The sequence below is a fragment of the Pseudomonas sp. SDO55104_S430 genome, assembly GCF_054070595.1.
Genome location: NZ_JBSVXG010000013.1, coordinates 1 through 56,796, shown reverse-complemented (window position 1 = coordinate 56,796; position 56,796 = coordinate 1). Strand labels below are relative to the sequence as shown.

Below are 56,796 nucleotides of genomic sequence, written 5' to 3'. Positions count from 1 at the left end.
ACCCGACATTCACCTACAACGCCGCCAACCTGCGCAGCCCGTTTTCGCGGCAGGTCAGGGTCGACCTTGCCGGCCAGAAACGCGGCTCGCGCAACGTCAAACCGGACCCGAACCGGGTCAAGCAATACCTCGAGGGTTTCAATATCGAGCAGTTTGAAATGGTCGGCACGATCTCTAACGTATCGGGCTCCTTCGCTCTGCTGCGTGGCGCGGGCGGGGTGTACCGGTTGAAGGTCGGCGATTACCTGGGGCGCAACGATGGGCGGATCGTCGCCATCAATGCCACGCAAGTCGATGTGATCGAAATCGTCCCTGACGGCGAAGGTGCATGGCTGGAACGGCCGCGGACCATTCCTTTGAAAGAACACTCATAGTGGAACTCGAACAATGAACAGGATTCTCTCCACCCTCGGGATGTCGCTATGGATAGCGCTGCTTTCGCCGATGGTACAGGCGGCCAACCTCAAGGCGCTGGATGTCGCAGCGCTGCCCGGAGACCGCGTCGAGTTGAAGCTGGCGTTCGATCAGCCGCCGCCGGCACCGCGCGGCTACACCACTGAGTCGCCCGCGCGCATCGCCCTGGACCTGCCCGGTGTGGTCAACCAGTTGTCGAGCAAAACCCGTGACCTTGGCAGCGGCAATGCCCGCAGCGCCACGGTGGTCGAAGCGGCTGATCGTACGAGGCTGATTATCAACCTGACGCAGCTGACCCCGTACAGCACCCGGGTCGAAGGCAATAACCTGTTCGTTGAAGTGGGCCAGGGCAGCAAGATGGCGACTGCCAAGGCGCCAGCCGCCGCGGTGTCGACGCCAGCCCCGACTCCAGCGCGCGCCCCTGTTGCAACCTCCAAGGCCATCCGTGCGGTGGATTTCCAGCGCGGCACCCAGGGTGAAGGCAATGTGGTGATCGACCTGTCTGATCCGTCCATTGCCCCGGACATTCAGGAGCGCGAAGGCAAAATTGTCCTCAGCTTCGCCAGGACCCGACTGCCTGAACCACTGCGCGTGCGTCTGGACGTCAAGGACTTCGCCACGCCGGTCCAGTTCGTCAATGCCAGCGCTACCGGTGATCGCGCCAACATCACCATCGAACCCAGCGGTGCCTTCGATTACTCGACCTACCAGACCGACAACAAGCTGACCGTCAGCATCCGTCCGATGACGGCCGATGACCTGCAAAAGCGCAACGCCGATCGTTATGCCTACAGTGGCGAAAAGCTCTCGCTGAATTTCCAGGACATCGATGTGCGTTCGGTACTGCAACTGATCGCCGACTTCACCAACCTCAATCTGGTCGCCAGCGACACCGTGCAGGGCGGCATCACCCTGCGCCTGCAAAACGTGCCCTGGGATCAGGCGCTGGACCTGGTGCTGAAAACCAAGGGCCTGGACAAGCGCAAGATCGGCAACGTGTTGCTGGTGGCGCCGGCGGATGAAATCGCCGCTCGCGAGCGCCAGGAGCTTGAATCGCAGAAGCAGATCGCGGAACTGGCGCCGTTGCGGCGCGAGCTGTTGCAGGTCAATTACGCCAAGGCAGCCGATATCGCCAAGCTGTTCCAGTCGGTGACCAGCGCCGAGGCGAAAGTCGACGAACGGGGCTCGATCACCGTCGATGAGCGGACCAACAACATCATTGCCTACCAGACTCAGGATCGGCTCGACGAATTGCGCCGCATCGTCGCGCAGCTGGATATTCCGGTACGCCAGGTGATGATCGAGGCGCGGATCGTCGAGGCCAACGTGGATTACGACAAGAGCCTGGGCGTGCGCTGGGGCGGTTCGGTGCAGAACAAGGGCAACTGGAATGCCTCCGGGGTGAACAACTCCTCGACGACCATCGGCACCCCCGGCAGCACCAGTACCAATACACCGTTCGTCGACATGGGCGCGGCGGGCAATACGTCGGGAATCGGCATCGCGTTCATTACCGACAACGTTCTGCTCGACCTTGAACTGACGGCCATGGAAAAGACCGGCAACGGTGAAATCGTCTCGCAACCCAAGGTCGTCACTTCCGACAAGGAGACCGCGAAGATCCTCAAGGGCACCGAGATTCCCTACCAGGAAGCCAGCTCCAGCGGCGCTACATCGGTGTCTTTCAAGGAGGCGTCGCTGTCGCTTGAGGTCACGCCGCAGATCACTCCGGACAACCGGATCATCATGGAGGTCAAGGTCACCAAGGACGAACCCGACTTCCTCAACAAAGTGCAGGATGTACCGCCGATCAAGAAAAACGAGGTCAATGCCAAGGTCCTGGTCAATGATGGCGAGACCATCGTGATTGGCGGCGTTTTCTCAAATACTCAGAGCAAGGTTGTAGATAAGGTGCCATTTCTTGGCGATGTGCCGTATCTTGGCCGCCTTTTCCGGCGTGACGTGGTTTCGGAGAAAAAATCCGAGCTGTTGGTGTTTCTCACTCCGCGTATCATGAATAACCAGGCGTTTGCTGTGAGTCGTTGATTCTGTGCGAAATTTGATTCTTGTAGGACCGATGGGCGCTGGAAAAAGCACCATCGGCCGTTTGCTGGCCAAAGAGCTGCGCTTGCCGTTCAAAGATTCCGATAAGGAAATTGAATTACGCACGGGCGCCAATATCCCATGGATCTTCGACAAGGAAGGCGAACCGGGCTTTCGTGATCGCGAGCAGGCAATGATTGCCGAGCTGTGCGATTACGATGGCGTGGTACTGGCGACCGGCGGTGGCGCGGTGATGCGCGAAGCCAATCGCCGGGCGCTGCATGCAGGCGGCAGGGTGGTTTATCTGCATGCTTCCGTCGAACAGCAGGTCGGCCGTACCTCTCGCGACCGCAATCGGCCGTTGCTGCGCACGGCAGATCCGGCCAAGACCCTTCGGGATCTGCTGGCGATCCGCGATCCGCTTTATCGGGAAATCGCCGATCTGGTGGTGGAAACCGATGAGCGGCCGCCGCGAATGGTCGTGCTTGATATCCTCGAACGCTTGCAGCAACTGCCTCCCCGTTAAAGCGCGGCGCGAAATGCGCTATCCTCGGCGTCCTGCCACATCCGCTGCGGATTGTGGCGGATGGCTTCGCAGCGGCGTCACACCAGCAGATGCCGCGGATATTCGATAATTCAAGGCGGGACGCCTGATTTCATCTTCACTGTGGGGACACATGCAGACACTCAAGGTCGATCTAGGCGAGCGCAGCTACCCGATTCACATTGGCGAAGGGTTGTTGGATCAGCCTGAGCTGCTGGCCCCGCACATTCGCGGACGGCAAGTCGCGATCATCTCCAACGAAACCGTCGCGCCGCTCTATCTTGAACGTCTGACCCGCAGCCTCGCGCAGTTTTCGGTCATTTCCGTGGTGCTGCCCGATGGCGAAGCCTTCAAGAACTGGGAAACCCTGCAACTGATCTTCGACGGTCTGCTGACCGCACGGCACGACCGCCGCACCACGGTGATCGCCCTCGGTGGCGGCGTGATCGGCGACATGGCCGGTTTTGCGGCGGCCTGCTACCAGCGCGGCGTAGACTTCATTCAGGTCCCGACCACCTTGCTGTCGCAGGTCGACTCTTCGGTCGGCGGCAAGACCGGGATCAACCACCCGCTGGGCAAAAACATGATCGGCGCGTTCTATCAGCCGAACGTCGTGCTGATCGACACCGCTTCCCTCAAGACTCTGCCTGCGCGCGAGCTGTCCGCCGGCCTGGCTGAAGTCATCAAATACGGTCTGATCTGCGACGAGCCGTTCCTGACCTGGCTCGAAGACAACGTGGACCGCCTGCGAAGCCTGGATCAGCAAGCCCTGACCTACGCCATCGAGCGCTCTTGCGCGGCCAAGGCCGAAGTTGTCGGCGCCGACGAAAAAGAGACCGGCGTGCGCGCCACGCTCAACCTGGGCCACACCTTCGGCCACGCCATCGAAACCCATATGGGCTACGGCGTCTGGCTGCATGGCGAAGCGGTCGCCGCGGGCACCGTGATGGCGCTGGAAATGTCGGCGCGCCTGGGCTGGATCAGCGAACAGGAACGCGATCGCGGCATTCGTCTGTTCCAGCGTGCCGGTCTGCCGGTCATTCCACCTGAAGAAATGACCGAAGCCCATTTCCTCGAACACATGTCAGTTGATAAAAAAGTGATCGACGGTCGTTTGCGCCTGGTGCTGCTACGCCGCATGGGCGAAGCGGTGGTGACCGACGATTATCCGAAAGAGGTTCTACAGGCCACGCTGGGAGCGGACTATCGCGCCCTGGCTCAGCTTAAAGGTTAATAAGAAAGCGATGACTAGTTTGCATGCCGACGAGGCGTTCCTCGGCCATTTCCAGTTGAACCATGACCCTTTCGCACCACGGGTCCCCGGCTTCAAGTTTTTCCCGGCCCAGCGCAAACCGGTGCTCGGCCAGTTGCATCATCTGGCGCGTTACAGCCAGCTGTTGCTGGTAGTCACGGGCCCGCAGGGCAGCGGCAAGACCCTGTTGCGTCAGGCGCTGGTGGCCAGCACCAACAAGCAGTCGGTGCAGAGCGTGGTGGTTTCCGCCCGTGGCGCCGGTGATGCCGCTGGCGTACTGCGTCAGGTTGCGCAGACGCTGGAGGTTGCTCAGGCCGAAGTCGGCGACATCCTGGATCAGGTGGTGCAGCTGGCGCTGACCGGTCAGGAAGTCTATCTGCTGGTGGATGACGCCGAGCAACTCGACGAATCTGCCCTGGAAGCCTTGATGGCGCTGGCTGCCGGTGCGCCGGAAGGCCGTCCGCATGTGTTCCTGTTCGGTGAGTCGTCGATGATCGCCAAACTCGACGCCTTGCAGCTCGAGGAAGAGCGTTTCCACGTCATCGAACTGCAGCCTTACACCGAAGAAGAAACCCGCGAATATCTCGACCAGCGACTCGAAGGCGCAGGCCGGGGTATCGAACTTTTTACCGCGGATCAGATCTCTGATATTCACGAAAGCTCCGAAGGCTGGCCTGGAAACATCAATCAGGTCGCCCGCGATGCGATGATCGAAGCCATGATTGCCAGCCGCACAGCGGTCAAGCGTCCAAGTATGGGGTTCAATATGCCGAAGAAACACGTATTGGCGATTTCCGCCGTCGTTGTGGTCGCGGTAGCCGCCGCCTGGTTGATGCCGGGTCGCAGCAAAGCACCGACCACGGGTGCACCGGCCAATGAACAGGCGCAACTGCCGCTGGGCCAGGGACAACCACAGGCGGGCGGTGCGCCGGCCGTGGAATTCGCCGGTAACACGCAGCCAATGCCATTGCCGTTGGTCGGTAATTCGCAGCCGGTTATGCGTGAGCCTCTGGCTGAAGCCGCTGGTGGTATCACCGAGGGCGACGATGGCGTGCCGTTGGAAGGCTCCAGCGCGACGCCGCCGACCGTCACCACCATTGCACCCCCTGCGGGCGTGCCTGCCGGTCCTGCGCCGACGCCGGTGACCAAACCGACCCCGGCACCGACTCAAATCGCAACCGCCAAGCCTGCACCCGCTCCGGCACCTGCAGCCAAGCCTGCTCCGGCACCAGCCAAGCCAGCTGCTGTCGCCACTGCCAAGCCTGTCGAGAAACCCGCCGCTGCTCCGGCCAAGGCCGCCGGTGGCACCTGGTATGCAGGTCAGGCGCCGGGCAACTATGTGGTGCAGATCCTCGGCACCAGCTCCGAAGCGACCGCTCAGAACTTCGTCAAAGAGCAGGGCGGCGAGTACCGCTACTTCAAGAAAGTCCTCAACGGCAAACCGCTTTACGTCATCACTTACGGCAGCTTCACCAACCGCGATGCAGCCGTAACCGCCATCAAGGCCTTGCCAGCGAAGGTTCAGGCTGGTAAACCTTGGCCTCGCACTGTCGCCAGCGTCCAACAGGAACTGGCAACAACTCGCTGAAGATTCGGCGGCCTTACCCAGGCCGCCTCTCCCGGCACCTCAAAATTTCTGCAACGCATGCGGCTTTCGGGCCGCGTGCGTTGTGGTGTCTGCGTCACAGTAGTCTTTGAGTCGTAGCGGTCGAAACTAAAAAAGTTTTGACTAGCACAGCAGATCGCTTTAAACCTTTCATAAATGCGACACGGATTTGCGACATTTCGTCGCCAAATTTGTGAGCCCTTGTGTCGGTGTGTACAATGACCTCCCTTTTGCTTCCGCAAAGCCGGCGTACGTTCGGCGCGGATCGCAAGTGGTTGAATTGAAAAGAAATTTGCCTCGTTGAGGGGCAGCCTGGTGAGAAAGTGTCTATGAAAGCAGGTCTGTACCAACCAGATGAATTCAAGGATAACTGCGGTTTCGGCCTGATAGCCCATATGCAGGGCGAGCCCAGTCATACCCTTTTGACAACGGCCATCGAGGCCCTGACCTGCATGACCCACCGCGGTGGGATTAATGCCGACGGCAAGACCGGTGACGGTTGCGGTCTGCTGATTCAAAAGCCCGACGCGTTCCTGCGAGCCATCGCCCAGGAAACCTTCGGCGTCGAAATGCCCAAGCAATATGCGGTGGGCATGGTCTTCTTCAACCAGGACCCTGTAAAAGCCGAAGCCGCTCGCGAGAACATGAACCGCGAGATCCTGGCCGCCGGCCTGCAGCTGGTCGGCTGGCGCAAAGTGCCGATCGACACCAGCGTCCTCGGCCGCCTGGCTCTGGAGCGCCTGCCGCAGATCGAACAAGTGTTCATCGGTGGTGAAGGCCTGAGCGATCAGGACATGGCGATCAAGCTGTTCAGCTCCCGTCGTCGTTCGTCCGTGGCCAACGCCGCCGACGTCGATCACTACATCTGCAGCTTTTCCCACAAGACCATCATTTATAAGGGCCTGATGATGCCGGCGGACCTCGCCGCCTTCTATCCGGACCTGAGCGATGAGCGCCTGCAAACCGCGATCTGCGTGTTCCACCAGCGCTTCTCCACCAACACCCTGCCGAAATGGCCGCTGGCTCAACCGTTCCGCTTCCTGGCGCACAACGGCGAGATCAACACCATCACCGGCAACCGCAACTGGGCCGTGGCCCGTCGCACCAAGTTCGCCAACGACCTGATGCCCGATCTCGAAGAGCTCGGCCCGCTGGTCAACCGCGTCGGTTCCGACTCCTCCAGCATGGACAACATGCTCGAGCTGATGGTCACCGGTGGCATCGACCTGTTCCGTGGCGTGCGGATGATCATTCCGCCAGCGTGGCAGAACGTCGAGACCATGGACCCGGATCTGCGTGCGTTCTACGAATACAACTCGATGCACATGGAGCCGTGGGACGGCCCGGCCGGCGTGGTAATGACCGACGGTCGCTACGCGGTGTGCCTGCTCGACCGTAACGGTCTGCGTCCGGCGCGCTGGGTCACCACCAAGAATGGCTTCATCACCCTGGCCTCGGAAATTGGCGTCTGGGACTACCAGCCTGAAGACGTGATCGCCAAGGGCCGTGTCGGTCCTGGCCAGATCTTCGCCGTGGACACCGAAACCGGTCAGATCCTCGACACCGACGCCATCGACAACCGTCTGAAGTCCCGTCATCCGTACAAGCAATGGCTGCGCAAGAACGCCCTGCGCATCCAGGCGACCATGGAAGACAACGACCACGGTTCGGCTTTCTACGACGTCGACCAGCTCAAGCAATACATGAAGATGTATCAGGTCACGTTCGAAGAACGCGACCAGGTGCTGCGTCCGCTCGGCGAGCAAGGCTACGAAGCCGTGGGCTCGATGGGCGACGATACGCCGATGGCCGTGCTGTCCCAGCGCGTGCGCACGCCGTACGACTATTTCCGCCAGCAGTTCGCGCAGGTCACCAACCCGCCGATCGACCCGCTGCGTGAAGCCATCGTCATGTCGCTGGAGATCTGCCTCGGTGCCGAGCGCAACATCTTCCAGGAGTCGCCTGAGCACGCCTCGCGCGTGATCCTCAGCTCGCCGATCATTTCCCCGGCCAAGTGGCGTTCGTTGATGAACCTCGACCGTCCGGGCTTCGAGCGGGCGATCATCGACCTCAACTACGACGAAAGCGTCGGCCTCGAAGCGGCTATCCGCAGCGTTGCCGATCAGGCTGAAGAAGCCGTGCGTTCCGGTCGTACCCAGGTTGTGCTGAGTGACCGTCACATCGCGCCGGGCAAGCTGCCGATCCACGCCTCCCTGGCCACCGGTGCGGTCCACCACCGCCTGACCGAAAAAGGCCTGCGTTGCGACTCCAACATTCTTGTTGAAACCGCGACCGCTCGCGATCCGCATCACTTCGCCGTGCTGGTCGGTTTCGGCGCCTCCGCCGTTTATCCGTTCCTGGCCTACGAAGTGCTGGGCGACCTGATCCGTACCGGTGAAGTGCTGGGCGACCTCTATGAAGTGTTCAAGAACTACCGTCGGGGCATCACCAAAGGCCTGCTCAAGATCCTGTCGAAGATGGGTATCTCGACCATCACGTCCTACCGTGGTGCGCAGCTGTTCGAAGCCATCGGTCTGTCCGAGGAAGTCTGCAACCTGAGCTTCCGTGGCGTGCCGAGCCGCATCAAGGGTGCGCGTTTCGTCGACATCGAAGCCGAGCAGAAAGCCTTGGCCGCCGAAGCCTGGAGTCCGCGCAAGCCGATCCAGCAGGGCGGTCTGCTGAAATTCGTCCACGGTGGCGAATACCACGCCTACAACCCGGACGTGGTCAACACCCTGCAAGCCGCCGTGCAGCAGGGCGACTACGCCAAGTTCAAGGAATACACCTCGCTGGTGGACAACCGTCCGGTGTCGATGATCCGCGACCTGCTCAAGGTCAAGGTCCTCGACAAGCCGCTGGACATCAGCGAAGTCGAGCCGCTGGAATCGGTACTCAAGCGCTTCGACTCCGCCGGTATCTCCCTGGGCGCCCTGTCTCCGGAAGCTCACGAAGCCCTGGCCGAAGCCATGAACCGCCTTGGTGCGCGTTCCAACTCCGGTGAAGGCGGCGAAGATCCGGCGCGTTACGGCACCATCAAGAGCTCGAAAATCAAGCAGGTCGCTACCGGTCGTTTCGGTGTAACCCCTGAATACCTGGTCAACGCCGAAGTGCTGCAGATCAAGGTTGCCCAGGGCGCCAAGCCGGGCGAGGGCGGTCAACTGCCAGGCGGCAAGGTCAACGGTCTGATCGCCAAACTGCGTTACGCAGTACCGGGCGTGACTTTGATCTCGCCACCGCCGCACCACGACATCTACTCGATCGAAGACTTGTCGCAGCTGATTTTCGACCTCAAGCAAGTCAACCCGAAGGCGCTGGTCTCGGTGAAGCTGGTGGCAGAAGCGGGCGTCGGCACCATCGCCGCCGGTGTGGCCAAGGCCTATGCCGACCTGATCACCATCTCCGGCTACGACGGCGGTACCGGTGCATCGCCGCTGACCTCGATCAAATACGCGGGCGCTCCGTGGGAACTCGGCCTGGCCGAAACCCACCAGACCCTGCGCGGCAACGACCTGCGCGGCAAGGTCAAGGTGCAGACCGACGGCGGCCTGAAAACCGGCCTCGACGTGATCAAGGCGGCCATCCTCGGCGCTGAAAGCTTCGGCTTCGGCACCGCACCGATGATTGCCCTGGGTTGCAAATACCTGCGTATCTGCCACCTGAACAACTGCGCCACCGGCGTTGCGACTCAGAACGAGAAGCTGCGCAAGGACCACTACATCGGTACCGTCGACATGGTGGTGAACTTCTTCACCTACGTCGCCGAAGAAACCCGTGAGTGGCTGGCCAAGCTGGGCGTGCGCTCCCTCGAAGAGCTGATCGGCCGTACCGATCTGCTGGACATCATCGAAGGCCAGACCGCCAAGCAGCACCACCTGGACCTGACCCCGTTGCTGGGCAGCGATCACATCCCGGCGGACAAGCCTCAGTTCTGCGGCGTTGAGCGTAACCCGCCGTTCGACAAAGGCCTGCTGGCCGAGAAAATGGTCGACATGGCCGCCTCGGCGATCAACGACCTGAGCGGCGCCGAATTCGCCCTGGATATCTGCAACTGCGACCGTTCCATCGGCGCGCGGATCTCCGGTGAAATCGCTCGCAAGCACGGCAACCAGGGCATGGCCAACGCGCCGATCACCTTCCGCTTCAAAGGCACCGCTGGTCAGAGCTTCGGCGTCTGGAACGCCGGTGGCCTGAACATGTACCTGGAAGGTGACGCCAACGACTACGTCGGCAAGGGCATGACCGGCGGCAAGCTGGTGATCGTTCCGCCGAAGGGCAGCATCTACAAGACTCAGGACAGTGCCATCATCGGCAACACCTGCCTGTATGGCGCCACTGGCGGCAAGCTGTTCGCCGCCGGGACCGCGGGCGAGCGTTTCGCCGTGCGTAACTCCGGTGCCCACACCGTCGTGGAAGGCACTGGCGATCACTGCTGCGAATACATGACCGGTGGTTTCGTCTGCGTACTGGGCAAGACCGGTTACAACTTCGGCTCTGGCATGACCGGCGGTTTCGCCTACGTGCTCGACCAGGACAACAGCTTCGTTGACCGGGTCAACCACGAACTGGTGGAAATCCAGCGGATCAGCGGCGAGGCGATGGAAGCCTACCGCAGCCATTTGCAACGCGTGCTGAACGAGTACGTCGAGGAAACCGACAGCGAGTGGGGTCGTGAACTCGCCGAGAACCTGGATGACTACGTGCGCCGTTTCTGGCTGGTCAAGCCGAAGGCTGCCAACCTGAAGTCGTTGCTTTCCAGCACCCGTGCCAACCCGCAGTGATATGCGCCTGAAGAGTTTGATGAGGTTTTAACAATGGCTGAACGTCTGAATAATGACTTCCAGTTCATCGAGGTCGGGCGCAAGGATCCGAAGAAGAAACTGTTGCGTCAACGCAAGAAAGAGTTCGTGGAAATCTACGAACCTTTCAAACCCCAGCAGTCGGCCGAACAGGCCCACCGCTGCCTGGGTTGCGGTAACCCGTACTGCGAATGGAAGTGCCCGGTGCACAACTTCATTCCCAACTGGCTCAAGCTTGTGGCCGAGGGCAACATCCTCGCTGCCGCCGAGCTGTCGCACCAGACCAACACCCTGCCGGAAGTTTGCGGCCGGGTGTGCCCGCAGGACCGTCTGTGCGAGGGTGCCTGCACCCTGAACGACGGCTTCGGCGCGGTGACCATCGGTTCGGTGGAGAAGTACATCACCGACACCGCGTTCGCCATGGGCTGGCGTCCGGACATGTCCAAGGTCAAGCCGACCGGCAAGCGTGTCGCGATCATCGGCGCGGGCCCGGCGGGCCTGGGCTGTGCCGACGTGCTGGTGCGTGGCGGCGTGACCCCGGTGGTGTTCGACAAGAACCCGGAAATCGGCGGTCTGCTGACCTTCGGCATCCCCGAGTTCAAGCTGGAAAAGACCGTGCTGAGCAATCGTCGCGAAGTCTTCAGCGGCATGGGCATCGAGTTCCGCCTCAACACCGAGGTGGGCAAGGACGTGACCATGGAGCAACTGCTCGCCGAATACGATGCCGTGTTCATGGGCATGGGCACCTACACCTACATGAAGGGCGGCTTTGCCGGTGAGGACCTGCCGGGCGTCTACGACGCACTGGATTTCCTGATCGCCAACGTCAATCGCAACCTTGGCTTTGAAAAGTCGCCGGAAGATTTCGTCGATATGAAAGGCAAGAAGGTTGTGGTCCTGGGTGGCGGCGACACGGCGATGGACTGCAACCGTACCTCGATCCGCCAGGGCGCCAAGTCGGTGACCTGTGCCTATCGTCGTGACGAAGCGAACATGCCGGGCTCGCGCAAAGAGGTGAAGAACGCCAAGGAAGAGGGCGTGAAATTCCTCTACAACCGCCAGCCGATTGCCATCGTGGGTGAAGACAAGGTCGAAGGCGTGAAGGTGGTCGAGACCCGTCTCGGCGAGCCGGACGCCCGTGGCCGTCGCAGCCCCGAGCCGATCCCGGGCTCCGAAGAGATCATCCCGGCCGACGCCGTGGTCATCGCCTTCGGCTTCCGCCCAAGCCCGGCGCCGTGGTTCGAGCAGTTCGAAATCCAGACCGACAGCCAGGGCCGCGTCGTGGCTCCGGAACAAGGGAAGTTCAAGCACCAGACCAGCAACCCGAAAATCTTCGCCGGTGGCGACATGGTGCGCGGTTCCGACCTGGTAGTGACCGCGATCTTCGAAGGCCGCAATGCGGCTGAAGGGATTCTGGATTATCTGGGCGTCTGATCCGCGCCCCTGAGCTGAACGCAATACCCTGTAGGAGCCGAGCTTGCTCGCGATAGCGGTGTATCAGTCACTGATGTATTGACTGACACTGCCTCATCGCGAGCAAGCTCGGCTCCTACAGTTGTTTTTGCCGATCGAAACCGCGACAAATTGACCCGATAGACAAAAGGCTCCGCTCTTGCCGTGCCTTTTCCCTCGCGCTCTGAGAAAATGCCCGCACTTTTTTTCCGGATGCCGACATGACTGCCCTGAAGAACGACCGTTTCCTGCGCGCCCTGCTCAAGCAACCCGTAGACGTCACTCCCGTGTGGATGATGCGTCAGGCCGGACGCTACTTGCCTGAATACCGCGCCAGCCGTGCCAAGGCCGGCGATTTCATGAGCCTGTGCATGAACCCGTCGTTCGCCTGCGAAGTCACGCTGCAGCCGCTGGACCGTTATCCACAGCTGGATGCGGCGATCCTGTTCTCCGACATCCTGACCATCCCTGACGCCATGGGCCAGGGCCTGTATTTTGAAACCGGCGAAGGCCCGCGCTTCAAGAAAGTCGTCAGCACCCTGGCCGACATCGAAGCCCTGCCGATTCCCGATCCGCAGAAAGACCTCGGCTACGTCATGGACGCGGTCAGCACCATCCGCCGCGAACTCAACGGTCGTGTACCGCTGATCGGTTTTGCCGGCAGCCCGTGGACCCTGGCCACCTACATGGTCGAAGGCGGCTCGTCGAAAGACTACCGCAAGACCAAAACCATGCTGTACGACAACCCGCAAGCTCTGCACCTGCTGCTGGACAAGCTCGCTCAGACCGTCACCAGCTACCTCAATGGCCAGATTCTGGCTGGCGCGCAGGCGGTGCAAATCTTCGACAGCTGGGGCGGCAGTCTGTCGGCGGCGGCCTACCAGGAATTCTCCCTGGCCTACATGAAAAAAATCGTCAGCGGCCTGATCCGCGAACACGAAGGGCGCAAGGTGCCGGTGATCCTGTTCACCAAGAACGGCGGCCTGTGGCTGGAAAGCATCGCCGACGCCGGCGCCGACGCGCTGGGCCTGGACTGGACCTGCGACATCGGCAGTGCCCGCGCCCGCGTCGGTAGCAAAGTCTCCCTGCAAGGCAACATGGACCCGACCGTGCTCTACGCCAAGCCGGAAGCGATCCGCACTGAAGTCGGTCGCATTCTCGCCAGCTACGGCAAGGGCAGTGGCCACGTGTTCAACCTGGGCCACGGCATCACCCCGGAAGTCGATCCGGAACACGCAGGCGCTTTCCTGCGCGCGGTACATGAGCTGTCGGCCCAGTATCACGAATAAGCGTTTGTGAAATGATCGAAAGCCTGTCCGGCATTGCGCCGGACAGGCTTTTTTTGTGCCTGACGTTTTTCATGTTTAAGGCCGTTTTCACTGCGCGGGACAATTCCTTCATCCCCGTCGGAAAAGCGCTCAAGGTGACAATTCCTGCGTCCAACAGAGATTTTCCCTACATAGAAAATCCACTCATCCAAGTAAGGTTCCGGCCCCTTGCCCAGCCTCTTTGCTGAGCAATATCGCAAACATGGGCGCCAGCAATGTGCGCCTCAATCTTCGATAAGTAGTCTGGAATTCATTCTATGAACAATACCTCCTACAAGCGAAGTGCCCTGGCCAGCTGCACTTCTTCAATGATCCTGTTATCGGCCATGTTGGCGTCTCAAACCGTTTCCGCTCATGGCTACCTGGAAGTTCCGCCTTCGCGCGCACTGCTTTGCCAGAAAGGCCTGAACACCAACTGCGGCGGCGCGCAGTACGAGCCGCAAAGCGTCGGTGAAACCTTCAAGGGCTTCCCGGCCGGTGTCGGCGGCGCGCCTCTGCAAGGCCCGATCGACGGCAAGATTCCGAGCGGCGGTCACTCGATGTTCTCGTCACTGGACGCGCAGTCCGCCACCCGCTGGCACATGACGGAAATCAAGGATCGCAACATCGATTTCCAATGGCACTACACCGCCATTCACCCCGCCACCAAGCACGAATACTTCATCACCCGTAACGGCTGGAACCCGAACGAGCCGCTCAAGCGCGCGACCTTCGAAAGCACTCCGTTCTGCACCAAGGACGGCGGCAACCAGAAGCCCTCCAACAGCGACAAGCACAACTGCACCATTCCTGCGGACAAGAGCGGCCAGCATGTGATCCTCGGCATCTGGACCGTTGGCGACACCGATGCGGCGTTTTACAACGCGACGGACGTGAACATCATTGCCGAGCCTGAACTGCCGGGCGGCTGGTCCTCCGTGGGCAGCATCGCGCCGTCGACCCAGCTGATGGTGGGCGACAAGGTCAAAGCCCGTGCGTTCTCGGCCAATGGCGAGAACACGGAGTACCACGTCGAGATCGCCATTGCGACAGCCGAGGAGGGTGTACCGCAGAACTGGTCGTTCAAGTTGGCTGAAGCCATCAACAAGACCCACACCCTGATCCGCGCCGGTGTGCGTGACGAGAACGGCACCATCGAGCCGGTCAAGGGCACCAACACCCTGTACGCGCAGAAAGAAAGCGGCGTGACCCGTTACGAAGTGCAGTTGAACATGCAGGAAGATGCGGCGGCGCGCCTGTCGGTGTCGTCGATAAAGCCTGAATACGTGCTGGAGAAAGGTCTGGTCAAGGCTGATTTCAACGTGATCTCCAACCGTAAGATGAATCTCGAAGCCACCCTGTTCGACCAGAACAATAAAGCGGTCGGCACCACTTCGGCACAAATCGAAAGCGGTGCGGCAACCCTGGTCATGGATGTGCGCAGCAATCCAGGCGCCCATACCCTGACTCTGGTTGGCACCACCCTGGATGGTCGTACTACCCGTCAGGACACCAAGTCGGTCAACGTGACCGGTGAAGGCGCTGGCGCCGACTACGACTTCGTCTTCCCGGAAGGCCTGAACGACTACAAGGCCGGGACCAAGGTGCTGCAGCCGAAGACCAACGAGGTTTTCGAGTGCAAGCCATTCCCTGAATCGGGCTACTGCAAGCAGTACACGCCGACGGCCGCCGGCTTTGAGCCGGGTATCGGTGCGCATTGGCACATGGCCTGGGACAAGCTCTAAGTCCTGACCCTTCCCCACTGTAGGAGCGAGCACGCTCGCGATGGTGGTCCAGACACCGCGGGCATTCAGATGCCCCGCGTTTTCGTTAACGACCATCGCGAGCAAGCTCGCTCCTACAGGGGGCGATTATTGAGTGAATCTGTGCGTATCCCTTTCAAGCGCCATATCCCCGCCATTGGCCTGCTGGTTCTATCAGCAGGCTGCGTCGCGTTTGTGCTGTGGCAGGATTGGCAGTTTCGCCAAGCGTTGCCTCGCCTGTCCGAGGTTGTGGCGTCGGCGCCTGCCGCATCCGAACTCGCCGCGCTGGACGCGTCAGCGGTTGCCATGGTGCTGGGTTTCACTGGCGCAGACACACCGCAGGCCAGCGCCGAACCCCTTACCCTGCACGCGAGTTTCGTGGCCAGCGATGGCCTGTCCAAGGCGCTGCTGGCCGATGCCCAGGGTCCGCGCCTGTATCAGGTCGGTGAACGCTTGCCGGGTGGCAGCGTGCTGCGCCGGGTCGAGGCCAATCAGGTATTGCTGTGGAACAAGGGGCGCGAAGAGCGCCTGACCTTGCATGCGCCCGCCGCGCGCTTCCTGCGTCAGCTCGAAACTGCGGCCGACGCCCAGGCCCCTGGCGTTTCCACGCGTTTTCTACGCCCGTTTTCCGGGCCGTCAGAGTGATCGAATTCATGAACAGCTTCATTGGCGCGCAGGCTTTGCGCTCCATGTTTCTTTGCGTCTTGCTGGCGACCCTGGGCACGGCGCATGCCGCGGAAGAAAAATGGCAGTTGGCGATGAACAACGCCGAACTGCGAGACATCGTCGAAGAGATCTCCAGCATTCTCGGCACCACCGTCGTGCTCGATCCGCGAGTCTCCGGACGCGTCACGGTCATGTCCCCCAAGGCCCTCGATCGTGAGGGCGTGCGCCGGCTGTTCTATGCGGTGCTCGACGCTCACAACTTCACGGTCATCGATGAAGGCGACCGGATCCTCATCACCCCCGTGGCTGAAGCCAAGACCCGCGCCGGCACCGGCTCGGCAGCCAACGCCACGGCTTCGCAATTCGTCACCCAGGTCATCGAACTGAACACCGGCAGCGCCGCCGATTTTGCCGGGCTGGTGCGGCCATTGGTGTCGGCTAACGGCTATGTCGGCCCCTCAACCTCGGCCAATGCGCTGGTGGTCACCGAGACTGCCGCCAACGCCCAACGCATTGCCCAGGTGGTTCGGCAACTGGATTCGGGGCAGGGCAATCTGCACACGGTGATTGCGTTGCAGCACGCCCAGGCCAGCGACGTGGCCGCATTGATGGAAGCGTCCCTGGGCAAGCGCAATGCCGAAAGCGCGATCCAGGTGCTGGCCGATACCCGCACCAATCGCCTGATCCTCATCGGCCCCGCCGCCGTCCGCCAACGCCTCAGTGCGCTGGCTCGTGGCCTGGATGTGCGCGCCACGGCGAGCCCCGACAACGCCCGGGTGATCCGCTTGCGTCACAGCGATGCCAAGCAGCTGGCGCAGATTCTGGAAACCATGGGCCAAGGCAGAAAGGCTCCCGCGCCCTTGGGCGGTGCCAAGGACAGCACTTCCAGTTCGAACTTCATGATCAAGGCCGACGAAAGCCAGAACGCGCTGGTGCTGATCGCCGAGCCGGCGCAGGTGCAGACCATCGAGAGCATCGTGCGCCAGCTCGACCAGCCCCGGGCGCAGGTGCTGATCCACGCGGCCATCGTCGAAATCTCCGGCGACATCGCCGAGGCGGTGGGCGTGCAGTGGAACCTCAATACTGGCGATGCCAAGGGCTTCATCAACTTCCCCGGCACCGACATTCCCATCGTCGGCGGCCTGACCTTCGACGAGAAAAAATCGGCCCCGGAAGGCGCGTTGCTCAAGCTCGGCAGCGACCGCTTCGGCGCGTTGATTTCGGCCCTGGCCAGTAACACCCACAGCAACCTGCTGTCCACGCCGAGCCTGCTGACCCTGGACAACCAGGAAGCGGAAATCATCGTCGGCCAGAATGTACCGTTTAAAACCGGCTCCTACGCCACCAACAGCAGCGGCGCCGACAACCCATTCACCACGGTCGAACGCAAGGACGTCGGCATCAGCCTGAAGATCAAGCCCTACATCAACGAAGGCTCGACCCTGCGCCTGGAAGTCGAGCAGGAAGTGTCGGACATCGCGCCCTCGGTCTCCGGCATCGATTCCTCGGACCTGATCACCAACAAGCGCGCCCTCAAGAGCACCATCCTGGCCGACGACGGCGAAATCATCGTCATCGGCGGCCTGATCCGCGACAGCGTGCGCACCCAGAAGAGCGGGGTGCCACTGCTGCGCGACATCCCTTATCTGGGCGCGCTGTTCCGCTGGAACCGAGACACCCAGACCAAAAGCAACCTGATGGTGTTCCTGCGCCCGACCATCGTGCGCAGCAAGGAAGATCTGGCCGACGTCAGCCGCCAGCGTTACAACGCGCTGCGTGAGCTGAGCCAGCCCGGCGCCCGGGACAACAACTCGTTGCTGTTGCCCGCCGATGCCCGCCAGTTGTTCGAGCCGGGCGTCGAGGCGCCGAACCTTCCATGAGTTGCCCGACTGAGCTGCCATTCGGCTTCGCCCGGCGCTTCGGCGTTCTGCTGGAGTCCGAGGGCGATGCGCCAAGCCTGGCCATCCGCGCCGATACACCGCTGACAGCGATTGCCGAGGCGCGCCGGGTGTGTGGTCGGGATTTGCCCGTGCGGAGGCTGTCCTCCGAGGTCTTCGCCACTCGTCTGGCGGCGGCTTATCGCGAAGGACAAAGCGCCGCCGAGCAGGTCGCCCAGGGGCTGGATGACGAACTGGATCTGCTGAGCCTTGTGGACCAAGTGCCGCAAACCGCCGATCTGCTGGAGCAGCAGGGCGATGCGCCAATCATCCGCCTGATCAACGCGCTGCTCAGCGAAGCGGTGCGTGAACACGCTTCCGACGTGCACCTGGAAACCTTCGAGCAATACCTGTCGGTGCGCATGCGTGTGGACGGCCAGTTGCGTGAAATGCTGCGCCCCAGGCGTGAACTGGCGACGCTGCTGGTGTCGCGGATCAAGGTCATGGCGCGGCTGGATATTGCCGAAAAACGCATCCCTCAGGACGGGCGCATGGCCCTGCGCCTGGCCGGTCACGAAGTCGATGTGCGGGTGTCGACCTTGCCGTCAGCCCATGGCGAACGGGTGGTGTTGCGCCTGCTCGACAAGCAGGCCGGGCGCCTGGATTTGCAGCGCCTGGGCATGCCGGACGACACCCTCGCGGCCCTGCGCCAGTTGCTCGGCAAACCCCACGGCATCCTGCTGGTGACCGGCCCCACGGGCTCGGGTAAGACCACCAGTCTGTATGCCGCCCTCAGCAGTCTGAACGACCAGACCCGCAACATCCTCACCGTCGAAGACCCCATCGAATATCACCTGCCGGGCGTCGGCCAGATGCCGGTCAATCCGAAGGTCGACATGACGTTCGCCCGAGGCCTGCGGGCGATCCTGCGTCAGGACCCGGACGTGGTGATGGTCGGTGAAATCCGCGATCGCGAGACGGCGGAGATTGCCGTTCAAGCCTCGTTGACCGGGCATCTGGTGCTTTCAACGTTGCACACCAACAGCGCAGTCGGCGCCGTTACGCGATTGGTGGACATGGGGGTGGACGCCTATCTGCTGGCGTCGTCCCTGGTGGGCATTCTGGCCCAGCGTCTGCTGCGCACCTTGTGTCCGCAGTGCAGGACGCCCTATATCGCCGATTCTGCTGTCTGCCAGCGCCTGGGTCTGGAGGCCGGTGCACAGCTGTTCAGGGCGACGGGCTGTGAGCAATGCCAGCACGGTTATCGCGGACGTGTCGGGATCTATGAGCTGGTCAGCGTGACGCCCGCCGTGTCGGCGCTGATCCATCAGGGCGCCAGTGAGCAGGCGTTGGCTCTCGAGGCACGCAAGGTATCGCGCAGCCTGTTCCGGGACGGTCGCCAGCGGGTGCTCGATGGCGTGACCAGCCTCGACGAATTGCTGCGCGTGACTCGGGAGGACTGATCCATGCCAGATTTCGAGTACCGCGCCGACGACGCGCAGGGCCGTCGCTGCAAGGGCCGGCTGGAGGCCGACAGCCCGCGACAGGCGCGACAACTGTTGCGCGAGCGCGGGCTGTGGCCGCGGGATGTGAAGGAGATCCGGATCGCCGCAGGCGCGAGTCCGCAGCACCGCCTGAGTGCGGCCGATCTGGCCCTGCTGACCCTCCAGTTGTCCACACTGGTTCAGGCCGGTCTGCCACTGGAAGAAGCCTTGCAGGCGGTGGCCAAACAAAGTGCCAAACGCCGCGTCACCGGCCTGTTGTCGGCGGTCCGGAGCCGGGTCATGGAAGGGCACGCACTGGCCACGGCCCTGGGGCAGTTTCCCAAGGCGTTTCCCGAGCTGTACCGCGCCACCGTGGCGGCGGGGGAGCGCTCCGGGCACCTGGGCCACGTGCTGGAGCAACTGGCCGCCTACACCCAGGCTCGCCAGGCCTCGCGGCAGAAAATCCAGATGGCGCTGGTGTACCCGATGATCCTGATGTCGGCCAGCGTCCTGATCGTCGGTTTCCTGCTCGGATTTGTGGTGCCCGACGTGGTGAAGATCTTCGTCGATAGCGGCCAGGCGCTGCCCTGGCTGACGTTGGCGCTTATCAGCGTCAGCGACACATTGCGCAGTCACGGCGTGCTGCTGATGGGCGGGCTGGCGCTGCTGATCGGCGCTTGGCGCTGGAGCTTGCGCCAGCCTCAATGGCGCCTGCGCTGGCATCGCCTGCTGCTGAAAATACCGGTGTTCGGCGAAGTGTTGCGGGCGATGGAGGCGGCGCGCTTCGCCAGCACCCTGGCGATTCTCGGCAAGAGCGCGGTGCCGCTGGTCGACGCCCTGGAAATCGCCGCCGCCGTGATCGGCAACCTGACCATTCGCGCACGCATGGTCGATGTCGCCCGCTCGGTCCGCGAGGGCGGCACCCTGACCCGCGGCCTGGAGCGCAGCGGCGATATCCCCCCGATGATGTTGCACATGATCGCCAGCGGCGAGCGGGCCGGCGAACTCGACCGCATGCTGGCCCGCGCCGCCGAACAGCAGGAAAGCAGCCTCGCGGCGCGCATCGCCCTGGTCGTCAGCCTGTTCGAGCCGGCCATGCTGGTGCTGATGGGCGGCGTCGTGCTGCTGATCGTCCTGGCCATCCTGCTGCCCATTCTCAGCCTCAACCAATTGGTGAATTGACCCATGAAAGCCCCCCGTCACAGCACGTCCCAGCGCGGTTTTACCCTGATCGAAATCATGGTGGTGGTCGTCATCATCGGTATCCTCGGGGCCATCGTGGTGCCGCAATTCATGAGCCGCCCCGATCAGGCCAAGGTCACCGCCGCGAAGACCGATATCCAGGCCATCGCCACCGCCCTGGAAATGTATCGCCTGGACAACTTCCAGTACCCCTCGACCCAGCAGGGGCTCGACGCCTTGCACAAACGCCCGTCGGGGCTGCCGGCGGCGCGCAACTGGAACCCGCAGGGCTATCTGAAAAACCTGCCCGTTGATCCCTGGAGCACGCCTTATCAATACCTCAATCCCGGCGTGAAATCGGGCAACGGCGGCTTCGACCTGTATTCCCTCGGTTCCGATGGTGTGGTGGGTGGCGAAGGGCATGCGGCCGACATCGGCAACTGGGGCGATTGATTCATGCCGCGTCGCTGTCGAGGGTTCACCTTGCTGGAGTTGATGATCGTGATCGTGCTGATCGGCGTGCTGGTGGGCATGGTCAATCTGGCCACCGGCAGCAACCCGGCGCGTCAGACCAGGCAGGAGGCGGACGCCTTGGCTGGTGTGATTCGCCAATTTCGCGAACGGGCGGTGCTGGAAAGCCAGGAGTACGGCGTGCGCTTGAGCAACGAGGGTTATCGCACGCTGCTTCTCGGCGTCAGTGGCTGGGAGCCGGTCACGGCGCTTAATCGCTGGCCTGCGGATTTGCGTCTACGCCTGAAGCACGACGGCTATTTCGTGAACCTCGCAAGCGACGAAGGCCCGCCACAATTGTTGCTGCTCAGCAGCGATGAAATCAGCGTCTTCAGCCTGACCTTCGAAAGCACCGGTCGCAGCGTGTTAAGCCTGTCCAGCGACGGCATCGGCGAGGTGGTGATCGATGGCTAGGCGGCGCATGGGCGGCTTTACGCTGCTGGAAATCATGGTGGCGCTGACGGTGTTCGCGACGCTGGCGACGGCCGTGTTGTCGGCCAGCCAATATGTGCTCCGCCAGGCTTCGACGGTCGAAGAGCGGTTGATCGCAGCCTGGGTGGCGGACAACCAATTGAATGAACTGCGTCTGCAAAACGAGCCGGATTTCGGGCAGTCGCAGCGGGTAGTGAATATGGACCGCCGGGACTGGATCGTTCGCCAGCAGGTGGGCTCGTCGAGCGAGGCCGGCCTGATCGCGATCGAACTTCAGGTCAGCCTCGCCGGACGCGACCAGACCTTGCACCGCGCCACTGGTTGGATCCCCCAGCGTGAGCAGTGAGCAGCGCGGTTTCACCTTGCTCGAACTGGTGGTCGCCCTGGCGATCTTCGCCTTGTTGGGCCTGGCCAGTTGGACGCTGTTTGACGGTGTCGTGCGCGTGCAGCAAGGCACCCAGAGCCATGATCGCGAGCTGCGCAGCCTGCAACGGGCGGTCGCTCTCATCGAGCGCGATCTGCTACACATCACCGAACAGCCCATCGTGCTGGAACAATCCCGCGCGCAATGGCAGCGGGGCAATTGGCGCAATCCGCTGGACCAACCGCGCAGCGAGCGCCAGTCCCTTTCCTACACACTCGACAACGGCGTGCTGTGGCGTGAGAGTCGCAGCGAAGGTGCGCTGGTCGTGCAGCGGCAGAAGCTGCTCGACGATGTTCGGCACCTGAGCTGGCGGTTGTTGCAGCGGCAGGACTCGAAGGTTCCCGGAGCGCTGGAAGTGCAGCTGTCGGCAGGGCGCTTCGAAGGGGTTCGTCGGGTGCTGTTGTTGCCGGGAGCATTGCCATGAGGACGCGGCAACGAGGTGTGGCGTTGATCAGCGTGTTGCTGGTCATGAGCCTGGCGCTGTTGATCATCGGTGGGGTGCTGCGCAGTCATCGGTTGATGCTGCAAAGCAGTGGGCAACAGGTGCAGCAGATGCATCTGCGCCAGCTTGCGGTTGCGGGGGAAAGCCGGGCGTTGGCGATGCTGCAGGAAGACGCGGGGCTCAATGCGGCGTTTGATCTGGATGACGCACAGATTCAGGTCGAGATCGAGGATCTGGCCGGGCGTTTCAATCTCAATGCTGTGTTGATTCAGGGGCAGATCGATCAGGTCACGCTCAATCGCTGGGCGCGTCTGCTGGTGCTGCTTGAACTGCCTGACATGCCCTTGGAGCAAGTGGGCGCGTTGCGAGATTTGAGTCAGTTGCGGCTGTTGCCGAGCATTGACGGTCAGTTGTTGCGTCGGCTGGAACCCTGGGTTGCCGTGTTGCCCATGGACGCGGCATTGAACATCAACACGGCACCTGCGCTGTTGCTGCGCAGCCTCCATGACATCGACGCCGTGACGGCTGACGCACTCGTCCAGCAGCGAAACACGCGCCTGTGGCCAAGCGTTCAGGCCTTCACAAACGATCCGTTACTCACCGGTGCTGATGTCAGCAGCCATGGGCTGGGCATCGACAGCCGCTGGTTCCGCATCAACGTTCAGGTGGCTCAGGGGCAGAGCCGATTACGCCTCGCCACGGATGTCGAACGCGATCCCAAGACACGCCAGCTCAACGTCCTGCAACGACGGTTGCTGCCATCGAATCCCCACGAGATCACTCCATGAAAACCTGGCTTTACCTGACCGCAGAGGGCCTCGCTGCGCCGTCGCTCGATTGGCCGTGCTGTCTTTGGTCCCCGGCCGGTCAACGGCAAACCATGCCCCTGAGCGAGGCGGCGCCGGCTTTGAAAGGGCAGTCCGTGGATCTGCTGTTGCCCATGGAAGCGTGCAGCTGGCTGCGTAGCGAACCCTGGCCTTCGGGGCGTCGACCGGATGCCAAGGCCCTTGGATTTGCTGTTGAAGAGCAGTTGAGCGAAGCGCTGGAATCGGTGCACTTGAGTGTTGGCCGACGTGATCCACAGGGGGGTTATCCGCTGATGGTGATTGGGCGGGAGCGTTTTTCCGCAGTGCTGGCGTTGATGGTCGAGGCTGGAGTTGAGGTGCGCTCGGTTTTCGTCGATGTCGATCTGTTGCCAGTGGATCAGGCCGTCGGTGTGCGGTGGTTTGGCCGTTGGGTTTTAGGTGGCGGGCTCGGGGCTCGCCTGGCGGTGGGGGAGGACGCGTTGCCGTCGCTCAAGCCATGCCTGCCCGCGGATATGCAGTGGCAGCAGGAGGAAATCGATGATTGGTTAAGGGGCGATCACAGCCACGCCATCAACCTGCTGCACGGTGAGTTTGCCGTGCGTCGCGCTCGTTTTCCCTGGCGTGCAGGCGCGGTGACGGCGCTGGTTTTGGTGCTGCTGACGTGGGGCGCCGGTGAAACGCGCATCCGTTTTCTCGAACATGAAAGCCGGCAGCTGTACGGCCGCAGTGAACAGCAGTTCAAGGCGCTGTATCCGGAGCAAACCCGCATCGTCGACCTTGCGGCGCAGTTCAGCGCTTTGCAGGGGCGGGGCGCGCAGGTGCAGGGCAGTCAAATCGCCGGTCTGGTCAAACTGGTCGAGCAGGTGATCGGCGCCAGTCACGTCGAGGTCCAACGCATCGAGTTTCGTGAAGGCGACGGCTGGAAAATCCAGCTCAGCGTCAACAGCTTTGCCGAGCTGGAGCAGCTGCGCGAACGGGGACGACAGCAAGGCTTGCCGGTGCGGCTCGACAGCGCGAGCAAGGAGCGCAATCGGGTATTGGCGACTTTGACCATGGAGCAGGGCGTATGAAGTTCACGGGATTCACTGCGAAGTGGCAGCGCATGACGCTTCGCGAACGGCGCATGGTGTCGATCCTCGGCCTCTTCGTCCTCAGCGTCGCAGCCTTCTTCCTGATCTGGCAGCCGACCCAACAACGGCTGTCAACTGCCGAGCGCCAATACCGCCAGCAACTTGCCCTGGCGGCGCAACTGCAAAAGGCACAGCCCCGTGCACCGCAATCCGCCGATCAGCCGTTATCGCTGCGCATCAGCGAAAGCCTCGCCACCACGGGCTTGGAATTGCATCAGATGGACACCGACAACGACCTCCTGCGCTTGACCCTCAGCGGCGAGGCCCGGATTCTGCTGTCGTGGCTAGACCAGCTGGAACGCGAAGGCGTCACCCTGCAATCCCTGACCCTGGAAAAACGCGAAGCCGCGCTGCACGCCCAAGCCGTCCTCAGACAATGAAGCCAAACACATTCCCCTGTGGGAGCGGGCTTGCTCGCGAAAGGGCCGGCACATCCAACATGTAATTGCCTGACACACCGCCTTCGCGAGCAAGTCGAATCGTCGCACCGCCGCTCCCACAGGATCTGTGAACACCGCCGATTCCTTCATAACTATGGCAACGGCTGCAACTTCGCCAACTTCAACGCCACCCCAAGCGCCACCAGCAACAACGCGCCAATGAACAACCCAATCCCGTTCCAGCCACCGATATGCCAGAACACCCCACCCGCCGTTCCCGCCACACTCGACCCCGCGTAGTAGCTGAACAGATACAAGGACGAAGCCTGCCCCTTGGCCTTGGTCGCACGGCGGCCAATCCAGCTGCTGGCCACCGAGTGCGCGCCGAAGAAACCGAAGGTGAACACCAGCATCCCGAAAATCACCAGCGGCAGCGGCGTGAACATCGTCAGTGCCAGGCCCGCGATCATCAGCGCGATGGAGCTCCAGAGCATCTTGCGCCGCCCGTGCTTGTCAGCCAGCGCGCCGACTTTCGCCGAACTGTAGATACCCGACAGGTAAACCAGCGACAGCAAGCCGACGAAGGCCTGACTCATGTGGTACGGCTCGGCCAGCAGGCGGTAGCCGACATAGTTGAACAGGGTCACGAACGCGCCCATCAGTACGAAGGCTTCGAGGAACAACAGTGGCAGGCCGGCGTCGCGAAAGTGCATGGTGAAGCCGTCGAGCAGGCTGCGCGGGTTCAGCGAGCGGGCGCGGAAGTTGCGCGACTCGGGGAGAATCTTCCAGAACACCGCCGCCGCGATCATCGCCAGGCCGCCGATCACCAGCATCGCCGAGTGCCAGCTGATGAAGTCGATCAGCACCCCGGTAATCAGGCGCCCGCTCATCCCGCCAATGGCGTTGCCGGCGATGTACAGACCCATGGCCAGGCCGAGGTGCTGCGGGTGGATTTCTTCACTGAGGTAGGTCATGGCGACCGCCGCCAGCCCGCTCAGGGACAGGCCGATCAGCGCGCGCATGATCAGCACGCCGTGCCAGCTCGGCATCATCGCGCTGGCCATGGTGCACAGCGCGGCGGCGAACAGCGCCGCGACCATCACCGGCTTGCGCCCAAGGCGATCGGACAGGGGGCCGGTGATCAGCAGGCCGATGGCGAGCATGCCCGTGGCCACCGACAGGATCAGACTGCTCTGCGCCGCGTTGATCGAGTACTCGTTGGACAGCAGCGGCATCATCGGCTGCACGCAGTAGAGCAGGGCGAAGGTGGCAAAGCCCCCGGAGAACAGCGCCAGCACCGTGCGCATGAACGCAGGCGTGCCTTTTTCGATGTAGATCTGCGCCAGCTCGGCGGCTACATCGCCCTGGGCGGTGGGTTGAACTTCATGGGCGAGTGGAGCGACAGCAGTTTTCACGGTGGACCTCGGTAGTACACAGCCGGTCAGGCAATGAAAAAAGCATATAGCTGGCTAATGATTCAATCCAATATATTGTTCGACCTGTTTGATAGCTTTAACGACCTAATGGGGTTTCCATGGAATTGCGTCATCTGCGCTACTTCATCGCCGTCGCCGAGGAACTGCACTTCGGCCGCGCCGCACAGGCCCTGGGCATCTCCCAGCCGCCGCTGAGCCAGCAGATTCAGGCGCTGGAACAGGAGCTCGGCGCGCGGTTGTTCGAACGGACCAATCGTCGGGTCGAGCTGAGCGAAGCCGGTCGGCTGTTCCTGGAAGAGGCGCGACTGGTGCTGGCGCAGGTCGACAAGGCGGCGGATGTGGCGCGGCGGGCGCAATTGGGTGAGTTGGGCGAGCTGAAAATCGGCTTCACCTCGTCGGCGCCGTTCAACACCACCATTCCCCAGGCGATCTTCGAGTTCCGCCAGCGCTTCCCGGCGGTGCACCTCAACCTGAGGGAAATGAGCAGTACACAGGTGGCGGATGCGCTGGTGGACGAGTCGATCGAAGTCGGCATCATGCGCCCGCTAGGCCTGCCGGATTCGCTCAGCGTGGTCGAGCTGATGCGCGAGCCGCTGGTCGCGGTGCTCAGTTCCAAGGACCCGTTGGTGGAGGGCAGTGAAGAGGGGCTCTACCTGTCCGCCCTGGCCCTCGAACCCTTCGTGTTTTTCCCGCGCAGCTACGGCAGCGGCCTCTATGCACAGTTGCTGAGCCTGGCACGGGATGCCGGCTTCAGCCCGCACTTCGCCCAGGAGGCCGGGGAAGCCATGACCATCATCGGGTTGGTGGCGGCGGGGTTGGGTGTTTCGGTGATGCCGGCATCGTACCGGCGGATGCGCATCGACGGCGTGGTCTACCGACCCCTGTTGGACCCGGCGGCGGAATCGGCGGTGTGGCTGGTGCAACGCAAGGACCAGAAATCGGCCATGGCGCGGGCGTTTGTGGAGTTGTTGACCAGTAAGGTTGAGTCGCTGAAATCGTGACGGCTGCGCCGTCATTCGCGGGCAAGCCCGCTCCCACAAGGATCGTGGGTGGCTCACAAATCTCCACTTCACCCGCAAACCTGTGGGAGCGGGCTTGCCCGCGAAGAGGCCGGTACATCCAACATCGATGTCGTCTGACACACCGTCTTCGCGAGCAAGCTCGGCTCCTACAGGTATTCGGGTTGGATGCGGAAATCTGCGGGCAACTCGATCACTGTAGGAGCCGAGCTTGCTCGCGATGGAGGCACAGGCAGCGCGGGGATTCAGGTGGCCCGCGTTATCGTTGACGACCATCGCGAGCAGGCTCGCTCCCACAGTTCAGGACCAGCGCTTGAAGATCAGCGACGTATTCACCCCACCAAACGCGAAGTTGTTGTTCATGACGAACTGGTGGCTCATCTGCCGGAATTCGCCGCGCAGGTAGTCGAGCTTGCCGCAGTTGGGGTCGATTTCGTCGAGGTTGAGGGTGTGGATGTAGAGGTCGCGGTTGAGCATTTCGATGCTGAACCAGGACTCCAGCGCGCCGCACGCGCCGAGGGTGTGGCCGAGGAAGCTTTTCTGCGAGCTGATGGGCATGTGTTCGCCGAACAGGCTGCTGGTGGCCAGGGTTTCGGCGATGTCGCCTTGTTCGGTGGCGGTGCCGTGGCCGTTAACGTAGCCAATGGCCGATGGCTCGACACCCGCGTCTTCCAGCGCCAGCTCCATGGCCCGGCGCATGGTGACCTGCTCGGGACGGGTGGTGTGCTGGCCGTCGGCGTTGCTGCCGAAGCCGACGATCTCCGCATGGATATGCGCGCCGCGCGCCAGAGCATGCTCCAGCTCTTCCAGCACCAGCATGCCCGCACCTTCACCGATCACCAGACCATCACGACCGGTGTCGTACGGACGCGGAGACAAGTGCGGCGTGTCGTTCTTCAGGCTGGTGGCATAGAGCGCGTCGAACACCATCGCTTCGGTCGGGCACAGCTCTTCGGCGCCACCGGCGAGCATCAGCGGCAGGCGGCCGAACTTGATCGCCTCGTACGCATAGCCGATGCCCTGGCTACCGCTGGTGCAGGCGCTGGACGTCGGAATCAAACGCCCGGTCAGACCGAAGAAGATGCTGATATTCGCCGCCGTCGTGTGCGGCATCATGCGCACGTAGGAGTTGGCGTTCAGACCTTCCGCCACCGAGTTGAGCAGCATGTTGCCGAATGCCTTGATCTCGTCGGTGCTGCCGGTGGAGGAACCGCAGGCCACACCCATGCGCCCATCCTTGATCAATTCGTTACCCAGCAGCCCGGCGTCCGCCAGGGCCTGCTCCGAAGCACCAACCGCAAGCCGCGAAACCCGGCCCATGCTGCGCAGTTGCTTGCGGGTCCAGTGGCCCGGCACCTTGAAGTCATCGATAGGCCCGGCCAGGCGGGTGTTGAGTTCGGTAAAACGATCCCACTCGTCCATCCGGCGGATACCGCTCTGGTTGGCCGCGAAGTGGCGGGCGATGGTGTCCCAGTCGCTGCCCAGTGAGGTGATGCCGGCCATGCCGGTGACGACGACGCGCTTCATCAGCACAGGCCTCCGTTGACCGCCAGCACCTGGCGGGTGATGTACGACGCTTCCGCCGACATCAGGAAATTCACCGCGCCGGCCACCTCTTCCGGGGTGCCCATGCGTTGTGCGGGGATCATTTTCATCAGTTCTTCCACCGGCACGTTTTCATCGAGCATCGCCGTGTCGATCAGGCCGGGGGCGACACAGTTGACGGTGATCTTGCGCTTGGCCAGCTCCGTGGCCAGCGCCTTGGCCGCGCCGATCAGGCCGGCCTTGGAGGCGCTGTAGTTGACCTGCCCACGGTTGCCGATCAGCCCCGACACCGAGGTGATGCAGACAATCCGCCCGGCGGCGCGACGACGGATCATCGGCATCATCACCGGGTGCAGCACGTTGTAGAAACCGTCGAGGTTGGTGCGCATCACCACATCCCAATCATCCTCGCTCAGCGCCGGAAAAGCACCGTCACGCGTCAGGCCGGCGTTGAGCACCACGCCGTAATAGGCGCCGTGGGCTTCCACATCGGCTTCCAGAACGGCCTTGCAGCCAGCGCGGTCGGACACGTCGAATTGCAGGATGCGCGCCCTGCGGCCCAAAGCTTCGACTTCGCCTTGCACCGCTTGCGCTTCGGCAAGGCCGCTGCGGCAATGCAGCACGATGTCATGCCCGGCCTGGGCCAGGCGCAGGGCGATGGCGCGGCCGATGCCGCGGCTGGAACCGGTGACCAGTACGGATTTAGTCATGACTGGACTCCAGCAGGTTCATGAAGATATTGAGTGGCCTGAGGCGGGCGATACACGTTCAGGCGGGCGCTGGCGTGAATGCCGACCCCATTGATATGACATTCGAAAACACCCATGCCGTTGTCGTCTTCCAGCGAGCGCAGGCCGTGGATGGTCAGCTCGGTGCCGGCGGGAAAACTCTCGACGTTGCATTCGAATTTGCGGCTGCCGAGCAGGAAGCCCAGCTCCACCTCATCACCGCGCTGGCGCGCATGACACCCGGCGAACGCGGCGACGCTCTGGGCCATCAGTTCGATGCCGACCCAGGCCGGCAGGCTGCCGTCGGGGCGATTGAACAGCCCGTTGGGTTTGACCGTGAGGCGGGTGTGAATCTGCTCGGCATCGAACGCGAGGATCTGATCGATGAGGATCATGTCGCCAGCGTGGGGCAGCAATTCGGCGAGCGGCCAGTCAATCATGGGGCGTCTCCGATAATCAGGCTGACGTTGTTACCACCGAAGGCGAAGGAATTGCTCATCAGGTAGCGGGGACCAGTGGACGCCAGGCGAGTGCTCGGGGTCACCCAATTGAGGGCCGGCAGCTCGGGGTCGGGCTGGTTGTCCCAGACGTGTGGGGGCAGCGCCTGGTTGTCCGCTTTCAGGCTCAGCCAGCAGAACGCCGCTTCCAGCGCGCCCGCAGCGCCCAGGGTGTGGCCGGTCATGGGTTTGGTCGAGGAGCAGAGCACGCCCGCCGGGAACAGCGTATTGACCGCCGTGCTTTCCATGGCGTCGTTGTGCTGGGTGGCCGTGCCGTGCAGGTTCAGGTAGTTGATCTGTTGCGGTTGCAGGCCGGCGCGGCTCAGCGCCTTGCCCATGGCTTGCAGGGCGCCGCGGCCTGTCGGCTCGGGAGCGGAAATGTGGTGGGCATCGGAGCTGGCGCCGCTGCCGAGCAGGGCAATCGGGCGATCACCGGCGGGCTGCCTGCTCATCACAAACAGCACCGCCGCTTCGCCGATGTTGATGCCGTGGCGATTCACCGAGAACGGGTTGCAGCGCTGATTGGACACCGCTTCCAGCGACGAGAAACCGTTGAGCGTCAGTTTGCACAGGCTATCGACACCGCCACACAGCACCACGTCGCAGACGCCCAGGTCCAGCAGGCGCTGGGCGCTCATCAACGCCCGGGCGCTGGAGGTGCAGGCGGTGGAAATCACGTAGGCCGGGCCACTGAGTTGCAGCCACTCGGCGAGGAAATTCGCCGGTGCGCTGAGTTCCTGTTGCTGGTAGTCGTATTCGGCGGGGAACTGACCGGCATCCAGATAGTGGGCCAGGCCCTGGCTGGCTTCTTCGATGCCCGACGTGCTGGTGCCCAGCACGACGCCTATGCGGTCGCGGCCATAGGTCTGGATGGCGTGCTCGATGTCCTCGCGGATCTGCAGGGCGGCGTCGAGCAACAGGCGATTGTTGCGGGTGTCCTGCCGCGACAGCTCGGCCGGCAGGGCCGCCAGTTCGCCCTGGACCGAACCCACCGGCAACGAACGATCCGGCACCCAGCCGGCTTCGCTGCGCATGCCACTGCAATCGCCGGCAAACAGATTTCGCGCGACTTCGTCCTTGCCACGGCCCAGGGAGCAGATGACCCCGAGAGCGTTCAGACAGGCGCTCATGGGGTCTCCCCGCTCAGCGGCGTGACGTGGTATTTGGGGCCTTTGGGCAGATTCAATTCAAAGTTCATCGGCTGTGCGTATCGGACATCCCAGCGTTCCGGCAAGGTGCGTTGTGCGCCATGTTGCCAGGCGTCCGGGTAGTTGACGGTCAGTTCGTCCCTGGTGGTCAGCGCAAACAGCAGCGCGGCGAAAAGCTCCCGGGCTTCGGGATTGGGCGGCAGCAAGCCGTCGGCCTGCCATTGGCCGTGCACCAGTTTCTGCCGGGCCTGGGGAATGCCCAGCAGGTCCATCATCGACCAGCGGATCGCCGGGCCTTCCTGCTGGATCACCAGCACCCAGTCCTGGCGCTGGTCGTCTTGCAGGCGTTCGATGTGCAGTTGCAGGGGCAGGGGGAGTGTCGGTGTTTGCTCGGGCAGCGGCGGGCTGCTGGAGCAGGCGCTCAACAGCAGGGCCATGCAAAACAACAGAAATTGCAGGACACCGCAAATCCCTGTGGGAGCGGGCTTGCCCGCGATGACGGCAGCACATTCAACATTAATGTTGGCTGACAGACTGCTATCGCGGGCAAGCCCGCTCCCACAAGGTACGCATTTCAAGCGACTGGAACGGAGCATCAGACGCCACCCTCCAACGGCTTGCGCGCCACCACATTCACCAGTGTCTCTTCCCGCTGCCCAAACGGCTTGGGCTTGTACCCCAACACCTCCAGCAACCCGAAATCCGTGGACCGGCTCCACCACAGGTAGGGATAGGACACATTCCGCGCCCCGAACTCGAAACCCTGCCCGCGAATCATCTCCAGGTACTGCGCCGCGCTTTTCTGCACCTGCATCGGGTGTCTGAACAGCCAGCGGATGACCCAGGTATCGATGTAAGCCTCGGTGGATTCGGCGAACAGCAGGTAGCCGCCGGGCTTGAGCACGCGATAGAACTCGGCCAGGGCCTTTTCCTGTTCCACCAGATGATGGAAGGTCTGGTGGCAGAACAACAGGTCGACGCTGGCGTCGGCCATCTTCAGGTTCGCGCAGTCGCTGTCGATCAACTCCACCGCCATACCCAGATTGACCGCTTCTTCGCGGCTGCGTTGCAGGCTCTGCGGGTCGGCGTCGACACCGATCAGACGACCGGGCATGAAGGCCTGGCGCAGGTACTTGAAGGACTTGCCCTGGCCGCAACCGGCATCCAGCAGCACCGGCTGGTTCGGCAGGGCTTCGCTGAACAGGCCGCGCAAATCCTCGATCGCCACCCGCAGCACATAGTGCTGCCAGGTGCGGCTGCGCAGAAACCACAAACCGAAGCGGGTTTCTTCGACGTAGTTGTCGCTTGCGTAGGTCATGTCGCCGTCCTTGCACAGAATTCTGAAATCACCTTCAACCGGCGCCGGGCTTCGCTGACGAACGGGTTGCGTTCGTCCCAGGCGTAACCGGCGAGGATCGAACTGATCATGCCGCGGATTTCCCGTGAGCTGCCTTCATGGAAGATCACGTCCTGGAACGTCCCGTCGTACCAGCCTTCGACGTAGCAGCGGAAGGTGTCGACACCCCGTTTGAGCGGGACGGCGAATTCCCCCTGCCAATCGACCGTTTCCCCCTGCAACTGACGGTGCACCAAGCCCGCCGCCATGCTCGCCGAACGCATGGCGATGGTGACGCCGGAGGAGAATACCGGGTCGAGGAACTCCGCGGCATTGCCCAGCAGCGCAAACCCCGGCCCGTGCAGGGTTTTGACATTGGCCGAGTATCCACCGATGGTGCGCGCCGGGGTATCCCACACGGCATTTTTCAGCACACTGGCCAGGCTTGGGGTGTCGGCGATGAAGCTGCGCAAACAGGCATCCAGATCGTCGCTGCGGCCTTCGAAGTGCTCTGCGGCGGCCACCACGCCCACCGAACAGCGGCCGTTGCTGAACGGAATGGTCCAGAACCAGATGTCGCGTCGGGTCGGGTGGGTGGTGACGAGGATCTTGCTGCGATCGAAATCCGGCCTGTCGATACGATCTTCGACGTGGGTGAACACCGCCTGGCGCACCGGGAAGTTCGATGGCGCCTCGAGGTCGAGCAGGCGTGGCAGGACGCGACCGTAGCCGCTGGCGTCGAGCATGAAATCCGCCTCGATGCGGTATTCGCTCCCGTCTTCACGGCGCACGCCGAGTTGCGGTCTGGCCGACTCGATATCGACACTGACGATGGCTTCGCCAAAGCGGATCTCAACGCCTTGCAATACTGCTTGATCGGCCAGCAATTGGTCGAAATCGGCGCGTTGAACCTGAAAGGTGGTGGTCTTGCCGGGGGTGAAGGCTTCGGCGAAATCGAAGGCGCTGTAGTGCTCGCCCCAAGCGAAGGCGGCGCCGGTTTTCACCTGAAAACCCGCAGCGTTGACGGCCTCGAGCATGCCGGCTTCCTCGACGAAGTCCAGGCAATGGGCCAAAAGGCTTTCGCCGATGGAAAACCGTGGAAAATGCTGGCGCTCGATCACCAGGACATCGTGGCCCTTGCGCTTGAGAATCGCGGCGGCGATGGCGCCCGAGGGCCCCGCACCGATGACCACGATCCGGCGACGTTCCATTTCAGCGATTGGCATGGGGGCTCCTTGCCGGGGCGGCAGCGTTCAAGGGTATTCGATGCATGCCGGCCAGCGCTGGCAGCAGGGTCGCGATCAGTCCCATCACCATCAGCGCGAAGTACAGCGCCGGGCTGATGAGCTGTTGTTGCAGCAGCAGGTTGAGAAACACGATTTCGCTCAAGCCGCGGATGTTCAGCAGCACACTTTCCCGCCAGCGGCTGGCACCGGGGAACGAAGCGCCGGCCCAGCCGAGACCGAGCCAGTTGCCGAGCATCTTGCTGGCGATCGGCAACAGCAGCAGCGCCGCCAGTTGCACCCAGCCCAGGCTGCTCATGGCGCTATGCACGTTGATCTGCACGATGCCGAAGGTGAGGATCAGCGGAATCGCCACGTAGGTTTGCAGGCGGCTCATCCAGATCGCCGGCAGTGGATGGGTCAGCGGTGCCTTGAGCGCGGCCATGATCAGCACATAACCGATGCCGAAGATCAGCGCGTTGAGCTTGTAGTGCTCGGCCACCACCAGCAGTCCGAAAAAGCCCAGGCTGTACAGCCACAACTGGCGCAGGCCCAACAGGCGCAACACCAGCGGCAGGCAGGCGCCGGCCAGCGGCAACAGCAGGCTGCTCAGGTGCAGGGTGCCCTGGGCGATGGCGAACAGGGTCCAGCAGGCGAGGTCGATTAGGATCGCGGTTTGCACCAGACGGCGGGTGGCGGCGGTGGGGTAATCGATGTGCCGCAGGTAGAGATAGAGCACCGGAATCGCGGTAATGGCGAACAACAGGCCGACCGCCAGGGAACTGATCCAGGGTTGTGGCGGCAGCAGCCAGATCGCCGTGGCCAGGCCGCAGGCAAAGGGAATGCAGAAACTCGGCAGGGCGATTTTCAGGCTCTGGCGGTCCAGTTGCAGATCGATCACGTCACTGAGGATGTAACCCAGCAACAGCGCGAAACTCAGGCTGTAGAGGTTTTTCAGCCAGATCGGCGAGACCAGCGCCGCGCCGCTGAGCTGCCAGTGCGGCTCGACCCAGAAGTACATCAGCAACGGTAGGCAGACGGTGGCCAGCAGCAACTGGCTGACGATGGGGATCAGGCCGAAGTGGCGGCCGACGCGGGTGGCGACAGCGAACAAGGCCAGGGCCATGGCCCAGAACAGCGCGATCATCATGCCGTCGGCTCCGCGACCGTGGCCGCATGCGGCTGGTGTCCGGCCCAGGGCGCCAGCATGAAGCTGAACATCAGGCCCAGGCTGACCGACAGGCCGAAATTGCTTACCGCCGGCGTACTCGACACCGCCAGCAGGCCGAATGACAGCCAGGTGGTCAGTGCCGCGAGCAAGGTACCCAAGAGGCTGACGGCCGCGCCGCCCACCTGCTCGCGCATGAGGATCGCGTAGTCGACGCTGATCGCCGTCACCAGCAGCAGGCCGAACAGGCTGAACAGGGTCAGCGGCTGCCCCAGCCAGCCGAGACTGGCCAGGCTGCACAGCGCCGCCAGCAGCGGCAGGGAGACGATGCGCAGCGCGCCGCCGAAGCCGAACGGCAGGATCAGCACCAGCACGATCAGCACGCAGGAGGCGAGTTTGAGTTCGGCGGCGCTGATTTGAGTCGCGGCGAACACCGCATTCAATTCACCGAGCCGGTCCACCAGTTTTACGCCGGGCAAGTCTTCGCCCTGAACCCGCAGCAGGGATGGATTGCTCAGGCCCTGCAAACTGACCATCGCCGCCACGCCATTCTCGGTCGGCCCCAGCCACAGCGGGCGATAGGGTTCGGCCAATGGCCCGGCCAGTGCAGTGTCGATGTCCTGAGTCGGCAGCGCCTGTAATCGGGTCAGTTCGGCGCGCAGCGCATCGACCGGCACACCGACTCCGACCAGTGGCTGCCAGAACGACGGCAGCTTGCCCAGCGCCTCGCGCACCCGCTGCTGTTCGCTTGGCTGGCTGACCAGATGATTGAGCGACAGGTAACCCTCGAGCTTGTCCAGATTGACCAGCTGATCCAGGCGCTCGTCCAGAGCGTCCAGGCGCTGGAGCAATTGCTGTTCGTCGGCCGCCTGTACCAAAAAGAACTGGCTGGTGGGTTGATAGCCGGTGATGCGCGCGATGGTCTGTGCTTCGTCGGTCAGTTGCTGCGGTGCGCCGACCCATTGGCGGATATCGTTTTTCGTTTCCAGTTTCAGCAGGCCGCCGGCGCAGAAGGCGATCAACAGGGCCAGCAGTACCGGGGTGCTCAGGCGCTTGAGCAAGGCTTCGCGACGTCCCAGCAAAAAGCTGGAAACCTGCAGTGGCCATTGCGCCGGACGTAGCTCGACACCTTTGAGCAGCGCAGGCAACAGACACACCGCGGCCAGGTAGGCACCCAGCAGGCCGGCGGCGGAGAACACTGCGATCTGGGTCAGCGCCGGGAACGGGGTCCAGGCCAGTGCCAGGTAACCGATGGCGCTGGTGATCAGGCTCAGGGTCAGGCCCGGCAGGGTCAGGCGCACCGCCGGCCAGCTGCGCCAGGGTTTCAGGCTCCAGCTCTTGGACAGGTAATGCAGCGGGTAGTCGACGGCGACACCGATCAGGCTCGAGCCCAGCACCAGGGTCATCACATGCATGTGGCCGAACAGCGCCACGCAAGCCACCGCACCAAACAACATTCCCACCAACACCGGCACGAAAGCCAGCAGCACCCGCCAGCGACGAAAGGCCAGCAACAGCAGCAACAGAATGCCGACCGTGGCGCCGCCGCCGACCCAGGTCATCTCGCGGGTGGCTTGCTGCTGGCCGTTGGCGGCGTACAGCAGTCCGCTGGCCGCGAGTAACTGGACGTCGGATTGGGCAGCTTCTGCACGGCTCTGTTCAAGCAGGTTCGCCACTTGCAGCGGCAGGTTCATGTCGAAGGCGTTGCCGGTGGTGCGGGCGCGTAGCAGCACCCAGCTCTTGCCGTCGGCATCGGCGATCAGCGCGCCGCTGCCGATGTCCAGTTGCACCGCGCCGTGTTGCGGCTGGCTGTTCTGGATGCGTCCGGTCAGGCCCAGCCAGTCGTCTTGGCTGGGCACCAGGCTGAAGCCGGTGAAGGGGTCGAACAGCGCCTGCACCCGCTGCTGGATGAAGGCGTCGGGGTGTTCGATCAGTTGTTGGCGATCCTCCGCCGAGAGCATTGCCAGGCGACCTTGCAGCAGTTGTGTGCGCAGCGCCGGCAGGTCGGCCTGCAGGTTCCACTGGACCTTCTCGAACAGGCCGCTGGCCTGCCACTGTTCACTGAGTTTCTGCGCCATGGCGACGGCCTGCTGGCGGTCGGTGTGGCCGACCAGCACCAGCATTTCGCGGTTCAGCGGTTCCTGCATACGCTGTTCGGCGCGCTGTTCCAGAGCGTCCGGCGCGGTGCCGGGCACCAGTTCCATCAGGTTGGCCGACAGCGGTGCGCCGTCGCGCCATTGGCAGCCGGCGAGCGCCAGCACTGCCAGCAGCAGGATCAGGAACAGGCGAGGCAGCAGGCGCTCACTGGGCAAAGTCGTGTTGCTCCGCATCGCTCAAGGGTTGGGCGCTGGTGCTGTCCTGCATGCGCAGCAGGGTACTGTCGCCCTGGGTTTCCAGCAATTCGATGGTGTTCACCAGTTCTGCGCCGGTGATGTTGATCTGGTTGAACACCTGCTTGAGCAGCATCGAGCGCGGCACCAAGGTCAGTTTCCAGTTCTGCGCGTCACCACTCAGAGACAGCTCGAAATCCCGTTGCAGGCCGCTGCTGTCGCCTTGCAGCACGGCGAGGAACAAGCGGTTCTGCTCGGCCCCGGCGCTCTTGCCCGGCAGCATCTGCCAGCCGCTGGCGTCACGGCGGGCGATGCCCTTGGCGGTGATGCGGTAATCCTGTTGCAGCGGGGTTTTCAGCAGCCACAGCAGGCCATGGTCTTTCGCCAGGACGAAGGTGCCCTGGCTGGTCAGAGGCTGGGGCAGGGCACGCAGGTGTTTTTCCTGGATGAACTTGCCGTGGATCACATCGGGTTTGGCCAGTTGATCGCTGAGCTGTTGCAGGTCGAAGGCCTGGGCGAGTGAAGAAAACCCCAGCGCCAACAGGAGCAAAAATGATCGGGCATTCATGACAGCACCCGCTCAACGGCATCGGTGAAGACTTTCGGGCAGGCCAGCTGCATCTCGCGCGTGCCCATGTCGACGGCGACTTGCACGGAGACGGCGCGGGTCATGCGTTCGCCGGTTTCCAGGTCGCTGATCAGATAGTTGATCTTCAGACGGTTCTCCCACTCCACCAGGTTGGCCCGCACATTGAGCTTCTGACCGAACACCGCGCCACGGATGTAGCGCAGTTGCAGGTCGATCACCGGCCACGCGTAGCCGGATTCGACCATGGCGGTGTAGTTGTGGCCGATCTTGTCCAGCAACGCGCAGCGGGCGACTTCCAGGTACTTCACGTAATGGCCGTGCCAGACCACGTCCATGCTGTCCACGTCGAAGAACGGCACGAGGATTTCCGTATCGGTGTGAAGCACTCCCTTGCTACGCATGCAGCCTCCAGTGTTGTTCGGCGATTCGTTGCAGGCACAGGCGCAGTTCGCCTTCCAGGGCGCGGTCTTCGATCACCGGCGCAAAGTCCCGGGACAATTCTTCGTGCATGGCGGCCAGGGCCGGTGGCAGCGGGCGCGCATCTTCGGTCTGTTCACGCAGCCAGACGCCCTGATTGGCGGCGAGTAAGGTGGCAGCGGCGACCTGCTCGGTCAGCTCCAGCACACGAATCGCATCGCGGGCGGCGATGGTGCCCATGCTCACCTTGTCCTGGTTGTGGCATTCGGTGGAGCGCGAGAACACGCTGGCCGGCATGGTGTTTTTCAGTGCTTCGGCGGTCCAGGCGCTGGCGCCGATCTGCACTGCCTTGAAGCCGTGATTGAGCATCGCCCGCTCGGCGCTGGCACCGGACAGGTTGCTCGGCAGGCCGTGGTTGTAGCGCTCATCCACCAGCAGCGCGAGTTGCCGATCCAGCAAGTCGGCGACGTTGGCTACCAGGTTCTTCAGGCTGTCCATGGCGAAGGCGATGTGCCCGCCATAGAAGTGCCCGCCGTGCAGCACGCGCTCGGCTTCGGCGTCGATGATCGGATTGTCATTGGCACTGTTGAGTTCGATCTCGATGAACGAGCGCAACCAGCTCAGGCTGTCGGCCAGCACACCCAGCACGTGGGGCGCGCAACGCAGGGAGTAGCGGTCTTGCAGGCGATGCAGTTCCGGCATCGGGGCGTCGATGGCCAGGTCTTTGCGCAGCCATGCCGCGACCTGCATCTGCCCCGGGTGCGGCTTGGCGGCGAACAGGCGCTCGTCGAAATGCTCCGGATTGCCTTGCAGGGCGACCACGTTGAGCGCGGTGATGCGCGTCGCCAGTTGCAGCAGGTAGTCGGCGCGGGCATAAGCCAGGCAGGCGAGGCCGGTCATCACTGCCGTGCCGTTCATTAGCGCCAAGGCCTCCTTGGGGCGCAGCACCAGCGGCTGCCAGCCGAGTTCGCGATGCACGTCGGCGGCCTGTCGGCGTTCGCCGCGATACATCACTTCGCGCTCGCCGGACAGGGTCGCGGCGACATAGGACAGCGGCGTCAGGTCACCGCTGGCGCCCACCGAGCCTTCTTCCGGAATCAGCGGCAGGATGTCGTGTTCAAGGAAGGCCTGCAGACGCTCCAGCAGTTCCACGCGCACCCCGGAAACCCCGTGGCACAGCGACTGCAATCGCGCCGCCAGCACCGCGCGGGTGGCCTGGGCGTCGAGCAGTTTGCCCAGCCCGCAGCCATGGAAGGTGAACAGGTGCCGCGGCAGCGCCTCGACGTGATGCAGCGGCACCGCCACCACGCAGGAATCGCCGTAGCCGGTGGTCACGCCGTAGATCACGCCTTCCTTGTCCAGCAGCGAATCGAGGAAACGCGCGCCCTTGGCAATGCGCTCGCGGTAGGCGGGATCATCCTGCAGCTGCGCGGGGGCCTGACGGTTGGCCAGGGCCAGCACGTCTTCGATGCGCAAAGGGAGTTCGCCGAAGGTTACCGGCTCAAGCGTGGGCGTCGTCATCGGTCTTCCAGAAAGGGTAAAAGTTGAACCATTGTTGAGGCGCTTGCAGGCAATAGTGACTCAGGCGCTCGGCATAGCGGGAGGCCCACTGATGAATGACCTGCTCGCGGTCGCTACGCTTCCAGGTGATGGCCTGCGCGAAAGGTTCCAGGGTCAGGCGATAGTCGCCGTCGGGCTTCTTCAGGCACATCATCAGATTGATCGGGCATTTCAGCAGGCCGGCCAGCAACCAGGGGCCCTGGGGGAATCTGGCCGGGTGGCCGAGGAAGTCGACGGTCACGCTGCGCCCGCCGTGCAGCGGCACGCGATCGCCGGCAATCGCCAGCCACTCGCCGCGCTCCAGGCGTTCGTGCAGTTGCAGCATGATCACCGGGTCCAATTCGCTGACCTGAATCAAGCGCAGATTGGTCGCCCCGGCCTCGCCCAGCAGACGGTTGAACTGCTCGGCGTGCTTGGTGTGCACCAGCACGTTCATGGTCACCTTCTCGCCGATCTCCGCCAGCGCGCGGCAGACTTCGAGATTGCCCAGGTGCGCGCCCACCAGCATCTGTCCGCGACTGCCGCGCAACTGGTCGCGCAACAGCGCCGGGTCGATGATTTCGATCTGCTCGATGCTCAGCTTGCGGTTCCACACGTCGAGCTTGTCGAGCATCGAATCGGCGAAGGCCATGAACTGGCTGAATACCCGCCAGCGGGTCGGGCGCAGTTCGTTGCGACCGGACCAGTCGGCGAGGCGTTGCTGGTATTGCCAGGCGCTGTGGCGGGCGCTGCGGCCGAACAAAAAGAAGTACAGAACGATGCCATACAGAATCGGGCTCAGCAGGCGGCGGCCGAGCACTTTGGCGCCGAACGCGGTGAGCTTCATCAGCCAGAAGCTGCCGCGTTCCTCGCGGTCGGCCCAGTGCTGCTTGTCGGTGCTCATGCACGCCACCGTCGCCAGAGGATCACGGGCGAGCGCAGCAGCATGCCGAAGAACAGGCGGGTGTGCATGCTCGATATCAGGACGTTGTCGTGGAACATGCGAAAGTGCGAAACGCCGTCCAGCGGGTAATGGACCTTGGTTTGCAGCCAGCGCATCGGCTGGTTGCGCCAGGCGAGGCGCACGAGGATGTCCGAGTCGAAATCCATGCGCTTGCCGATCTTTGCGGTGTCGATCAACGCCAGCACGGGCGGCAGCGGATAGACTCGGAAACCGCACATCGAATCGCGAATCTGCAGCGACAGGGTGTTGATCCAGACCATGACGTGGGTGAGATAGCGGGCGTACAGACGGCCCTTGGGCACGCTGGCGTCGTACAGCGGATAGCCGCAGATCACCGCTTCAGGGTGGGCGCGGGATTGTTCGATGAAGGCTTTCACGTCCTGCAGGTCGTGCTGACCGTCGGCGTCCACCTGCAGGGCATGGGTGAAACCCAGGCGGCCCGCTTCGCGCAAACCGGTCATCACCGCACCGCCCTTGCCCTGATTGGCGGCGAGGCGGATCAGGTGAACTCCGTCGCGCTGTGCCAGTTGGTCCAGCACTTTGGCGCAGGTCGTGCTGCTCGCGTCGTCCACCAGAATGCACGGCAGCAGGCTGGCGAGCAGCGCGTCGACCACGGTGGTGATCGCGGTTTCGTGGTTGTAGACCGGGATGATGGCGCAGGGGTTATGCATGTCGGGGCACGCCGGATTGACCGCGGTGACTGCATCGCGAGCAGGCTCGCTCCCACAGGAAATGTGCAAGTCCATTGTGGGAGCGAGCCTGCTCGCGATTGAGTGCGCAGCACTCACAAGGCTTAAGCATCCGCCGCCTCCAGCAGAATCCGCCCGCTGGAGCAGGTGGCGGTTTCGTTGCGATAGGCGAAATACAGCTTGCCGCGGGTCGGGTCGAAACGCAGGTGCAGCTGGATTTCATCCCCCGGACGCACCAATTGCTGGAACTTGAGGACCTCCATGCCGGCGAATTTCGGTGGCAGGTTCATCAGTTGCTGGCCCAGGTTCATCGCCCACTCGACCTGCACCACACCGGGCAGTACGGGGACTTTGGGAAAGTGCCCGCTGAAATAGGCGAGGTCCGGCGGGATGGCCAGTTGCAGGCTCCATTCTCCATCGGTTTCGGTCTGCTCCAGCATCTGCGGCGTCTGGGGGCGCGGAGCCAGCAGCAGGGCTTCGACTTCGGCCTGGGGCAGTTTGCCTTGGGCGTTCAGCGGCAGTTGCCGCAGCAAACGCCAGCGCCGAGGCAGGGCCAGGGCTTCGCAGTGCTGGCTCAGGTGCTGGCGCAAGGTCTCGGTGAGGTTGCGCCGGCCTTGATTGCGCAAGGCGTGCAGGCCGGCTTCGCTCAACACCAGCAAAGCGCCCAATGAGGCGCGGTTTTCCTGCACGACGCCCAAACGCGCTTCGGCGACCCAGGCATGGGCGATCAGTGCTTGTTCGAGCATCGGCAGTGAGATGCGTTTTTCTTCGAGCTTGACGATCCGGTCCAGCCGTCCGAGCAACTCGAAGCGGCCATCGGCGGCGATACGCGCCGCATCGGCGGTGTGTTCGACGTGGTCGACGGGCAGGTAGGGCGAGGCGATCAGCAGCGCGCCGTCACTGTCCTGGGTGAGCCGCACATCGGCGAAGGGCTGCCAGAGATCGGGGCCCTGACGCCAGGCGATGCCGCCGGTTTCCGAGCTGCCGAAGATTTCCGTCGGCCATTGATTCAGGCGCTGGTGCAGGCTCTGAGCCGCGTCGACAGGCAATGCGCCGCCGGAAGAAAACACCCGGCGCACCGCGCTCAATGCCGGCCAGTCGAGGTTGTCGCCCATCCGTTTGAGCAGCGCCGGGCTGGCCACCCAGGCAAACGCAGGGTGTTCGCGGCTGGCCCGTTGCAGGTCTTCGGGGAAGGCCAGTTGCTTGCGCACAAAGGTGCGTCCGGCGCACAGCGGCCACAGCACGCGAAACAACAGGCCATAAATGTGTTGGGTGGCGACGCTGCCGATGATGCACGCCGGACCCAGGTCGGCGCCCCACAAGCGTTCCAGGGCTTCGACCTCGTTGATCAGCTGGCGCAGGGTCTTTTCGATGCGCTTGGGTTCGCCGCTGGAACCGGACGTGCACAGGCTCAGGGTGCAGCGCTCCGGATCGAGTTCCGCAGCGTTCAGCGGTGGGTGCTGGAAGTCATGCAAGTGTGCGTCGCCGGCCTGATCGGTCAGCCACAGGTCGACGTCATCCGACCAGCGCTGGCGTGTCTGGGGTTGCAGGTCGGACGGCAGCAACACGCTGACTTCGGCACGCCAGGCGCCGAGCAGGGCGATCGCCAGGTCGGCGGCATCTTCCAGGTGCACGACAATGCGCCGCACGCCACGGGCTTGCAGGCCGGCGGCCAGACGCAGGGCCTGTTCGCACAGTTGCCCGTGATTCAAGGCCGGTGCGGTCGCGACGACCCGCTCCGGCTCGGCCTTGAGCAAGAGCTGCTCAAGTTTTATCCAATTCATATACGGCCTCGTACCCGTATTCGTATGAGCAACTCAACGGCAAACATCAGGCCGATCAATCCGTAGGAAATCAGTCCGGTGTAGACCATCCACCAGCTCAGCGGCGCCCATAGCGTCAGGGCGGCCGCGCACAAACCATTGCACAGAAAAAACACGCTCCAGGCGATGGTCACCTGGCGGGTGTAGCGAATGCCCTCGTCCGGCAGATCCGGTTCCCGCACACGGGCCAGGCGTTCCACCACCGGCGGGCCGTAAACCAGGCTGCCGCCGAACAGCGCCAGCATGAAGGCGCTGATCAGCACCGGGTACCAGCGCAGCAGCGCCGGGTTGTCGAACAACGCCAGCAGCAGGCAGAACACGATAGCCACCGCGGCCATCCACAGACTGCCGGGGCGGCGCTTGCCGGTCAGCACCCGGGCCAGCCACAGGCTGCCCAGCAGCAGGCCGAACTGCCACGGGGCGAAGTGCTCCATGCCGAAATACACCGCGAAGGGGTAGAGCAGGCCCGCCAGCAGCAGGCCGAGGCCGATCAGTCGACTCATGCGGCCGGTTGAACCAGACGGTAGACCGCCTCGACCACATCACTGACGGTACGCACCGATTTGAATTCCTCGGCGGCGATTTTCTTGCCGGTCTGACGTTTGATGTGATCGATCAGGTCGACCGCATCGATGCTGTCGATTTCCAGGTCCTGATACAGGTTGGATTCGAGGCTCACCCGCTTGGGGTCCAGCTCGAACAGCTCGACCAGGGCATCGCGCAATGTGTTGAAAATGTCGTCACGAGTTTGCATGGTCCGGTCTCAAGCTGCCTGTTTTGCAGTGACGAACGCCGCGAGGCTCGCCACGTTGCTGAAATGGTTGCGGGTGTCCTTGGCGTCGGCGTCGATTTTGATGCCGTACTTTTTCTGGATGGCCAGGCCCAGTTCCAGGGCGTCCACCGAGTCCAGGCCCAGGCCTTCGCCGAACAGCGTCTGCTGGTCGCCGATGTCTTCGGCGCTGATGTCTTCCAGGCCCAGGGCCTCGATGATCAGGTTTTTGATGTCCCGGTTCAGGCTATCGGTGTTCAGATCGCTCATCTTCGGCGAGCTCCTTAATAAAGTAAGAATGCAAATAATCGTTGAGCTTGCGTGAGGCCTGAGGGGCCGGACCCAGCTCGGCGAAAGCCTGCGGATCTATATCGGCGCCGACACGGAAACTGAAGTGCACGCGGCGTTTGGGAATGCGGTACCAGGGCTCGGCCTTGGTCAGTGTGGTCGGGCTGACCTTGATCACCACGGGGGTGAGGATTCTCGCACCGCGCAGGGCAATGGCCGCGCCCCCCCGATGAAAGGCCGGCGCCTCGCCCGGCTGGGTGCGGGTGCCTTCGGGAAAGACGATCAGGGTCTGGCCGCTTTTCAGGGCGTCGGCGGCGGCATCGAGCATGTCCATGCTGCCATCGTTGCTGATGTATTCGGTCCGGCGCAGCGGGGCGCGGGTAAAAGGGTTGTCCCAGAGGCTTTGCTTGACCACGCAGTTGGCGTGGCGCACCAGGCCGATCAGAAACACCACGTCGATCAGTGACGGGTGGTTGGCGACGATCATCTGGCCTGGCTTGCCGAGTTTTTCAGCGCCCTGAATGTCGTAGGTCAGCACGCCGGCACGGGCCATGAACCGGATGAAAAACCAGAAGCAGCCACTGACGGTTCGCCGCGCGCGCAACCGATGGGTGGCGGCGTCACCCGGCAGGCAGCTCAATAACGGAAAAACCACCAGACGCAGGCACAGCCCGCCCAGCCCGAAAAGGGCAAAGCTTGCGGCGGTGGCCAGCAGGCGCCAGTAATAGGCGTCGCGGGTTTTTTCGGTCATGGCTTGCGTTGCCAGGTCCATACACGATTTTTCCAGGCATGTTGGCAGGTGGTCTGCTGGCCCAGCAGTGCGCGCAGAAGATTCAACGCGTGCGGCCATCGGGGTTTGGACAACGTATCCTGGGGCCTGTTCATGGACAGCTGCCAGTCATTGCCGGGAGTTATCAACAGGCCGACAGCGTAAGGAAAGGGCACGTCGTCGATCCAGGTCGAGTACGCCTCGGGTGGCTGCTCCTCGGTAACCACCAGCAACACTGCCGGCGCGCCTTCATCGAGCAGGGCGGCGGCTTCCAGCATGCCGTGTTCCAGGCCGTCCCCAGCTGCGGCCAAAGCGGTCATTTCGCTGGTTTCGCCGCGCATGATCGACCACAGGCCGATGATCGCGTTATGCACCGAAAGGCTGAACTGAGTCGGCGACAGCGGCTGGTCGGCTGCCAGATCGCTGAGGATATCGACGGTTCGCGGGGTTTCGCCGTGGCGGGATACGAAGACCAGCGGCAGCCCCTGATGGCTCTCGGCCAACGGCCAGCCGACGCTGAACGCCATCCGGGCCAGTCGACTCAGGCGCCGGCGTTGCATGGCGGGCAGGAACGACACGTCTGGAGCTGCATCGCTGGCCGGCAAGTCGACCGGTTGCCGGCTCCAGGCCTGCCAGTCGTCCACGCTTTCGAGCCCCGGGGCCCATGCGCGCCATTGGGCGATGTTGAAGTTGATCAAAGACATTCATCCCGCCCCTGAGGGCTTTCCTGACGCGGCGAGTGGCAGTTAACCACGGCTCACTCTGCGTGGCGCCTGGCGCAGAGTGCTGCGCATTATCCCGGTGCCGGGAACGTGTAGCAAATGCTGGTTACATTTTGCACAGTGGGTGGTAAAGCTCGGTCGCAAAAATCGAACGTTTGCGAATTATTCACATGGTCACTGGTCCGTCTGTCGGCTCCGTCCGAGGCGGATAGAGGCGTTTGCCGCTTTTTCCGCGGGATATTTCCGATGACCCTGTAGTCCCTGGATTTGCGGTCTAGCTAAGCCATGCCGTGGACCACTACACTCGGTCATTCTTTGATACACGGAGGTTTTGACATGCGGCGCGTGGTGTTCAATCAGAAAGGTGGCGTAGGCAAATCCAGCATTGCCTGCAATCTGGCGGCGGTCAGCGCCAATGAGGGCTATCGCACCCTGTTGGTGGATCTCGATGCCCAGGCCAACTCCACCCAATACCTGACGGGGCTCACTGGCAGCGATATTCCGATGGGAATCGCCGATTTCTTCAAGCAGACCCTGTCTTCCGGGCCTTTCTCCAAAAAGAATCAGGTCGACATCTACGAAACCCCGTTCGACAACCTCCACGTCATCACCGCCACGGCGGAACTTGCGGACTTGCAGCCCAAGCTCGAGGCCAAGCACAAGATCAACAAGCTGCGTAAGTTGCTGGAAGAGCTGGACGAGGATTACGACCGCATCTATCTCGATACGCCGCCGGCGCTGAATTTTTATGCGGTTTCGGCGCTGATTGCCGCCGATCGCGTATTGATTCCCTTCGATTGCGACAGTTTCTCGCGCCAGGCGCTGTACGGTCTGCTGGCGGAAATCGAAGAGTTGAAGGAAGACCACAACGAAGAACTGGCGGTCGAAGGGATCGTGGTCAACCAGTTCCAGGCCCGCGCCAGCCTGCCTCAGCAAATGCTCGACGAACTGATTGCCGAAGGTTTGCCAGTGCTACCGGTGTACCTGGGCAGCTCGGTGCGCATGCGCGAATCCCACCAGGCCAACACGCCGCTGATCCACCTCGATCCACGGCACAAACTGACGCAGCAGTTTGTCGAGCTGCATAACCTGCTCGAAAACGCCTGAAAATCTTCAGATCGCAGCCGGCCACAGGCTGCGATCTCTTCAATGCTGAATCAGATCCCCTGGCTACGCAGCCAACTCATCAACTGCGGCAACGGAAACGCACCGCTCTGGCGTGCCACTTCCCGCCCGTTCCTGAACAGAATCAGGCTCGGAATCGAACGAATCCCCAATTGGGCCGACAACTGCTGGTTCGCCTCGCTGTCCAGCTTGGCCAACCGACACTTGCCCGCTAACTGCCCGGCCGCCTGCTCGAACACAGGCGCAAACGACTTGCATGGCCCGCACCAATCCGCCCAAACATCCACCAGCAACGGCAGATCACCCTTGATCTGACTGGCGTAGTCGCCCTGATTCAGTTCGAAAGGCTTGTTCAGCAAGACCTCGGCCTTGCAGCGACCGCACTTGGGATGATCACCCAGGCGCTCGGCGGGGATGCGGTTGAGGCCGTTGCAGTGGGGGCAGGGGATGAGGAGTGGGTCGGTCATGGTCAGTTCCGTGGAATCAGGTTACTTGCTCAAAGGCTGTATTAAGAGTCGCCAAATTGGTTCTTATGTTATTTAAGGCTCGTTTTGGTAACTCTTATCTCTGCTATCAATGATGCCTCACGAAGAACAACTGATCTCCAAATGCTTGCCCCACTCCGGCGGCCGCTGCGCATAGCTCTCCATCCCAGGCTGTTCAACGAACGGATTGCTCAACACCGCATGCAGCCGGCGGACTTCCTCGTAGTCGCCTTTTTCCGCAGCGTCGATGGCGTTTTGTGCCAGGTAGTTGCGCAGTATGTACAGCGGATTGACCGCGTGCATCCGGGCGCGGCGTTGTTCCTGATCGAGTTCGCCTTCGCGGGCCACCCGGGCGATGTAGAGCTCGCCCCAGGCATCGAAGCCCTTGAGATCGACGAAGTCGTCGCGCAGGCGAGCGATTGTCGCTTGTGGGGACTCTTCGCCCAGCCTGCGGAAGAACAGGCTGTAGTCGACGCCGCTGTTCTGCATCAGTTGCAGCAGCTGTTCCAGCAGTGTCTGGTCGTCTTCTTCGGCGGTGGTGAGGCCCAGGCGGCGGCGCATCAGGTCCAGGTACTGGGCCTGGAACAGCGGCAGGTACAGGCCGAGGGTTTCGCGCAGGGCCTCGACGCTGATGAACGGCGTCAGGGCCTGGGCCAGGGCGCTGAGGTTCCACTGGCCGATCGGCACCTGGTTGCTGAAGGAGTACCGGCCCCGATCATCGGAATGGTTGCAGATGAAGTTGGCGTCGAAGTCGTCGAGGAAGGCGAACGGGCCGAAGTCGAAGGTAATCCCCAGAATCGACATGTTGTCGGTGTTCATCACGCCGTGGCAGAAGCCATAGGCCTGCCATTTGGCGATCAGCTCGGCGTTGCGCTCGACCACTTCGCGGAACATCGCCAGATAAGGTTCCGGCTGCTCGAGGCATTCCGGGAAATGCATGGCGAGCACATGGTCGCCGAGGGCTTTCTGCAGCTCGGGACGCTTGGTGTAGTAGAAAAATTCGAAATGACCGAAGCGCACATGGCTCGGCGCCATCCGCAAAACCATGGCCGCGCGTTCCTGCTTCTCGCGCCACACCGGGGTGTCGGAGCCGATTACGCACAGCGCCCGGGTGGTCGGGATATTCAGCGCATGGAGGGCTTCGGAGGCGAGGAATTCGCGGATCGACGAGCGCAGCACCGCGCGTCCGTCACCCATGCGCGAAAACGGTGTCTGCCCGGCACCCTTCAGGTGCAGGTCCCAGTGCTCGCCGGCCTCGTTGTACACCTCGCCCAGCAATAGACCGCGCCCGTCGCCCAGCTGCGGGTTGTAGGAACCGAACTGATGCCCGGAATAAACCATCGCCCGCGGGATCGCGTCTGCCCATAGCTTGTGGCCGCTGAACAGCTCGGCGAATTCCGGGGTTTCGGCCACGGCCGGGTCGAGATCCAGCAGCGCCATGGCGGCGGGGCTGGCGACGACCAGGCGTGGATTGTCGATCGGCTCGGGCAGGACATGGGCGGAAAACGCGTCGCCCAGGCGGTCGAAGCGGTTATCGAAGGTCAGTTCGTCGAGGGCTTTCAAAGGCCGTCTCCAGCAGAATGTCCGAGCATTCTGCTGGGGAATGGCCGCTTAGTCGAGTTTGGCGGCAGGCGGTGCGAGCGGCGGTTGCTTGTCATCGTTGAGCGGCACGATGGTTTTCGCTTCCGGTTCGATCGGCACCATCTTGTATTCCTGGCCGTGCAGGTTCTTGAGGTAGACCTCCATCTGCCGGAACGAGATGTTGATGTGCTGCTTCTTGAACTCGCGGTTGATGAAGCGGTTCACTTCGTCGAGAACCGGGTTGCGGTCGCCAAGGTCGCGCACGTGCATGCGCAACTCGTGGTCGAGGGTGCTTTCGCCGAAGTTCAGGAAGTACACGTGCGGCTCCGGCTCTTTCAGCACCCGCGGGTTTTCCCGCGCGGCCTTGAGCAGCAGTTCCTTGACCAGATCCAGGTCCGAGCCGTAATCCACACCGAGTTTGAGCGTCACCCGGGTGATGGTGTCGGTCAGGGACCAGTTGATCAGTTGCCCGGTGATGAACGTCTTGTTCGGGACGATGATGTCCTTGCGGTCGAAGTCGGTGATAGTCGTGGCGCGGATGCGGATCTTGCTCACCGTGCCCGACAGGTTGCCGATGGTGATGGTGTCGCCGATCCGCACCGGGCGTTCGAACAGGATCATGATGCCGGAGATGAAGTTGGCGAAGATTTCCTGCATGCCGAAACCCAGGCCGACCGACAGCGCTGCCACCAGCCACTGCAACTTGTCCCAGCTCACGCCAAGGGTCGACAGGGTCGAGACGAAACCGACGCCGGCAATCACATAGGACAGCAACGTCGTCGTCGCGTAGGCACTGCCCTGGGCCAGGTCGAGCTTGGACAGCACGAACACTTCCAGCAGGCCCGGCAGGTTGCGCGCCAGGGCGAAGGTGATGCCGATGATGATCAATGCGCCGAGCATGTCACCGATGCTGATCGGCACCATGCTCATGTTGGCGCCGGTGCCGCTGGTGTATTCGTAGAGGGTGACGTTGTCCAGGTACGAGAACACCGTGATCAGGTCGGCCCAGACCCAGTACAGCAAGGCCATGAAGCCGCCGAGCAGGGCCAGACGGATCAGACGCAGGGACTGTTCGTTGACCTTCTCGATGTCCATGGTCGGTTCTTCGATGATCGCTTCGCCGTCGCCGGCCTCCTTCGCTGCCTGGCGTTTTGCCAGGGCGCGCTGGTAGGCCAGGCGGCGTGCGGCGACGCTGAGGCCGCGCACGAAGGTGGCTTCGATCACCAGCCAGAACATCAGCAGGTACAGGGTGTTGATCAAGCGGTCGCTGAGTTTCAGCGCGGTGTAGTAGTAGCCGAAGCACACCGCCACGAACAGCGCCACCGGCAGGGCGGTGAACATCAGGGCCACCGCCTTGCGGAACAGCGGCGCGGTCTCGTGAGTCGGGCTGCTGAACAGCAGGCGGCCGAGCAGCCAGGTCATCAGGGCGTAGCAGATAAGCACCACCGGCATGCCCAGCACGTCGTCGGCCAGTGCCGCCGGTTGCAGTTCGGCAACTGCCACCACGGCAACCAGCGCCATCACCACCATGCCGAGCCGGCGGACCCAGCCGCGAAGGAATTCGACCTGCGGCTTCTCCCAACGGAAGTGCAACTCCGCCACGCCGCCCGGCGCCAGGACCCGGTAAGCGGTGTAGAACACCAGCCATGCCTGGGCCATCTGCAGCAAGGCCGCACCCATGTTGGCGTTCTGCCCGCGGGCGTCGATCTGCAGGGCCAGGCCGCAGAGCGCCAGGCCCAGCGACACCGGCATCGCCAGCAGAATGTTGATCAGGATCGCCTGCGGGGTGTGCCACTGGCTGTCGCGCTTGAAGTGGCCGATGTCCTGGTGAACCTTGTTCAGACGCGAGTACAGCTGCTTGCGGCGCCACAGCAGGGCACCAATCAGCAGCGCCAACGGGAGGAACAGCAGGGGACGCTGGGTCAAACCGTCGGTCAGCTCGCTCAGGCTGGACGCCAGGGGCAGGGTATCGATCTGGCGCATCAGGCGATCCGGCACGGCGCGGATCCATTCAGGATCGATGGGCTTGTTGCTCGGAATCCAGAACATCTGCTCATCCAGCGTCGCCCGCAGGCTTTGTGCGGTACTGAGCAATTGCTTCTGATTGAGTTGCAGGGTGATGGATTCGTTGAGCACCGCGCTCAGTTCGCGGTTCAAACGCTCCAGCAGGTCGGCCCGGGTAGTCGCCAGTTCCAGCAGGCTTTTGCGCAGCTGCGGGGTGACTTGCTCGGGTGGCTGGCTGGACAGCAGGTTGTCGACGTAAGTGGCCGGGTTGCTGAGCAACTCGCGCTGCTGGCTGACTTCGAACTGATACAGGCGAATGTCGGCGATCTGGTCGGCCAGATCTTTGTCGACCTTCAGGCGCGGCAGGGCTTGTTTCTGCTTATAGAGAATCTTCGACAGCAGCAGGCTGCCCTTGAGCACGTTGATCTGTTCGTCCAGGGCCGAATCGCTCTGGGTCACGCTGTCCAGTTGCTGCTTGGTCTGCAGGTTCTGCTGGGTCACTTCGTTGAGACGGTCGGTGCTCTTGAGCAGGTAGTCGGAGAGCTTGAGGTTCAACGCGCTCTCGGTGGCCAACAGGCTGCTGCCGCCGGCCTTCTGCGCTTCGATGGACTGCTGGGTCACCGTCTCCTGAGACTGCGCCAGACGCTTCTGGTTGATCAGGGTCTGCAGCTCCTGGATTTCCTGATCCAGGCGGTCGGAGCGTTCTGAGAGCAAATCATGCTGGCTGTTGCCCAGGTCTTGCAGTTGGGTGTTACCGGCCAGTTCCTGACGGCGCAGCGGGATCAGCGCGTTGAGAGCCACAAGTTCGGCGTTGAGCTGGTCGCGCTGCTCGGCGCTCAGGGTCTTGCCGCCGTCCTTGCCGGCCTTGAGGATGTTGTTGATCTGTTGGATGCGGGTCTGGCTGGTGGCGATTTCCGCCTGGGCGCGCTCGGGGCGAGTCTGGGAGGTGATGACCAGAGTATTGGCGTCGGCCAGGGCCTTTTGCAGATCGCTTTGCTGGGTCGCGCGCTCGGTGAGCATTTGCTCGAGCTGCTGGATCGACTCCTTGGTGAAGCGTTGCGAGACCGGCACCACGGGGCTGGCCTTGAGGCGGGTCAGTTCACGCTGGTTCTCGATGGTCTGCTTGGGCGCGGCCGCCAGTTGTTGCTTGAGATCGTTGAGTTTCTGCTCGTAATCGCGGCGGTTGTCGAGCTGGGTCAGCGTGCCTTGCAGCACGGACTGCAGGGCCTTCTGATCAGCCTCCGCCAGCTTGCGGTCGGCGATCTTGTCCAGACTCGTCTGCACGGATTCGCGGGTGGGTGGTTCGGCGGCTTGCAGCGTGCCGACAGAAAGACTCAGCCCCAGCAGAACCAGGGCAAAAAAGGTGCGCAGACTTGACATAAAGACCGATCGAAGTGCGAGGCGAAGAATGAAGTTTAGAGGAAGAGTCCGGGACCCGGGCGACTTCCTTCGGGGAATCTGACGCCCACTTTGCCGATCTTGTTCCCGTCCATGACCGCGACGGTCCAAATGGTGTTGTTCCATTCCACCTGGTCGCCGACCACCGGCGCACCCCCCACTTTCTGGGCAATGAAGCGGGCCAGTGACATGTCCGGATCGATGCCTTCGACCTTCAACCCGTACAGGGCGGCAACCGCGGCCAGCTGGGCGTCTCCTTCGAGTACGAAGTCGCCGAAGAAGCGCAAATCGAGGCCCCGTTGCGGCGCCTGGCTGAACAGTTTTCCGAGGGCCGCGAGGTTGTGTTCATGGCCGATTACGCACAGTAAATCATCGACTTCCAGCACCGTACTACCCGACGGATGGAGCAGTTGCTGGCCACGAAACAGGGCCGCGATACGGGTGCCTTCGGGCATTTTCAGCTCGCGAAGGGGTGAACCGATGCACCATTTTTCAGCGCCGAGGCGATAAACGAACAGCTCCCATTCGCTGGTCACGTGCACTTCCAGCGCCGCGCGGGAAATGGGGGCGGGCTCCGGCGGAACCGTCACCTTCAACAGCTTGGCGACCCACGGCAGGCTCGTGCCCTGCACCAGCAGCGACACCAGCACGATGAAGAAGGCGAGGTTGAAGTAGAGCTGGGCTTGAGGCAGGCCCGCCATCAACGGGAACACCGCCAGAATGATCGGTACCGCGCCGCGCAGCCCGACCCAGGAAATAAAGGCCTTCTCGCGTCCGTGGAACGCCTTGAACGGCAGCAGGCCGACCAGTACGGAGAGCGGGCGGGCAAACAGGATCATCCACAGCGCCAGAGCCAGGGCGGGCAGGGCGATCGGCAGCAGATCGTGGGGCGTGACCAGCAGCCCAAGCACCAGGAACATGCCGATCTGCGCCAGCCACGCCATGCCGTCGAGCATGTGCAGGATGCCATGGCGGCTGCGCACCGGGCGGTTGCCGATCACCAGACCGCACAGGTACACCGCGAGGAAACCGCTGCCGTGCAGGGCGTTCGTCAGGGCAAACACAACAAGGCCGCCGGCGATGACCAAAATCGGATAAAGACCGGCGGCCAGATTGATACGGTTGACCAGTTGCAGCATCAGCCAGCCGCCGCCCAGACCGATGACGCCGCCGATGCCGAACTCGCGCAGCAAGTGTGTCAGCAGACTCCAGTGCAGGCCGGTCTGGCCGCTGGCGAGCATGTCGATCAGGGTCACGGTGAGGAACACCGCCATCGGGTCGTTACTACCGGATTCGATTTCCAGGCTGGCCGTGACCCGTTCGTTCAGGCCCTTGCCGCCCAGCAGCGAGAACACCGCCGCGGCGTCGGTGGAGCCGACGATGGCGCCGATCAGCAGGCCCTGAATCATGTTCAGGTCGAACAGCCAGGCGGCGGCCATGCCGGTCAGCCCGGTGGTAATCAGTACCCCGACCGTGGCCAGCGACAGCGCCGGCCATAATGCCACGCGGAAACTCGAGACCCGGGTGCGCAAGCCGCCGTCGAGCAGGATCACCGCTAACGCCAGGTTGCCGACCAGGTAGGCCGTGGGGTAGTTATCGAAGATGATGCCGCCGCCATCGACGCCGGCCGTCATGCCCACGGCCAGGATGATCACCAGGATCGGGATGCCCAGGCGCGAGGAAAGTGAGCTCACCAGAATGCTTGCACCCACCAGCAACGCGCCGATCAAGAACAGGCTGTTGATGGTCGTCGCATTCAAAGGCAGTACTCCGGAAAGCTGAAAGACGGGCACAAACTGACCATGCAGTCTGCGTGCCAGCGATTCTAACCTGTTGAAATGTGATGCTGTCAAAAAGCTTTTTTGCGAGTGCCGGTATCACAAGCCCCCTCGCAGAGTGTAAAGCGCAAGCCTTGAGTGCTTTGGCGACGAAGTGCAGGAACCAGATCCGCCAATCACAGTCTCTAAAGTTCGCGAGAAAGCTCACTGGCCAGCAAAATCAAGGCCTTGCGCCTGTTTAACCCTGGCATCCCCGGTGACTTTTCTTTATCGTACGCGCCCTTTGAAAATGCCTGGAAAATCAAAATGTTGGAAGCATCCCTTAGCCAATTGGAACAGCTGGTCAGCGACCTGGTACAACAGAATCAGACCCTGCTCGGCAGCAACCAAGCCCTGAGCGCAGAACTGGCCCAGGCCAAGGATGAAAACGAAAGCCTGCAGCTGAGCCTGATGGAACAGGAAGAGAAACAAGGCGCCACCACCGCGCGCATCCAGGCCCTGGTCGAGCGTGTCAGCGCAGGCCCCGTTAGCGCATGAGTTACGGTCCTGGGGTAAAAGTCGTCTCGATTCTGGGGGAGGACTATTCGATCAAGGCGCCGGAAGGTGAAGAGCAGACCCTGCTCGACGCCGCATTGATGCTCAAGGCAGCCCTGGCCGAAACCAAAAAGAAGTACCCGACCCTGATCGGTGACCGACTGTTGGTGCTGGCTGCGATGAACCTGTGTTCCCAGCAGATCGAAATGAAGAAGCAGCACAAACTCGAACTCGACCGTTACCAAGAGCAAGTCAGCGCCACGGTTGAAGTGATTTCCAAGACGATCAATCAGGCCTGATCGGCTTTGCGCACAACCAAAGAATAAATTGTCGAACTAGTTGTATACATTCGGCATGGCTGTTGCAGTGTTTCAGCCTCTTATTCTTTGGGGGTGCTCCATGCAGTTCTGGCGACGCAGTATTCAATGGCAATTGATCCTGAGCATGGGCGCTGCCCTGCTGTTCAGCATCCTGATCGTGGTTGGCATTTATACCCTCGTGGTCAACCGTCTTGCCCAGAGTTATCTGGTCGAACAGGCGCTGCCGTCGAGCATCGAAGCGATGCGCAACGACATCGAGCGCATCCTCGTCCAGCCCCTCACCGCCGCCAAGGACATCGCCAGCAACAGCATGGTCCGCGACTGGCTGGCCAGCGGCGAAGACAGCAGCAAAACTCCCGCATTCGTTGAGTATCTGGAAGGCATCCGCGCTGAACACAAGGCGTTTACCGCGCTGATCATCGGCACCGCCACCAACCACTATTTCACCGAAAAAGGCCTGGATCGCTCGCTCAGTCGCGCCAATCCCAAGGACGCCTGGTTCTATTCCTTCCTTGATAGCAACCAGCCGCGCACCCTCAACATCGACAATGACACTGCCACCGGAGAATTGGCGCTGTTCATCGACCTGAAAGTCGAGCAGGCCGGTAAAGTCGTGGGTGTCGCCGGCCTTGGCCTGAGCATGAAAGAGCTCTCCGAGCTGATTCACAACTTCAGCTTCGGCGAGCGCGGCAAGGTCTATCTCGTGCGTTCCGACGGTCTGATCCAGGTCCATCCCGAAGCGCAATTCAGCGGCAAGCGAACCCTGGCCGAGCAGATAGGCGCCTCGGCAGCCCAAACGATCATTGGTCAAAAAACTGCCACAAACAGTAGCTTTACCCGCGATGGCGAAGACTATCTGGCCTTGAGTCTGCCATTGCGGGACCTGGGCTGGACCCTGGTGGCCGAAGTGCCACAGGCGCAGATCTACGCCGAAGCTCGCAGCGCCCTGTGGATGAGCAGCGGCATCGGCCTGGCGGTGGCGCTGGTGTGCCTGTTGCTGGTGGTGTTGCTGGCCCGTGGTCTGGTGCGACCGATTCGTCAGGTAACAGCGGCGCTGGTGGCCATCGGTAGCGGTGGTGGAGATTTGACTCAACGGTTGGATTCCAGCCGCGCCGATGAACTGGGCGACCTGGCACGGGGCTTCAATCGCTTCCTCGACAGCCAGCGCGGCATGATCAGCGAAGTGCTGACCACCAGCGAACAACTGCGCACCGCGGTGGGCCAGGTGGCGCGGGTGGTGGACAACACTGCCGAGCGTTCCGGGCGCCAGCAGGAAATGACCGACATGGTCGCCACCGCTGTCCACGAAATGGGTCTGACGGTGCAGGAAATTGCGCAAAACGCCGGAAACGCAGCAGTGGCTTCGCAAACGGCGCGGGATGAAGCCATGCAGGCGCGGGAAGTGGTCGGCGGCTCGATTCGCCATATCGAAAGCATGTCTGACGAAATCGGCGTCGCCGCCAGCGCCGTGGGCGAGCTGGCCGATCAGGTGGCGTCGATCGATCAGGTGCTGGCGGTGATCCGCGGGATTTCCGAGCAAACCAACCTGCTGGCGCTCAACGCCGCCATCGAAGCGGCGCGGGCCGGGGACATGGGTCGCGGCTTTGCTGTGGTGGCCGATGAAGTGCGGACCCTGGCGCGACGCACGCAGTCGTCCACCGACGAGATTCAACAGATGATCGGCAGCCTCAAGCAGGGCGCGGAGAATGCCGTGTCGTCGATGCACAGCGGGCAGGCGGCCACCGGCACCGGCGTCGAGTCCAGTCAGCGCACAGGTGCGTCGCTGACCGCGATCACCGGGCAGGTGGAACGCATCAGCGACATGAACCATCAGGTGGCGACGGCGACGGAAGAGCAGTCGGCGGTGACCGAGGAGATCAACCGCAATGTGCAGGGGATTTCCGACCTGGCGCGGGCGACGGCGGGGGAGGTCAGGGCTTGCCGGGAGGATTGTCAGACGTTGCAGCGGTTGGCGGATGATCTGGCGCGGCAGATGGGTGGGTTTCGGTTGAGCTGAAGATCAAAAGATCGCAGCCTGCGGCAGCTCCTACAGGGAAATGCA

51 protein-coding genes and 1 pseudogene (1 of these 52 only partly in view) are annotated in these 56,796 nt (G+C 62.6%); 26 read left to right on the top strand and 26 right to left on the bottom strand.

Annotated features, from left to right (window positions below):
• The 8 genes from ACW9JE_RS04580 to hemE form a co-directional block, all read left to right on the top strand.
• Positions 1-374: the 3' portion of a pilus assembly protein PilP gene (locus ACW9JE_RS04580; protein ID WP_224535992.1), read on the top strand. 154 nt of this gene lie to the left of the window's left edge; only the last 374 of its 528 coding nucleotides appear in the window; its start codon lies beyond the left edge, outside the window; the stop codon is at positions 372-374.
• Positions 375-387: 13 nt separating this feature from the next.
• Positions 388-2,460: a type IV pilus secretin PilQ gene (gene pilQ, locus ACW9JE_RS04575; protein WP_224535994.1), complete on the top strand. Its 2,073-nt coding sequence runs from the start codon at positions 388-390 to the stop codon at positions 2,458-2,460.
• Positions 2,461-2,464: 4 nt separating this feature from the next.
• Positions 2,465-2,983 (top strand): shikimate kinase AroK, encoded by a 519-nt coding sequence (gene aroK / locus ACW9JE_RS04570; RefSeq protein ID WP_056725695.1) that lies wholly within the window; start codon positions 2,465-2,467, stop codon positions 2,981-2,983.
• Positions 2,984-3,134: 151 nt separating this feature from the next.
• The gene (gene aroB, locus ACW9JE_RS04565; protein ID WP_457432078.1) at positions 3,135-4,235 is read left to right on the top strand and encodes a 3-dehydroquinate synthase; all 1,101 of its coding nucleotides are present in this window, start codon (positions 3,135-3,137) and stop codon (positions 4,233-4,235) included.
• 10 nt (positions 4,236-4,245) lie between these two features.
• A complete protein-coding gene (locus tag ACW9JE_RS04560; RefSeq protein WP_457432077.1) occupies positions 4,246-5,841 on the top strand; it encodes an AAA family ATPase in 1,596 nt (531 codons plus the stop codon).
• A gap of 347 nt (positions 5,842-6,188) precedes the next feature.
• Positions 6,189-10,637 carry a glutamate synthase large subunit gene (gene gltB / locus ACW9JE_RS04555; RefSeq protein WP_224535999.1) on the top strand — a complete coding sequence of 1,483 codons (4,449 nt, stop codon included), beginning with the start codon at positions 6,189-6,191 and terminating at the stop codon, positions 10,635-10,637.
• Positions 10,638-10,670: 33 nt separating this feature from the next.
• The gene (locus tag ACW9JE_RS04550; RefSeq protein ID WP_224536002.1) at positions 10,671-12,089 is read left to right on the top strand and encodes an FAD-dependent oxidoreductase; all 1,419 of its coding nucleotides are present in this window, start codon (positions 10,671-10,673) and stop codon (positions 12,087-12,089) included.
• 239 nt (positions 12,090-12,328) lie between these two features.
• Positions 12,329-13,396, top strand: coding sequence for a uroporphyrinogen decarboxylase (gene hemE, locus ACW9JE_RS04545; protein WP_224536004.1), 1,068 nt, complete (start codon positions 12,329-12,331; stop codon positions 13,394-13,396).
• On the opposite strand, the gene ACW9JE_RS04540 is transcribed toward hemE, so the two are convergent.
• A complete protein-coding gene (locus tag ACW9JE_RS04540) occupies positions 13,387-13,587 on the bottom strand; it encodes a hypothetical protein (protein ID WP_224536006.1) in 201 nt (66 codons plus the stop codon). The two genes, hemE and ACW9JE_RS04540, sit on opposite strands and share 10 nt — an antisense overlap.
• A 105-nt stretch (positions 13,588-13,692) precedes the next feature.
• Between ACW9JE_RS04540 and gbpA the strand changes: the two genes are divergently transcribed.
• The 12 genes from gbpA (at position 13,693) to gspM (ending at position 24,510) form a co-directional block, all read left to right on the top strand.
• Positions 13,693-15,159: an N-acetylglucosamine-binding protein GbpA gene (gbpA, locus tag ACW9JE_RS04535; RefSeq protein WP_457432076.1), complete on the top strand. Its 1,467-nt coding sequence runs from the start codon at positions 13,693-13,695 to the stop codon at positions 15,157-15,159.
• Positions 15,160-15,300: 141 nt separating this feature from the next.
• Positions 15,301-15,822, top strand: coding sequence for a type II secretion system protein N (locus ACW9JE_RS04530; protein WP_457432075.1), 522 nt, complete (start codon positions 15,301-15,303; stop codon positions 15,820-15,822).
• A gap of 8 nt (positions 15,823-15,830) precedes the next feature.
• Positions 15,831-17,723 (top strand): type II secretion system secretin GspD, encoded by a 1,893-nt coding sequence (gene gspD / locus ACW9JE_RS04525; RefSeq protein WP_457432074.1) that lies wholly within the window; start codon positions 15,831-15,833, stop codon positions 17,721-17,723.
• Positions 17,720-19,183: a type II secretion system ATPase GspE gene (gene gspE / locus ACW9JE_RS04520; protein WP_457432073.1), complete on the top strand. Its 1,464-nt coding sequence runs from the start codon at positions 17,720-17,722 to the stop codon at positions 19,181-19,183. Before gspD ends, gspE begins: the two co-directional genes overlap by 4 nt.
• A 3-nt stretch (positions 19,184-19,186) precedes the next feature.
• A complete protein-coding gene (gene gspF, locus ACW9JE_RS04515) occupies positions 19,187-20,386 on the top strand; it encodes a type II secretion system inner membrane protein GspF (RefSeq protein WP_457432072.1) in 1,200 nt (399 codons plus the stop codon).
• A gap of 3 nt (positions 20,387-20,389) precedes the next feature.
• On the top strand, positions 20,390-20,839 hold the full coding sequence (gspG, locus tag ACW9JE_RS04510) for a type II secretion system major pseudopilin GspG (RefSeq protein ID WP_457432071.1): 450 nt from the start codon (positions 20,390-20,392) through the stop codon (positions 20,837-20,839).
• 3 nt (positions 20,840-20,842) lie between these two features.
• The gene (gspH, locus tag ACW9JE_RS04505; RefSeq protein ID WP_457432070.1) at positions 20,843-21,310 is read left to right on the top strand and encodes a type II secretion system minor pseudopilin GspH; all 468 of its coding nucleotides are present in this window, start codon (positions 20,843-20,845) and stop codon (positions 21,308-21,310) included.
• Positions 21,303-21,674, top strand: coding sequence for a type II secretion system minor pseudopilin GspI (gene gspI, locus ACW9JE_RS04500; RefSeq protein WP_457432069.1), 372 nt, complete (start codon positions 21,303-21,305; stop codon positions 21,672-21,674). Before gspH ends, gspI begins: the two co-directional genes overlap by 8 nt.
• Positions 21,664-22,176, top strand: a complete 513-nt coding sequence (locus tag ACW9JE_RS04495) for a prepilin-type N-terminal cleavage/methylation domain-containing protein (RefSeq protein ID WP_457432068.1) — start codon at positions 21,664-21,666, stop codon at positions 22,174-22,176. Before gspI ends, ACW9JE_RS04495 begins: the two co-directional genes overlap by 11 nt.
• Entirely contained in the window at positions 22,173-22,982 is an 810-nt protein-coding gene (locus tag ACW9JE_RS04490) for a general secretion pathway protein GspK (RefSeq protein ID WP_457432067.1), read from the top strand. The genes ACW9JE_RS04495 and ACW9JE_RS04490 overlap by 4 nt, the downstream gene beginning before the upstream one ends.
• On the top strand, positions 22,979-24,070 hold the full coding sequence (gene gspL / locus ACW9JE_RS04485; RefSeq protein ID WP_457432066.1) for a type II secretion system protein GspL: 1,092 nt from the start codon (positions 22,979-22,981) through the stop codon (positions 24,068-24,070). The genes ACW9JE_RS04490 and gspL overlap by 4 nt, the downstream gene beginning before the upstream one ends.
• A complete protein-coding gene (gene gspM, locus ACW9JE_RS04480) occupies positions 24,067-24,510 on the top strand; it encodes a type II secretion system protein GspM (protein ID WP_457432065.1) in 444 nt (147 codons plus the stop codon). The genes gspL and gspM overlap by 4 nt, the downstream gene beginning before the upstream one ends.
• Before the next feature lie 152 nt (positions 24,511-24,662).
• Here gspM and ACW9JE_RS04475 read toward each other — a convergent pair whose 3' ends face one another.
• Complete coding sequence (locus ACW9JE_RS04475) at positions 24,663-25,925, bottom strand: MFS transporter (protein WP_224536030.1); 1,263 nt, start codon at positions 25,923-25,925, stop codon at positions 24,663-24,665.
• 119 nt (positions 25,926-26,044) lie between these two features.
• Between ACW9JE_RS04475 and ACW9JE_RS04470 the strand changes: the two genes are divergently transcribed.
• Entirely contained in the window at positions 26,045-26,947 is a 903-nt protein-coding gene (locus ACW9JE_RS04470) for a LysR family transcriptional regulator (protein WP_175375361.1), read from the top strand.
• Positions 26,948-27,265: 318 nt separating this feature from the next.
• Here the strand turns inward: ACW9JE_RS04470 and ACW9JE_RS04465 are convergent, their stop codons facing one another.
• The 20 genes from ACW9JE_RS04465 to ACW9JE_RS04370 form a co-directional block, all read right to left on the bottom strand.
• Positions 27,266-28,492, bottom strand: a complete 1,227-nt coding sequence (locus tag ACW9JE_RS04465) for a beta-ketoacyl-ACP synthase (RefSeq protein ID WP_224536032.1) — start codon at positions 28,490-28,492, stop codon at positions 27,266-27,268.
• Positions 28,492-29,220, bottom strand: coding sequence for a 3-oxoacyl-ACP reductase FabG (fabG, locus tag ACW9JE_RS04460; RefSeq protein ID WP_457432064.1), 729 nt, complete (start codon positions 29,218-29,220; stop codon positions 28,492-28,494). The genes ACW9JE_RS04465 and fabG overlap by 1 nt, the downstream gene beginning before the upstream one ends.
• The gene (locus ACW9JE_RS04455; RefSeq protein ID WP_224536036.1) at positions 29,217-29,678 is read right to left on the bottom strand and encodes a hotdog family protein; all 462 of its coding nucleotides are present in this window, start codon (positions 29,676-29,678) and stop codon (positions 29,217-29,219) included. The genes fabG and ACW9JE_RS04455 overlap by 4 nt, the downstream gene beginning before the upstream one ends.
• Positions 29,675-30,865, bottom strand: coding sequence for a beta-ketoacyl-[acyl-carrier-protein] synthase family protein (locus tag ACW9JE_RS04450; RefSeq protein ID WP_224536038.1), 1,191 nt, complete (start codon positions 30,863-30,865; stop codon positions 29,675-29,677). Before ACW9JE_RS04450 ends, ACW9JE_RS04455 begins: the two co-directional genes overlap by 4 nt.
• Positions 30,862-31,479 carry a hypothetical protein gene (locus ACW9JE_RS04445; RefSeq protein ID WP_457432063.1) on the bottom strand — a complete coding sequence of 206 codons (618 nt, stop codon included), beginning with the start codon at positions 31,477-31,479 and terminating at the stop codon, positions 30,862-30,864. The genes ACW9JE_RS04450 and ACW9JE_RS04445 overlap by 4 nt, the downstream gene beginning before the upstream one ends.
• A complete protein-coding gene (locus ACW9JE_RS04440) occupies positions 31,479-32,201 on the bottom strand; it encodes a class I SAM-dependent methyltransferase (protein WP_224536042.1) in 723 nt (240 codons plus the stop codon). Before ACW9JE_RS04440 ends, ACW9JE_RS04445 begins: the two co-directional genes overlap by 1 nt.
• Positions 32,198-33,445 (bottom strand): NAD(P)/FAD-dependent oxidoreductase, encoded by a 1,248-nt coding sequence (locus tag ACW9JE_RS04435; protein ID WP_457432062.1) that lies wholly within the window; start codon positions 33,443-33,445, stop codon positions 32,198-32,200. Before ACW9JE_RS04435 ends, ACW9JE_RS04440 begins: the two co-directional genes overlap by 4 nt.
• Positions 33,432-34,592, bottom strand: coding sequence for a sodium:proton antiporter (locus ACW9JE_RS04430; protein WP_457432061.1), 1,161 nt, complete (start codon positions 34,590-34,592; stop codon positions 33,432-33,434). Before ACW9JE_RS04430 ends, ACW9JE_RS04435 begins: the two co-directional genes overlap by 14 nt.
• Positions 34,589-36,940 (bottom strand): MMPL family transporter, encoded by a 2,352-nt coding sequence (locus tag ACW9JE_RS04425; protein WP_457432060.1) that lies wholly within the window; start codon positions 36,938-36,940, stop codon positions 34,589-34,591. Before ACW9JE_RS04425 ends, ACW9JE_RS04430 begins: the two co-directional genes overlap by 4 nt.
• The gene (locus tag ACW9JE_RS04420) at positions 36,912-37,508 is read right to left on the bottom strand and encodes an outer membrane lipoprotein carrier protein LolA (protein WP_457432059.1); all 597 of its coding nucleotides are present in this window, start codon (positions 37,506-37,508) and stop codon (positions 36,912-36,914) included. The genes ACW9JE_RS04425 and ACW9JE_RS04420 overlap by 29 nt, the downstream gene beginning before the upstream one ends.
• Positions 37,505-37,930: an acyl-CoA thioesterase gene (locus ACW9JE_RS04415; protein ID WP_175375372.1), complete on the bottom strand. Its 426-nt coding sequence runs from the start codon at positions 37,928-37,930 to the stop codon at positions 37,505-37,507. The genes ACW9JE_RS04420 and ACW9JE_RS04415 overlap by 4 nt, the downstream gene beginning before the upstream one ends.
• Positions 37,923-39,467, bottom strand: coding sequence for an HAL/PAL/TAL family ammonia-lyase (locus tag ACW9JE_RS04410; protein ID WP_457432058.1), 1,545 nt, complete (start codon positions 39,465-39,467; stop codon positions 37,923-37,925). Before ACW9JE_RS04410 ends, ACW9JE_RS04415 begins: the two co-directional genes overlap by 8 nt.
• On the bottom strand, positions 39,448-40,389 hold the full coding sequence (locus ACW9JE_RS04405) for an LpxL/LpxP family acyltransferase (protein ID WP_457432057.1): 942 nt from the start codon (positions 40,387-40,389) through the stop codon (positions 39,448-39,450). Before ACW9JE_RS04405 ends, ACW9JE_RS04410 begins: the two co-directional genes overlap by 20 nt.
• On the bottom strand, positions 40,386-41,120 hold the full coding sequence (locus ACW9JE_RS04400; RefSeq protein WP_457432056.1) for a glycosyltransferase family 2 protein: 735 nt from the start codon (positions 41,118-41,120) through the stop codon (positions 40,386-40,388). Before ACW9JE_RS04400 ends, ACW9JE_RS04405 begins: the two co-directional genes overlap by 4 nt.
• 122 nt (positions 41,121-41,242) lie before the next feature.
• Positions 41,243-42,922, bottom strand: a complete 1,680-nt coding sequence (locus tag ACW9JE_RS04395) for an AMP-binding protein (RefSeq protein WP_457432055.1) — start codon at positions 42,920-42,922, stop codon at positions 41,243-41,245.
• Positions 42,919-43,464, bottom strand: a complete 546-nt coding sequence (locus ACW9JE_RS04390; protein ID WP_224533821.1) for a COG4648 family protein — start codon at positions 43,462-43,464, stop codon at positions 42,919-42,921. The genes ACW9JE_RS04395 and ACW9JE_RS04390 overlap by 4 nt, the downstream gene beginning before the upstream one ends.
• Positions 43,461-43,715 (bottom strand): acyl carrier protein, encoded by a 255-nt coding sequence (locus tag ACW9JE_RS04385; RefSeq protein WP_110965992.1) that lies wholly within the window; start codon positions 43,713-43,715, stop codon positions 43,461-43,463. The genes ACW9JE_RS04390 and ACW9JE_RS04385 overlap by 4 nt, the downstream gene beginning before the upstream one ends.
• Before the next feature lie 9 nt (positions 43,716-43,724).
• The gene (locus ACW9JE_RS04380) at positions 43,725-44,000 is read right to left on the bottom strand and encodes a phosphopantetheine-binding protein (protein ID WP_175375378.1); all 276 of its coding nucleotides are present in this window, start codon (positions 43,998-44,000) and stop codon (positions 43,725-43,727) included.
• The gene (locus tag ACW9JE_RS04375) at positions 43,978-44,790 is read right to left on the bottom strand and encodes a lysophospholipid acyltransferase family protein (RefSeq protein WP_457432054.1); all 813 of its coding nucleotides are present in this window, start codon (positions 44,788-44,790) and stop codon (positions 43,978-43,980) included. Before ACW9JE_RS04375 ends, ACW9JE_RS04380 begins: the two co-directional genes overlap by 23 nt.
• A complete protein-coding gene (locus tag ACW9JE_RS04370; RefSeq protein WP_457432053.1) occupies positions 44,766-45,491 on the bottom strand; it encodes a beta-ketoacyl synthase chain length factor in 726 nt (241 codons plus the stop codon). The genes ACW9JE_RS04375 and ACW9JE_RS04370 overlap by 25 nt, the downstream gene beginning before the upstream one ends.
• Positions 45,492-45,845: 354 nt before the next feature.
• Here ACW9JE_RS04370 and ACW9JE_RS04365 point away from each other — a divergent pair, with 354 nt between their 5' ends.
• On the top strand, positions 45,846-46,616 hold the full coding sequence (locus ACW9JE_RS04365; protein WP_457432052.1) for a ParA family protein: 771 nt from the start codon (positions 45,846-45,848) through the stop codon (positions 46,614-46,616).
• A gap of 50 nt (positions 46,617-46,666) precedes the next feature.
• On the opposite strand, the gene trxC is transcribed toward ACW9JE_RS04365, so the two are convergent.
• The 4 genes from trxC to ACW9JE_RS04345 all read right to left on the bottom strand — a co-directional run bounded on the left by trxC (position 46,667) and on the right by ACW9JE_RS04345 (position 53,862).
• The gene (gene trxC / locus ACW9JE_RS04360) at positions 46,667-47,101 is read right to left on the bottom strand and encodes a thioredoxin TrxC (protein WP_224533825.1); all 435 of its coding nucleotides are present in this window, start codon (positions 47,099-47,101) and stop codon (positions 46,667-46,669) included.
• 117 nt (positions 47,102-47,218) lie between these two features.
• Positions 47,219-48,682, bottom strand: a complete 1,464-nt coding sequence (selO, locus tag ACW9JE_RS04355; protein ID WP_457432051.1) for a protein adenylyltransferase SelO — start codon at positions 48,680-48,682, stop codon at positions 47,219-47,221.
• 48 nt (positions 48,683-48,730) lie between these two features.
• The gene (mscK, locus tag ACW9JE_RS04350; RefSeq protein ID WP_457432050.1) at positions 48,731-52,084 is read right to left on the bottom strand and encodes a mechanosensitive channel MscK; all 3,354 of its coding nucleotides are present in this window, start codon (positions 52,082-52,084) and stop codon (positions 48,731-48,733) included.
• A gap of 35 nt (positions 52,085-52,119) precedes the next feature.
• On the bottom strand, positions 52,120-53,862 hold the full coding sequence (locus tag ACW9JE_RS04345) for a potassium/proton antiporter (RefSeq protein ID WP_457432049.1): 1,743 nt from the start codon (positions 53,860-53,862) through the stop codon (positions 52,120-52,122).
• A gap of 324 nt (positions 53,863-54,186) precedes the next feature.
• Here ACW9JE_RS04345 and ACW9JE_RS04340 point away from each other — a divergent pair, with 324 nt between their 5' ends.
• The 4 genes and pseudogenes from ACW9JE_RS04340 (at position 54,187) to ACW9JE_RS04325 (ending at position 56,751) form a co-directional block, all read left to right on the top strand.
• Positions 54,187-54,417, top strand: a complete 231-nt coding sequence (locus ACW9JE_RS04340) for a hypothetical protein (RefSeq protein WP_224533831.1) — start codon at positions 54,187-54,189, stop codon at positions 54,415-54,417.
• The gene (locus tag ACW9JE_RS04335) at positions 54,414-54,713 is read left to right on the top strand and encodes a cell division protein ZapA (protein WP_224533832.1); all 300 of its coding nucleotides are present in this window, start codon (positions 54,414-54,416) and stop codon (positions 54,711-54,713) included. Before ACW9JE_RS04340 ends, ACW9JE_RS04335 begins: the two co-directional genes overlap by 4 nt.
• Positions 54,714-54,768: 55 nt before the next feature.
• A pseudogene (locus tag ACW9JE_RS04330) lies at positions 54,769-55,884 on the top strand (HAMP domain-containing protein); the annotation flags it as partial.
• A 21-nt stretch (positions 55,885-55,905) separates the two neighbouring features.
• The gene (locus tag ACW9JE_RS04325) at positions 55,906-56,751 is read left to right on the top strand and encodes a methyl-accepting chemotaxis protein (RefSeq protein ID WP_457432081.1); all 846 of its coding nucleotides are present in this window, start codon (positions 55,906-55,908) and stop codon (positions 56,749-56,751) included.
• Positions 56,752-56,796 lie beyond the last annotated feature (45 nt).

Bases quoted from the DNA above. Each gene is read 5' to 3' on its own strand.
- ACW9JE_RS04385 (WP_110965992.1), bottom strand. From the start codon at position 43,715: ATGCAAACTCGTGACGACATTTTCAACACATTGCGCGATGCCCTGGTC.
- mscK (WP_457432050.1), bottom strand. From the start codon at position 52,084: ATGTCAAGTCTGCGCACCTTTTTTGCCCTGGTTCTGCTGGGGCTGAGT.
- gspL (WP_457432066.1), top strand. From the start codon at position 22,979: ATGAAAACCTGGCTTTACCTGACCGCAGAGGGCCTCGCTGCGCCGTCG.
- gspF (WP_457432072.1), top strand. From the start codon at position 19,187: ATGCCAGATTTCGAGTACCGCGCCGACGACGCGCAGGGCCGTCGCTGC.
- trxC (WP_224533825.1), bottom strand. From the start codon at position 47,101: ATGACCGACCCACTCCTCATCCCCTGCCCCCACTGCAACGGCCTCAAC.
- ACW9JE_RS04410 (WP_457432058.1), bottom strand. From the start codon at position 39,467: ATGACGACGCCCACGCTTGAGCCGGTAACCTTCGGCGAACTCCCTTTG.
- ACW9JE_RS04450 (WP_224536038.1), bottom strand. From the start codon at position 30,865: ATGAGCGCCTGTCTGAACGCTCTCGGGGTCATCTGCTCCCTGGGCCGT.
- ACW9JE_RS04415 (WP_175375372.1), bottom strand. From the start codon at position 37,930: ATGCGTAGCAAGGGAGTGCTTCACACCGATACGGAAATCCTCGTGCCG.
- ACW9JE_RS04400 (WP_457432056.1), bottom strand. From the start codon at position 41,120: ATGCATAACCCCTGCGCCATCATCCCGGTCTACAACCACGAAACCGCG.
- aroB (WP_457432078.1), top strand. From the start codon at position 3,135: ATGCAGACACTCAAGGTCGATCTAGGCGAGCGCAGCTACCCGATTCAC.
- ACW9JE_RS04470 (WP_175375361.1), top strand. From the start codon at position 26,045: ATGGAATTGCGTCATCTGCGCTACTTCATCGCCGTCGCCGAGGAACTG.
- pilQ (WP_224535994.1), top strand. From the start codon at position 388: ATGAACAGGATTCTCTCCACCCTCGGGATGTCGCTATGGATAGCGCTG.
- ACW9JE_RS04560 (WP_457432077.1), top strand. From the start codon at position 4,246: ATGACTAGTTTGCATGCCGACGAGGCGTTCCTCGGCCATTTCCAGTTG.
- ACW9JE_RS04365 (WP_457432052.1), top strand. From the start codon at position 45,846: ATGCGGCGCGTGGTGTTCAATCAGAAAGGTGGCGTAGGCAAATCCAGC.
- gspG (WP_457432071.1), top strand. From the start codon at position 20,390: ATGAAAGCCCCCCGTCACAGCACGTCCCAGCGCGGTTTTACCCTGATC.
- gltB (WP_224535999.1), top strand. From the start codon at position 6,189: ATGAAAGCAGGTCTGTACCAACCAGATGAATTCAAGGATAACTGCGGT.
- gspD (WP_457432074.1), top strand. From the start codon at position 15,831: ATGAACAGCTTCATTGGCGCGCAGGCTTTGCGCTCCATGTTTCTTTGC.
- ACW9JE_RS04380 (WP_175375378.1), bottom strand. From the start codon at position 44,000: ATGAGCGATCTGAACACCGATAGCCTGAACCGGGACATCAAAAACCTG.
- ACW9JE_RS04440 (WP_224536042.1), bottom strand. From the start codon at position 32,201: ATGACCTACGCAAGCGACAACTACGTCGAAGAAACCCGCTTCGGTTTG.
- ACW9JE_RS04405 (WP_457432057.1), bottom strand. From the start codon at position 40,389: ATGAGCACCGACAAGCAGCACTGGGCCGACCGCGAGGAACGCGGCAGC.
- ACW9JE_RS04550 (WP_224536002.1), top strand. From the start codon at position 10,671: ATGGCTGAACGTCTGAATAATGACTTCCAGTTCATCGAGGTCGGGCGC.
- ACW9JE_RS04435 (WP_457432062.1), bottom strand. From the start codon at position 33,445: ATGCCAATCGCTGAAATGGAACGTCGCCGGATCGTGGTCATCGGTGCG.
- gspI (WP_457432069.1), top strand. From the start codon at position 21,303: ATGGCTAGGCGGCGCATGGGCGGCTTTACGCTGCTGGAAATCATGGTG.
- ACW9JE_RS04325 (WP_457432081.1), top strand. From the start codon at position 55,906: ATGATCAGCGAAGTGCTGACCACCAGCGAACAACTGCGCACCGCGGTG.
- hemE (WP_224536004.1), top strand. From the start codon at position 12,329: ATGACTGCCCTGAAGAACGACCGTTTCCTGCGCGCCCTGCTCAAGCAA.
- ACW9JE_RS04465 (WP_224536032.1), bottom strand. From the start codon at position 28,492: ATGAAGCGCGTCGTCGTCACCGGCATGGCCGGCATCACCTCACTGGGC.
- ACW9JE_RS04375 (WP_457432054.1), bottom strand. From the start codon at position 44,790: ATGGACCTGGCAACGCAAGCCATGACCGAAAAAACCCGCGACGCCTAT.
- ACW9JE_RS04335 (WP_224533832.1), top strand. From the start codon at position 54,414: ATGAGTTACGGTCCTGGGGTAAAAGTCGTCTCGATTCTGGGGGAGGAC.
- ACW9JE_RS04390 (WP_224533821.1), bottom strand. From the start codon at position 43,464: ATGAGTCGACTGATCGGCCTCGGCCTGCTGCTGGCGGGCCTGCTCTAC.
- ACW9JE_RS04340 (WP_224533831.1), top strand. From the start codon at position 54,187: ATGTTGGAAGCATCCCTTAGCCAATTGGAACAGCTGGTCAGCGACCTG.
- gspH (WP_457432070.1), top strand. From the start codon at position 20,843: ATGCCGCGTCGCTGTCGAGGGTTCACCTTGCTGGAGTTGATGATCGTG.
- ACW9JE_RS04425 (WP_457432060.1), bottom strand. From the start codon at position 36,940: ATGCGGAGCAACACGACTTTGCCCAGTGAGCGCCTGCTGCCTCGCCTG.
- ACW9JE_RS04420 (WP_457432059.1), bottom strand. From the start codon at position 37,508: ATGAATGCCCGATCATTTTTGCTCCTGTTGGCGCTGGGGTTTTCTTCA.
- gspE (WP_457432073.1), top strand. From the start codon at position 17,720: ATGAGTTGCCCGACTGAGCTGCCATTCGGCTTCGCCCGGCGCTTCGGC.
- gspM (WP_457432065.1), top strand. From the start codon at position 24,067: ATGAAGTTCACGGGATTCACTGCGAAGTGGCAGCGCATGACGCTTCGC.
- ACW9JE_RS04430 (WP_457432061.1), bottom strand. From the start codon at position 34,592: ATGATGATCGCGCTGTTCTGGGCCATGGCCCTGGCCTTGTTCGCTGTC.
- ACW9JE_RS04490 (WP_457432067.1), top strand. From the start codon at position 22,173: ATGAGGACGCGGCAACGAGGTGTGGCGTTGATCAGCGTGTTGCTGGTC.
- ACW9JE_RS04395 (WP_457432055.1), bottom strand. From the start codon at position 42,922: ATGAATTGGATAAAACTTGAGCAGCTCTTGCTCAAGGCCGAGCCGGAG.
- ACW9JE_RS04445 (WP_457432063.1), bottom strand. From the start codon at position 31,479: ATGCTCCGTTCCAGTCGCTTGAAATGCGTACCTTGTGGGAGCGGGCTT.
- ACW9JE_RS04370 (WP_457432053.1), bottom strand. From the start codon at position 45,491: ATGTCTTTGATCAACTTCAACATCGCCCAATGGCGCGCATGGGCCCCG.
- fabG (WP_457432064.1), bottom strand. From the start codon at position 29,220: ATGACTAAATCCGTACTGGTCACCGGTTCCAGCCGCGGCATCGGCCGC.
- gbpA (WP_457432076.1), top strand. From the start codon at position 13,693: ATGAACAATACCTCCTACAAGCGAAGTGCCCTGGCCAGCTGCACTTCT.
- ACW9JE_RS04455 (WP_224536036.1), bottom strand. From the start codon at position 29,678: ATGATTGACTGGCCGCTCGCCGAATTGCTGCCCCACGCTGGCGACATG.